Source organism: Brevundimonas sp. Bb-A (genome assembly GCF_009394735.1).
In the GTDB taxonomy this organism is placed as follows: Bacteria; Pseudomonadota; Alphaproteobacteria; order Caulobacterales; family Caulobacteraceae; genus Brevundimonas; species Brevundimonas aurantiaca.
Genome location: NZ_CP045456.1, coordinates 3,199,422 through 3,256,136, shown reverse-complemented (window position 1 = coordinate 3,256,136; position 56,715 = coordinate 3,199,422). Strand labels below are relative to the sequence as shown.

Sequence of the window (56,715 nt, the reverse complement as noted above, 5' to 3'; positions counted from 1 at the left end):
AGTTTCTCGTTCGACCGAAGTGATCTCGTATGTCGGCAGCCGGTCCTTGGCTTGCCCCGCCCGCGCCAATTCAACCTTCGCAGCTTCGATCGCTGCGACGACGCGATCGAGTTGTTCTTGCGGGCGCTTGAACCAATCTCCGCTCCAAATCCGATGCACGATCCAGCCTTGGCCTTCGAGGACGCTACGGCGAAGACGATCGCGGTCCCGCGCTGATCGGGAGTTCTTGTAGGACGGCCCGTCACATTCGATCGCGAGTAGATATCGATCAGGTTGGTCGGGATCGGCGACTGCGATGTCGATGAACAATCCTGAAACGCCAACGTCACGGTGAACTTGGTATCCGCGTTTGTGCAGGGCGGTCGCTATCTGCTCTTCGAACACGCCTTCGGTGTCGCGTCCGACAGATTCTGCCAGAGACATCCGCCCTGTCCGTGCGAAGTGCATGAACAGTTTGAGCGCAAAGACGCCCTTTCGCGACGAAGCGAAGTCTGGATCGATGTCTTCGTCCGTCATTGAACTAAAGACCTCGCATCGACGCTTCGCGCGACTGATCAGCACGTTCAGTCGTCGTTCGCCCCCTTCCTGTCCCACCGGGCCGAAACGCATGGGCGGTCTGCCACCTGGGGTCGTTGGACCGTAGCCGATCGAGATAAAGATTACGTCGCGCTCGTCGCCCTGCACATTCTCCAGATTTTTGACGAAGAATGGCTCAGACGGGTGCGCTTGGAAGAAGGCCTCATCTTCCTGCGTCAGTTGGCGACGGAGCACTTCCAACTGCTCCATGATCGCTTTCCGCTGAGCGGAGGAAAAGGCGACTACGCCGAGCGACTGATTGGGCGACGTTTTCGCATGATGGATAATGGCGGCTGCGACGACCTTGGCCTCCACCGGATTGGTCCGGGTCGTGCCGGTTTCAAAAACGCCATCCTTGATATGATGGAAGCGGAGCCCCAATCCCGATTGTGCGGTGTAAGGGCTGGGAATGATGACGAGCTTGTTCTCGTAGAACTGACGGTTGGAAACCGCGATCAAGGATTGATGTCGGCTGCGGTAATGCCAACGCAGCATCCTTGTCGGCAGCCCCCGCGCAGTGAACAGCCCCAAGATGCTCTCGATATCAGCCACAGGAGCTGATCCATCGTCGTCGTCCGCATCCGTCTGACCTGTCATCTTGGCGAAGAAGGCGGTCGGCGGCAGCTGTTGAGGGTCGCCCACCACGACGACCTGTTTGCATCTCGCAATCGCACCAAGCGCATCGACCGGCTGAATCTGGCTAGCCTCGTCCATGACCAACAGATCAAATGTCAGAGCGCCGGGCGGGAGGAACTGGGCTACCGAGAGGGGGCTCATCATGAAGACGGGCTTGAGCGCCTGGATTGGCTGTGCCGCCTTCTGCATCAGTTGACGGATAGGCATGTGGCCGCGTTTGCGTGCCATTTCACCTTTGAGGATTCCAAGCGGTCCCACTGCACCGCCAGTCTTGGGAGGAACGCGACGATGGTGATCGAGCGCAACCTGCATTGCGGCGGCTCGGATCCTTTGGTGATCCAAGTCGATGAATTCTCGGACCTTACGTCCGTGAAGTTCGCCATCAAACGTCGCTAGTGCCGGCTCAGCCGCCACCTGTCCTTCGAATACAGATTCGAAAAAGGCCTGTTCGAAGTCGGGCAGGGCGCAAACGGGCGCAAGTTCCCCTGTGTGAAGCCGATCGACAAGGTCGCCCAGACCGAGCGCCCGCCCCTCATGTGCGCGAGCTCGATACGCCACCCAAGAGGTCAGCGCCTCGCCGCCATCTCGCCACGCCGCAAGGCGGTCGGAGACATCAGATGTCGGCAGTGTAAGGACGTTTTCTGCGGTCAGAGCAGCTCCCGAATCCGCTTCAAGGTCCGAGAGTAGATTGCCGAAGGCATTGGACCACGTTGCCCGTAGGCTGATCAGATCATCACACCGACCGGGGAGCGTTGGTCGATCCGATATGCCTGCTGCCAGAATACGGATATCCCCGTTGCCCTCGATCCAGGTGGAGATGTCAGACAGCGCGCCCCAGTCTGAGACCTCGCCATTCCAGCGTCCACCAAACGCCTCACGCCCTAAAAGCTCTTGAGCCTTAAGCTCTGCCCTTGAGGCCTGCCCTCGCACGAGCGCGGACAGGTCGTCTCGACGTTCGACTATCGACCTGTCACCGTTGATCGAGAGATCGCGGTATTCTGTGTCGGCCTTCGCCAATCGCGCAGATGCTTCTGACACCGCTGACAGCGCGGCGTCATCTGCATGCGACGCGTCACCAAACATGACCGTGCGCCGATCTCCTAGATCATCCCACAGATCCGCGACCTCACTTCGTGTGGCCTGAAGCAAGGAAGAAAGGTTAGCTGCAAGGTCTCCCACCCGTAGTCGGTCTGGCCGACGACCAATCGCGATGCGGGGTTCAGCGCCCAATCCTTTGAGGCTGCGCATCCATTCGACCATCGCCGTCAGAGGCGCTGAGGACGATCGTTCACCGCGCCAGTCGCTTCCAAACGCGGAGCGCCCGAAAGCATCTTCCGATTGGATTAGCTTCTGAGCAGCCTGCCCGCGAGCAAGTGCATCCAACCAGTTCAAGCGCCGCTGGAGAGGGGCCTTCGGGTCCGAGAGATAGGACCGGACCAACTGGTTCGCAGAGCGCCAATCGCCGTTAAAGATTCTGAAAACCGAGCTGCCATGTGCTGCGAGGTTGCGACGTGCATCGGAGAGGTCAGTGTTCCATGCAGAATCACTTAGCGCGTTTCCAATCTCACTGCGCGCGTCTTCGAGTGACTTCACTGCGTTCGCCAAGTCGGCGGCACGCTCTACTCCATTGTCCCAGAGGTCCTGTGCGAAGGCAGCCGGATCGGCTTCGGGAGCATGGGAAACTCTCTCGCCTATCCGAGCCAGCTTCTCGAGTTCGGCGAGCGTATTCGGCGTCTCCTGTCGGCCGATCGCCTTGGCTAGACGCGCCGCGACCTCGGCGATCTCCGGAGTCCGTTCGGCGACCGAGCGCGCGAGAACAAAGGAGGTGATAGGCGTGCTATCGGCGAGCGCGGCAAGGGTGTCCAGGATTGACGTGACATCGGCGTCCCAAGCCGACTGGTTGAACTTCAAGTCCAACAAGGCTCGCAGCGAATCTAGTTCAGCACCCGCGCTTACTAGAGCCCGCACATTCGCGGGCTGCTCCCAGACGGTTGCGCTGAACGGCAGGGGGTCAAGCTCCGGAGCTGAAGCGACGCGAATCCCGAGGTCACGCACTGCCTCCAAATCTGCCAAGGCCATAGCTTCATTTCGATCGAGAAGCTTTAGCAACTCACCCTGACTAGCGCGCATGTCGCCCAGCTGCAGAAACAGCTCCGCCAGCCTTGCCTCAATCCTTGCGATTTCCGGTGGAAGCGCACGATCACGCTCAATTCCGCGCCAGAGATGTTGGCCGGGAACTCCCAGCTCGAGCACTCTTTCGGCGAGTTCGGTTACGAGGCGAGAGCGCTTTTCAAAGTCCTCCCGTGACCAGTCCTCCGGTGTGTTGAGCTTCAAATAGGCTGGTTTGACGCCTTCCTGACGAAGCCGCACCAGATGGCCTACGACCTCATAGGGTGTGTACTCAGCCGCTCCAGCGGGGCGATGGAGACGATCCGCGTGAGCATTCAGTTCGTCGCGGGCGTCGGTCAAACGAGCGTTCAGAACCGCGAGGTTGTCCGTCCGAGGCGCGCCAAGCTCCCAAGTTCGGCGAAGCTCTTCGAGAACGGCTCGCTTGTTCGCTTTGTTGCTGTGGAGTTCGAGACAGGCGTCGCCTACGCCTGTCGTGTCGAGCCGACGCTTAACTACCTCCAACGCAGCCATCTTTTCGGCCACGAAGAGCACCGTCTTGCCGTCTGCGACGGCTGCGGCGATCACGTTGGCAATTGTTTGTGACTTGCCGGTTCCGGGTGGTCCCTGGATGACCAAGTCCCGCCCCCGGCGTACTTCCTCGATCGCCAGCGTTTGTGAGCTGTCACTGTCAACGATGTGCACCATCTGGGATGGGGCAATGTGCGCATCGACTGAAACATCTTCCGGAATCAGCGCTTCACCGGCGGGAAAGCCCTCCGTCATTAGCGGCTTTAACAGGTTGTGATCCGACAGTTTGCCGTTTGGCGGCCAAGTGTTCGGGTCCAGGTCGCGGTACATTAGGAACTTGGCGAACGAGAAGAAGCCGAGAACCAGATCGTCTAGGTCCACGGACCATCCAGGTTTTGCGGCGATGGCTTCCGAGACGGCTGCTGCGTAAGCGGACGGATCAAAGTCCTCTCCGGCTTCGAAAGTCGGAAGTTTCAGGCCGTGGACTCGATCGAGATATGCTTCGAGCGAAAGATTGGCTGCGACGTCTTCTTGGCGTGCTCGTAGCTTGAACTTCTCGGCTGCGTTGCCTCGTTCCAACTCGACGGGAACCAGAATGAGCGGCGCGAACCGGATCAGCGCCGCATCTTTCGGATCAACCCACTTGAGCGTGCCGACCGCGAGAAACAGGATGTTGACCCCCTGCTCCTCCTCGAGAGTCCGAGCATCGTAGTAGAGGTCGAGCAGTTTCTTTTGCAGGCCCGCAGCGGTTAGCCGCGTTTGGAGCTTAGTGTCCGCGTGACGATTTGCGACGCCCCGCGCGTCAATGCCGTCATCTTCGGGTTGAGCGAGTTCTGCGATCTCGTCTTCACCATCCTCCCCTTCCAGCACCTCGCCGCGACCTGCGAGGAAGGTGAATGCCTTGCCTTCCTTAACCAAAAGGCGAAACACCTCTTGGCCTCGCTCATCGGCGATCTCTAGGGTCTTGGCGCTCTTCGCCGACCTGGGAATGCTAAGCAGGCGGTTGCGGGCCGATAGGTCCAGCAGCTCAGTTCTCGCTCTTTCGAGCTTGGCCTCAATCGGCAGGTCGCTCTGGAATACCGACACCGGCTCAGCGGCCGGTGCGGCGACATCTTCATTGGACATTTCACGCCTCTCCCTGCGCAACCTTTGCACGAGGTATCGTCGTTTCGTCTAGAAAATTTCTACTTAAACAATCGGGCACTCGCTGCTGATCGCTAGTGATGACTGTTCGCGCTCAGCGTCTGGTTGATCCTCGTTTTGCTCTTTCAGGCAAACTTGAGCCGGTAGACATCACGCTGAGCGCAAGCGGCCCGAAGCCCTTCCCACCGCATACCCACGCAACTCCCAAGCGGAAGCGCCTTCCGGCTGATCCGGCCGGGCGTCAAAGCTAGTGGTGCTCTGGAAAGGTGGTGCCGCTTGCGTGACTCGAACACGCGACCCCCTCATTACGAATGAGGTGCTCTACCGGCTGAGCTAAAGCGGCCCGGTCGCGCGGGCGGAAACGGCCCGTGCGAGACGCGCTCTTTATACGGGCGCGTCGCGCTTGCCAAGCGCCGCTTTCAAGGTCTTCAACAATGTCGTTTCGTTCGGCTGTTCTGACACCGCCGGTGTCAAGCCGAGCGGGGTCAGGGGCGCGGCTGCGGCGGCGGAGATGCAGGCGCAGACCGCCTGGGCCAGGCGGGTCGGCGAGGCGGCCGCCCAGGACGCCAGGGCCTGCGCGGCGCGCGGGGAATGGATCAGGACCGCGTCGAAAGGGGGCGGATCGACCTGAACCACCCAGGCCGTTCGATAGACGGCCAGGGCCTGGACCGCCACGTCGCGGGCCTGTGCGGCGTGGAGCGCGGCGGCTAAATCCCCCGCCGGGGTTTCCGCCAGGGGCGCCAGCAGGACGGCCTGGCTTAATTCGGCGGCGATCAATCGGGCGAGATCGGTCAGGTCGCCGTCGGCGGAGCGCACGGCGACAAATCCGGCCTCGCGCGCAGCCCCGGCCGTGGCCTCGCCGACGGCGAAGACCGGTCGGTCGCGGCGCGGCGTCAGGGCGGCGAAGGCGGCGACCCCGTTGGCGCTGGTGAAGGCCAGGGCGGCGAAACGATCCAGATCGGGCAGGGGCGGGGCCAGGGGCTCCACCGCCAGCAGCGGCTGGATCAGGGGCTCGCATCCCATGTCGCGCAGGCGGGCGGCGGTGCGCGACGCCCCCGGCTCGGCCCGGGTGATCCAGACGCGAGGCTTGGCCGGGGCCGGGCTGGGGGAGACGGTCATCCGTCCAGGCTCGCGGGGTCGACCTCCTGGTCGCCGGCGAAGGCGTGGACCTCGGCCCCCAGCTTTTCGCCCAGGGCGCGGGCGTCGGCCTCGGTCGGCTTGAACAGTTCGCCGGCGCGGCGCCAGCGGGCCGAGCCGTCGGGGCTGAGCATTTCCGTGGTCAGCCGCAGGGTGTCGCCGTCGATCAGGGCGTAGGCGCCCACCGCCGTCCGGCAAGACCCTTCCAGCGCCGTCATGGCGCCCCGTTCGGCCGCAACAGCGACGGCGGTCGGGGCGTGGTTCAGGGCGGCGACCCAACGGGCGTTCATGGGGGCGTCGATATCCTTGGCGCGGGTCTGGATGGCCAGGGCGCCCTGGCCCGGCGCGGGCAGGAAGGCGTCCAGCGACAGCTTCTCGCGGATGTGTTCGGTCACCCCCAGCCGGGTCATGCCGGAAACCGCCAGCAGAATGGCGTCGAAATCCCCCTCGGCGGCGCGGCGCAGCCGGGTGTCGATATTGCCCCGCAGCATCTCGACCTTCAGGTCGGGGCGCAGGGCCAGGGCCTGCGCCTGACGGCGCAGGCTGGCGGTGCCCAGACGGGCGCCGAAGGGCAGGGCGTCGAAACTGTCGAAGTCGCGGCTGATGAAGGCGTCGCGCGCGTCCTCGCGTTCCGGGATGGCGGCGATGCACAGGCCCTCGGGCTGTTCGGCCGGGACGTCCTTCATCGAATGGATGGCGATGTCGATCCGGCCGTCCAGCAGGGCTTCCTCGATCTCCTTGGTGAACAGGGCCTTGCCGCCCAGCTCCATCAGGCGGCGGTCCTGGACGCGGTCGCCGGTGGTGACGATCTCGACCAGGGGCACGGCCGTTTCGATCTCGGCCTCGGCTATGCCCAGTGCCCGGCCGATGGCGCGCTGCATCATGCCCGACTGGGCCAGGGCCAGTTTGGAGCGCCGGGTGCCGATGCGGAGGGGAAGGGTCATGAGCGTTGCTTACCGGACGCCGGATCGCTACCTCGATCCGATGGAGAGTTCCGCCGACTATAGCAGCGGCGCCGCAGCGGCAACTGGACGGGATGTCCCCCCTCGTTCCGGTAAAGCCCTGACGGTGCTGGGTCTGGAGACCAGCTGCGACGAAACCGCCGCCTCGGTGGTGCGCCTGCACCCATCGGAGCAGGGCGGCCGGGCCGAGGTGCTGTCCTCGGTCGTTCACAGCCAGATCGACGATCACGCGGCCTATGGCGGCGTCGTCCCCGAAATCGCCGCGCGCAGCCATGTGGAGATGATCGCCGAGGTCACGCGCCGCGCCATGGCCGAGTCCGGCCTGGGCTATGACGGTCTGGACGGCATCGCCGCGACGGCCGGACCGGGTCTGGTCGGCGGCGTCATGGTGGGCCTCAGCTTCGGCAAGGCGGCGGCCCTGGCGCGCGGTCTGCCCCTGGTGGCGGTCAACCATCTCGAAGGCCACGCGGTCTCGGCCCGTCTGGGGCAGGAGGTCGCCTATCCCTTCCTGCTGCTATTGGTCTCAGGCGGTCATTGCCAAATTCTGGAGGTGCGGGGCGTCGGCGACATGAGCCGGATCGGCGCCACCATAGACGATGCGGCGGGCGAAGCCTTCGACAAGATCGCCAAGGCCCTGGGCCTGGGCTATCCGGGCGGGCCGGCGCTGGAACGGTTGGCGCAGCAGGGCGACGGATCGAAGATCGACCTGCCGCGCGCCCTCTTGGGACGCAAGGACTGCGACTTCTCCTTCTCGGGTCTGAAGACGGCCGCCTTCCGCATCGCCCAGACCTGCGAAACCGACCAGGACAAGGCCGATCTGGCCGACGCGGTCCAGACCGCCATCGCCCGGCAGCTGGCCGACCGGTCCGAGCGGGCCCTGGCCGCCTATGCCGAGACCCACGATCATCGCCTCTTTGTCGTCGCGGGCGGCGTGGCCGCCAACAAGACCATTCGTGCGACCTTGCAGGCGACGGCGGCGAAACGCGGTTTCGACTTCCTGGCGCCGCCGATGGCCTATTGCACCGACAATGCGGCCATGATCGCCCTGGCGGGGGCCGAACGGCTGGCGCTCGGGCTGACCAGCGACATAGACGTGGTCGCCCGACCGCGATGGCCGCTGGACGAAGCGCGCGCCCTGGCCGATCCTTCGCACAAGCCCGGCCGCAAGGGCGCAAAGGCATGACGAACGAGACCGCCTTGGGAGGGCGCATGGAATTCCGCACCGCAGGGGTCATCGGCGCCGGCGCCTGGGGCACGGCCCTGGCCCAGGTCTGCGTCCGCGCCGGACTGGAGACGACGCTTCAGGCGCGTGAGCCCCAGCTGGTCGAGACCTTGAGAACGACGCGCGCCAACGACCTGTATCTGCCGGGCGTGCCCTTGGCTGAGGGGCTCAAATTCACCGCTGATCTGGCTGACTTGGGCGATTGCGACCTGATCCTGGCCGTGCCGCCGGCCCAGCATATGCGCGCGACCCTGACCGCCTTTGCGCCCCATCACCGCGCCGGCGTGCCGGTGGTGCTCTGCTCCAAGGGGGTCGAGCGGGGCACGATGAAGCTGATGACCGAGGTTCTGGCCGAGACCCTGCCTGACGCCCCGGCCGCCGTCCTGTCCGGCCCCAGTTTCGCGGGAGAGGTGGCGCGCGGCCTGCCCACCGCCGTCACCCTGGCCTGCGCCGATCCCGTCCTGGGCCAAGCCCTGCTGAACACCCTGTCGGCGCCGGGCTTCAGGCCCTATCTGGCCACCGACCTGATCGGGGCCGAGGCGGGCGGGGCGCTGAAGAACGTCCTGGCCATCGCCTGCGGCGTCTCCGAGGGGCGTCAGCTGGGGCGCAGCGCCCACGCCGCCCTGATCACGCGCGGCTTTGCGGAAATGACCCGGCTCGCCGTCGCCATGGGCGGCCAGGCCGAGACGGTGGCGGGCCTGTGCGGCCTGGGCGATCTGGTCCTGACCTGCTCCAGCCCTCAGTCGCGCAACATGAGCCTGGGCCTGGCCCTGGGACAGGGCCAGACGGTGGAACAGGCCCTGGCGGGCAAGCGGTCGGTGGCGGAAGGCTATGAGAGCGCCCCGGCCGTGCGCGCCCTGGCCGCCCGCTTGGGGGTGGAGACGCCGATCGCCGAGGGCATCGCGGCCCTCTTGGCCGGCGAGATCACCGTGGACGGCCTGATCGACGGCCTGTTGGCGCGCCCGCTGAAGGCCGAGCGTGTCTGAAGGCGAGACCGAACGCAAACGGGTCTGGAAGACGCCGCCCGGCGTCGCCCTGTGCGCCGAGGGCGACATCGCCGATCCCGGGGCGCGCGGCTTCGTGCTTCAGATCGGCGAGGCCTTCTTCCACGGCTTCGTGGTGCGAAAGGACGGGGTCGTCGCAGGCTGGGTCGATCGCTGCCCCCACGCAGGCTTTCCCATCGCGGTCGAACTGGATCGCTATCTGACGCCCGACGGCGGCCTGATCCTGTGCGGCTGGCACGGGGCGGTGTTCGAGCCCCTGACCGGCGAATGCCGCGGCGGCCCCTGCGCCGGCGGGCGGCTGACGCCCTGGCCGGTGGCGGCGAGCGGCGGGATCATCCGCACGGCGTGAGCCGCCGTCGTCTCCTCCCCGCGAACTGGAGAGGAGACGAGATCGAAATCTCAGTCGAGCGGCTGGGGCCGGGTGACGATCGGGGCGTCGGGATCGGTCTGGGTGGGGCGCGCGGCGGTCGGGGGCGGCGTCTGCGGCACGATGACTACCGCCGGGGGTTGGACGGCCGGCGCCGTTTGGCTGTGCGCCGGAGTCGTCGCGGGCGTCTGGGTCTGGCTCTGGGTCGGGCGGGACGCGGTCGCGGCTGGAGGCGTCGTCGGGCGAGCGGCCGGCGCGGGGGGTGTCCGCGTGGTCTCGGCCGGCGCGGGCGCTGATGTGGAAGCGGGCTCAGGCGCCGGTTCGGCAGCGGGCGCTTCCGCCTCGACCACCGCCGCCGAGGGCGCCGGAGCGGTTTCAGCCTGGATGGGCGCTGCGGCGGCCGGGACTGTCGGCGGGGCGGCGGGAGCAGGGGCGGGGGCGGGACGCAGGGCGAACCACAGTCCGCCGCCCAGCAAGGCGGCGACGACCAGTCCAGCCCCGACATAGAGCGGCAGACGCGACGGCGCCTTCTCTGCTCGACGTGCAACGGGAGTGGTCGGCGTGATCTCGGGAATCTGGGCGGCGTCGACAGGAGCGTCGACAGGGGGGGCGGCGGCGTCCGTCTCGGGCCGCGTCGCCTGGGCAGGCGGCCTTTCCAGAGCGGACGGCGCAGGCTCCGGAAGAGGCGGGGGCGCGGCGGGCAGCGGGCGAAGCGTCGAATCCGCCGGGGCGGGCGTCGGGGCGGGCGTCGGGGGCGCAGCCGGGGCGGGACGGGCCTGAGGGATCAACGAACCGGCCAGAATGCTCGCGCCGGCTCTCGGACGCGGCGCGGGCGCGGGGCGCTGCGGCTGCAGGCCGCCCTGAAGCAGGCTGGACGCCTGACCTTGCCGACCTTGCGCCCGCCCCTGGGGCGCAGTGGTCAACGGCGTCTTCAGCGGCGGCCGATCCGGAATCCGGTCCAGCGGATTGGGCGCGACGGGCACCGGGCCGACGTGAAAGGTCGTCACAGGCATCCGACCCCAGGTGACCGCCTTGCGGACGAAGGGTTCGCCAGGGGACGGCTGGGGCGCTGGATCGGAAACGGTCTTCTTATCGTCGGACATGTTGCTCTAATCGCTGGCGATCTGGCCGGTTTCGTGACGCCTGGACTTGGAAGTCTAGGCCTTCAGCCGATAGCCGGTCTTGAACATCCACATGACCACCCCAAGGCACAGGGCGAAAAAGCCCAGGGTCGCGGCCACGCTGATCCCGATCGCCACGTCGCCCGCGCCGTAGAAGGTCCAGCGAAACCCTGAGATCAGATAGACCACCGGATTGAACAGGGCCACGGTCCGCCAGCCCTCGGGCAGCATGTCGATCGAATAGAAGGAGCCGCCCAGGAAGGTCAGGGGCGTGACGATCAGCATGGGGATGAAGTTCAGCTGTTCGAAACTACCGGCCCAGATGCCGATGATGAAGCCGAACAGGCTGAAGGTCACCGAAATCAGCACCAGCATGGCCAGCATCATCACCGGGTGCAGCACCTGAAGCGGCACGAAAAGGGCCGCCGTCGCCAGGATGATCAGCCCCAGCACCGCCGACTTGGTCGCCGCCGCCCCGACATAGGCGATCACCACCTCCAGCGACGACACCGGCGCGGACAGGATCTCATAGATGGTGCCGGTGAATTTCGGGAAGTAGATGCCGAAGGAGGCGTTGAAGATCGACTGGGTGAACAGGCTCAGCATGATCAGGCCCGGCACGATGAAGGCGCCGTAGGCCACCCCGTCCACCGCCTGCATCCGACCGCCGATGGCGCCGCCGAAGACGACGAAATAGAGGGCGGTGGTGATCACCGGGGTGACCACGCTCTGCCACAGGGTGCGAAGCGCCCGCGCCATTTCGAACCGATAGATGGCCCAGACGCCGTATCCGTTGAAAGACATCAGGCGGCCTCTCCGTCGCGGTGGACCAGGCTGACAAAGATGTCTTCCAGCGAGCTCTGGCGGGTGTTCAGGTCTTTGAAGCCGATCTCCAGCCGGTCCAGCCGGCGGATCAGGGCGGGCACGCCGGTGTCTTCGGCGTTGGCGTCGAAACTGTATTCCAGCTCGCCCCCGTCCGGGCTCAGCCTCAGGTCCCAGTCCGACAGGTCGGCGGGCAGGGCGGTCAGGGGCTCGACCAGGTTCAGGGTCAGGGTCTTCTTGCCCAGCTTCTTCATCAGGGCGGTCTTCTCCTCGACTAGGATCAGCTCGCCCTTCAGGATCACCCCCACCCGGTCGGCCATCTCCTCGGCCTCTTCGATATAGTGGGTGGTCAGGATGATGGTGACGCCGCGCTCGCGCAGCTTGCGGACCATGGCCCACATGTCGCGGCGCAGTTCGACGTCGACCCCGGCGGTCGGCTCGTCCAGGAACAGGATGTCCGGCTCGTGGCTCAGGGCCTTGGCGATCATCACCCGCCGCTTCATCCCGCCCGACAGGGTCATGATCTTGGCGTCGCGCTTGTCCCACAGCGACAGGTCCTTCAGAATCTGTTCGACCAGGGCGGGGTTCCCCGGCTTGCCGAACAGGCCCCGGCTGAAGGTGACGGTGGCCAGCACCGTCTCGAAGGCGTCGGTGGTCAGCTCCTGCGGCACCAGGCCGATCTTCATCCGAGCGGCGCGGAAATCCTTGCGGATGTCGTGGCCGTCGGCCACCACAGTCCCCGTGGTGGCGTTGACGATGCCGCAGATGATCGAGATCAGGGTGGTCTTGCCGGCCCCGTTCGGCCCCAACAGGGCGAAGATCTCGCCCCTGTCTATGGTCAGATCGACCCGCTTCAGGGCCTGAAGACCCGACGGATAGGTCTTGGTCAGACCTTGGATCTCGATAACCGGCATGGGCGCTCCCGTTCCTGCGGCGAATGGCGCCTGGCGTGGTGGTGGCGGGAATATGGCGCGCCGCGCGACCGGCTCAAGGGGCGCCAAGCCGTTGTTAATCACATTGGTGCAGGGTCGGGCCTCAAATCTTACCCAGGGAACCGTCTTGACTGCCCTGTCCGCCGCCCATCGCGCCGCCCTGGAGGCGGTCGTCCAGGCCTGCCCCGATGACGGTCTGGCGCAGCTGGAGGCGGCTGTCGGCGGACTGCCGGGCGACAAGGCGGGCGAACTGGCGATCCTGATTCAGGCGGAAATCCGCGATCGCGCCCGCCGGGATCAGGCGTTCGCGCCGCTGATCCCCCTGTTCCGGCCGCGCGCCGACCAAGTGGCGGCCCTGACCTTTCCCCGGCCGGTTCTGGCCCGTCTCTGGCGCGAGGCCAAGATCGGCGACGAGCCCTATCTCAGCCTGCTGGACGGGGCGGGTCCGTCGCACGGCGACTGGACCCTGGTCGCCGATCGTCTGTGCGCCCGGGCGGCGGCTGTGCTGCGGGATCGGCCCGGCGACGTCTGGGCCGATCCGTCTCCGCCGGCGCCGGTGTCGAACCTGTCGCTCGCCGCCGCCCCCGCTCCGACCCCGGCGGAGCTCGCCGGCTGTTTCGACCTGGCCCCTCTGGCGCGAACCGCTACGCCGCGTTTGCCTGCCTGGCTCGATCGTCCCGACGACGAACAGGCGGCGGGACTGCGTCTGTTGATCCAGGACTGTCTTGCCGTCTCGCCCGAAGGCGGGCGCCGGATGGTCGACATCCTCTTCGCCCATGTCGCCGACGCCGAACGGATGCTGCGTGTCGTGACCCGCACCAATCGCCTCGCCGATAAGGAGGCGATGCTGAGCCATTCCGACATGGGCGTCTTTGTCGAACGTCTGCTGGCCTCGGTCACAACGCGCGTCGCACGGATCGCCGCCGCCCGGCCCAGCCCGGATGAGGCCGCCATGGCCGAGGTGGTTCAGGAGGTCGCCTGGTGCGCCGGGGTGCTGGGCGAGATCGACCTGTGTCTGCAAATGCGGCCGGACTCGCCCTGGGGCCGGGCCGCCCGGATGGCGCGGATCCAGGTGGCGGGTCAGATGTCCGGCCTGATGAAGTCCGCCTCGGCCGCCGTCCATGCGGCCCTGCCGATGAAGCGGCAGAGGCTGAGCGGCCGGATGACGCGACTCTCGCCCTGGCTGGACGCGCCCGCGACGGGCGAGGCGGTCGAGGCGGCCGCCGGCCTGCTGAACGCCGTCGGGGGGCTGAGAGGCGCCGCCGTCGTCTTCGGCTGCGAGGCGGATCGGATGGCCTTGAAGACCGAGCTGACCGACTATCTGTCCATCTGGGCCAATGAGGCCCTGGATCATCTGGCGGACGGCCAGGTCGCCCAGCCGGAGGGACCCTTGCGTCTGGTCGGCGTCGCGGCGCGGTTCCTGACCTTGATCGACGCGCTGGAGGCCGCGCGGGCGGTGCGACGTCGCGCCGCCGCCGCCGAGGCGCTTCTGGCGACCCAAGGGGCCTCGCCCGCCGCCGCCTGATGCGATAGACGGCGGGGATGATCGCCTTCTGGATAATGACCGGTCTCGCGGCGGCCGGCGCCGCCCTTCTGGTGCTGACCGGCGCGCGTTCCGGCGCCGACCCGACTCCGGCGACGCAGGCCGAGATCGGGGCGCGCGAACTGGCCGAACTGGACCGTCTGAAGGCGCGGGGGCTGCTGGACGAGGCCGCCCATGCGGCGGCGCGCGCCGAAGCGGCCCGGCGTCTGCTGGCCGGGCAGTCAGGGACGACGCCGGCGCCCCAGACGGGCCGTCGCGACCGGCTGTGGGTTCTGAGCGGGATCGCCGCCGCGACGGCCGCCGCCCTGGGGCTTTACATCCTGACCGGATCGCCGGGCCTGCCGGACCAAGCCTATCAGCGGCGGGTGGATGACTGGTCCACCCGGCTGGAGACGCTGCAGCCGGCCCAACTGGCGGCTGTGGCGGCGCGCGCGGCCCAGGATCGACCGAACGACCCCCAGGCCCTGGCCATGCTGGGCGCGGCCCGTTTCGCCGCCGACGACCACTTGGGCGCCGCCTCGGCCTTTCGTCGGCTGATCGAGCGGGAGCCCGAGAACGCCCAGGCCTGGGCGCGGCTGGGCGAAAGCCTGGTGCGGGCCAATGACGACCAGATCGGCGCCGACGCCGAGGCCGCCTTCCGCCAGGCGGTGAAACACGATCCCGATCAGCTGGGCGCCCGCTTCTTCCTGGGCGAGGCGGCCCTGCGTCGTGGGGATGCGGCCACGACACGGGCCATGTGGACGCCGCTGATCGCCGCCCTCGATCCGGCCGATCCGCGTCGCAAGGATTTGGAACGCCGCCTGCCGAGGGCGGAATGAGCCGTTGGCGCGGGGCGCCGGCCTCTGTAGACGGAAAGAAAAATCCGTCGGGGAGCGGGTCCGCTAAGTCATGAGTTGGCTGCCGAAATCGCCGAAGGCGCGCCGTCGCCTGTGGATCGTCGCCGCCGTGGCGCCGATCCTAGCCCTGGCGGTCGGCCTGTCGCTGTGGGCCATGCAGGACAGCGTGACCTTCTTCTATTCCCCGTCCGAGGCTACCGTCGACAAGGCGCCGGAAGGCCGCAACATCCGGCTGGGCGGCCTGGTCGAGACGGGCAGCGTGCGGAAGTCTGGCGATGGCGTCGTCGTTTTCACCGTCACCGACAATATCGCCGCGACCCAGGTCCAGTATCACGGCGACCTGCCCGACCTGTTCCGCGAGGGGCAGGGGATCGTGGCGCAAGGGGCGTTCGGCGCCGACCGCGTCTTCCACGCCAGCCAAGTCCTGGCCAAGCACGACGAGAACTATATGCCGCGCGAGGTCGCCGACCGGATCAAGGCCAAGGGCGAGTGGCGGCCGGAAACCTCGACCGAGACCATGCGCTCAAATAGGCCGCAGGCTGAAAGCCTATGATCGTCGAGTTCGGGGCCTTCGCCCTTGCCCTGGCCCTGGCCCTGTCGGTGCTTCAGACCGTGCTGTCGGCGGCGGGGCGGGCCCGGCGCAGCCCCGTGCTGGCCGGGGCGGCTGAAGGGGCGGCGATCGGCGCCGCGGCGGCGACGGCCCTGGCCTTTGCGGCCCTGATCTACGCCTTCGTCATCTCGGACTTCTCGGTCTCCAACGTCGCGGCCAACAGCCACACCGACAAGCCGATGCTGTACAAGGTCGCCGGCGCCTGGGGCAGTCACGAGGGATCGCTCTTGCTGTGGTGCCTGGTCCTGACGGTCTTCGGCGCCGTCCTGGCCCGCGCGCGCGGCCTGCCGTTCGGGCTGAAGGCCTCGGCCGTGGCGACCCAAGGCGCTCTGGGCTCGCTGTTCCTGGCCTTCGCCGTCTTTACCTCCAGCCCCTTTGTCCGCCTGGACCCCGCCCCCTTCCAGGGCGCCTCGCTGAACCCCCTGCTTCAGGACCCGGCCCTGGCCGTCCATCCGCCGCTGCTCTATGCGGGCTATGTCGGGTTTTCGGTCTGTTTCTCCCTGGCGGTTGCGGCCCTGATCGAGGGCCGGGCTCAGACCGCCTTCTGGCCCGCCTGGGGCCGGTGGGTGCGCCCCTGGGCCCTGGCCAGTTGGGCCTTTCTGACCGTCGGCATCACCCTGGGCTCCTTCTGGGCCTATTATGAGCTGGGCTGGGGCGGCTGGTGGTTCTGGGACCCGGTCGAGAACGCCAGCTTCATGCCCTGGCTGGCGGGCGCGGCCCTATTGCACAGCGCGGTGGTCACCGAGCGGCGCGGGGCCCTGGCGGGATGGACCGTCTTTCTGGCGCTTCTGGCCTTCAGCTTCTCGATGCTGGGCGCCTTCCTGGTGCGATCGGGCGTCCTGACCAGCGTCCACGCCTTCGCCGTTGATCCCCAGCGCGGGATGATGCTGCTGGCCATCCTGGGCCTCACGGCCGGCGCCGCCTTCGCCCTGTTCGCCTGGCGCGCGCCCCAGCTGAAGGGCGGCGGAATGTTCGCACCCGTAAGCCGCGAGGGCGCCCTGGTGCTGAACAATCTGTTCCTGACGGCGGCGGCGGCGACCGTGCTTTTGGGCACCCTCTATCCCCTGATCCTGGAGGCGGCCTCCGGCGCGACCATCTCGGTCGGCCCGCCCTATTTCGCCGCCACCTTCGTTCCCCTGATGACGGTCGCCTTCATCATCCTGCCTGCGGGGCCTCTGCTGGCGTGGAAGCGGGGCGACCTGGCGGGGGCGACGCAGAGGCTGGCGGTCGCGGCGGGCCTGTCGCTGGTCTGCGCTCTTGCGGCCTACGCCCTGTGGTCGCCGAAGAAGGCGTTGGCCGCCGCCGGGATCGGCCTGGGCGCCTGGCTGATCCTGGGCACCCTGGCCGAGGTCGCCGAACGGGCGCGGCTGTTCCGCGCCTCGCCCGCCGAGACCCTGCGTCGCCTCAAGGGTCTGCCGCTCGGCGCCTGGGGCATGAGCCTGGCCCATCTGGGTCTGGGGGTCTTCATCCTGGGGGCGGTGGTCGAGACCGGCTTCAAGGCCGAGGCGGCCCGCGCCCTGACCTTGGGCCAAACCGTCTCCGCCGGGCCCTGGACCGTCACGCTGGATCAGGTCCGGGTGGTCGAAGGCCCCAACTATCTGGCCGAACAGGGGCGTCTGACCGTGCGACCGTCAAACGACCGGGGTCGGGCGAAGACCGTCACGGCCGAACGCCGCTTCTTTCCCGCGGGCGGCCAGACCACGACCGAGGTGGGGCTGGATTTCCGGGGTCTGGACGACGTCTATGTGGTGATGGGCGAGCGGGCGGGGTCGCCCGATCAACCCGCCTGGGTCGTGCGCCTGTACTGGAACCCTTGGGCGCGGCTGATCTTTCTGGGGCCGATGATCATGGCCTTGGGGGGGCTTTTGTCCCTGCTGGATCGCCGGCTGCGACTGGGCGTCGGCGCGCGGCGGAGGCCGGCGTGAGGCGGCTCAAGATCCTGCTGGCTGCGCCGGTCCTGGCGCTGATGCTGACGGCGGCCGAACCCGCCGCCGCTCCCGACCGTCCCTTGAGCGACCCGGCTCAGGAAGCCCGCGCCCAGGCCCTGTTCAAGGATGTCCGTTGCGTCGTCTGCCAGCACGAGGCCATCGCCGACAGCCCGGCGGGCGTCGCCGGCGACATGCGCCGCCTGATTCGCGAACAGATCGCCGCCGGCGCCACGGATCAGGCCGTGCGTCAGGACCTGGTGCGCCGGTTCGGCGACTATGTCCTGTTCACCCCGCCGGTGCGGGCCGGAACCTGGCTTTTGTGGTTCGGCCCCTTCGCCCTCATCCTGCTGGCCGGGGGCACGCTGATCCTGCGCGCGCGTCGCCGCCCGATGGAGGTCGCGCCCCTTTCGCCTGAGGAGGAACATCGACTGCAAGACATTCTCGCAAATGAGAAGCTTCGCCGCGATCCTGACGCAAGCTCGCCTCACGACGGGCGCTTGTCGGGATCAACCATCGAACGCTGAAATTGGCGTAATGCCCGTTCGGCCTATATCAAGAGCGAGACGGGGCGCGGCCCCGACAGAGGATCGCAAGAACAAGATGCTGAAGCGCAAAGAGTTCATTCTCGGGGCCTTGGCCGGCCTGACCCTGGCGGCGGGAGCGACGGCGGGCGGGATCGTCACCTGGCCCGGCGCCCACGCCGACCCCCAGGCCGTCAACCGGATCACCCCCGTCCCCGCCAACGGCGACCGCTTCTCGCCTCCGCCCGGCGCGCCCAACAGCTTTGCTGACATCTTCGACCAGGTCGCCCCGGCCGTCGTCCAGATCGACGTGACGGTCAAGGTGGATCAGCCCCAGGGCGGCGCCTTCCAAATCCCCGGCCTGCCGTTCCAGTTCGTCCCGCCCCAGGGCCGCAGCGATGGCGAAGACGCCGAACCCCGCACCACCCAGGGCGCCGGTTCGGGCTTCTTCATCTCGCAGGACGGTTTCATCGTCACCAACAACCACGTCGTCGCCGACGCCACCGAGATCAAGGTCAAGATGTCGGACGGCCGCGAACTGCCCGCGCGTCTGGTGGGGCGCGATGAGGCCACCGATCTGGCCGTGATCAAGGTCGATGGCGACAACTTCAAATACGTCAGCTTTGAAGAAACGGCCGAACCCCGCGTGGGCGACTGGGTGATCGCTGTGGGCAACCCCTTCGGGCTGGGCGGCACGGCGACGGCGGGGATTGTCTCTGCGAAAGCCCGCAGCTTGCCGGATGCCTCTTCAGCATACACCGATTTTCTGCAGATCGACGCCGCCATCAATCGCGGGAACTCGGGCGGGCCGACCTTTGATGTCTACGGTCGCGTTATTGGTGTCAACTCCGTCATTCTGTCTCCAACTGGCTCGTCAGTCGGCATAGGCTTCGCGATTCCGGCGGAAATCGCTAAGCAGATCACGTCGCGCTTGATGCGTGGGGAGGTGATTGAGAGAGGCTATCTCGGCGTGAAAATCAGTACGCCAACCACCGAGGAGTTGGGTGCTTTGGGGCTGAAAGCCGACCAGAAGGGCGCCCTCGTTGCTGAGGTCACCCCTGAAGGTCCGGCCGACAAGGCTGGCCTCAGGTTCAGCGATCTTGTCGTCTCGCTGAATGGCGAGGTGATTGATTCATCGACGAAGCTGACGCGCTTAGTTGGCGCGGCTAAGCCGGGAGACACGCTTCGGATGGAGGTGCTGCGTGACGGTCGCCGACAAACGATCACGGCACGATCCGGTACCCGCCCTTCTGAGACGGAACTGAACAGCGAAAACGGCCTCGGCCAAGGCGGAGCCGCTCCGAACGATCCTTCGGGAGCTTCGGCCACAGTCGAAGGTCTAAACTTGACTCCTCTCACTCCAGCCCTGCGCCAACGTCTGGGCGCGCCGGCCTCCGTCGAAGGTTTGGCGATTATGGGTGTTGAAACCGGTGTCGATGCCCGCCTTGGGCAAGGGGTCGTGATCCAGCAGGTTCAGAATACGCCCGTAAGAACCGTGGACGACTTCCGAGACGCCGTAGCTTCGGTGAAAGCGTCTGGCCGATCCGGAGCTTATCTCCTGATCTGGGTTCGGGGTCAGGGCAACGTACCCTATGTGCTGACTTTCAAAAAATAGAGCACGAAACAGCCCGCCATCATTTCTGATGGCGGGCTGTTCACTTTTAGAAATCACGCTTGAATGATCTCGTCGTCGTATAAATATACGATCTGGCAATCTAAAAACGGTGCCCCATCTGGGTAGTGATTGGTTATGCAGACCATAACCGTCCGCACGGAGGTGGGTTGGTGAGACGGAGCTGTCGGTGATGCGAGGGCGGACGAACCTATGGCTGACGACAACAAGCTTAGAGCAATCAGTGTTCTCTTCACGTTTGATCTCCCAGGTTGAATGCCAAGTGGCGCTCAGTTGGTTCGCGTTTTAGTCGTTCAGTCGTCAACTTGAAACTGTATTCCGCTTCGTCAATTTTTGTTGACCGAGGAGATGGCTGCGTCGAGCTTCCCGCCCGAAGATCGAACTGTCCAAGAACTGATCGGTAATCTGACCAAGCCGTAACTCACTGAATCGCCGCCGATGCGCTACCATCGGCGGCGATTTTGATTCCGGGAGGGGTTTCGATGCGGATTCTGGTGGTCGAGGACGACGCCGAGGCGGCGACGGCCATGGTGCGCGGCCTGACCGAGGCCGGCCATGAGGTGACCCATGCCGTGGACGGCGCCTTCGGCCTGCTGGAGTCGCAAAAGGGCGGCTATGACGTCTATGTGGTCGACCGGATGATGCCGCGTCTCGACGGCGTCGGCATGGTCGAGACGGTCAGGAAGGGCGGGGACCAGACTCCGGTCCTCTTCCTGTCGGCCCTGGGCGAAGTCGAGGACCGGGTCACCGGCCTGAAGGCCGGCGCCGACGACTATCTGGTCAAGCCCTACGCCTTCGCCGAGCTGATCGCGCGGGTCGAGGCCCTGGCGCGCCGGCGCGAGACCGGCGGGGTCCAGACCGTGCTGAAGGTCGGCGACCTGGAGATGAACCTGATCGCCCGCACGGTTCATCGCGGAACCACAGAGATCGACCTCCAACCGCGCGAATTCCAGCTGCTTGAGTTCCTGATGCGCCACGCCGGCCAGTCGGTGACCCGCACCATGCTGCTGGAGAAGGTGTGGGAATACCATTTTGACCCCCAGACCAACGTCATCGACGTCCACATCAGCCGCCTGCGCTCCAAGATCGACAAGGGTTTCGACAAGGCCATGCTTCAGACGGTTCGCGGCGCGGGGTATCGGTTGGAGGCGTGACGTTCGGAGTGGCGAGTGGTTAGTGGCGAGTGGCGAGAATGATTGAGGCTGGCGACCGAGCGGCGACTTATGGTCAGGCCCCGCGGAAGCCTCTGTCTGTCCCTGCGCTTGCTCGCCACTCGCCACGCGTCACTCGCCACTAACAAGCCCCATGCGCCTTCCCTCCCTCCTTCGCCGCACGCCCTTTCGGCTGACGCTGCTGTTCCTGGCCCTGTTCGTCGCGGCGGCGGGGGCGATCCTGGCCTATGTCTATTTCGCCTCGGCCTCGGAGGCCCAAGGTCGCGCCCAGGCGGAGGTGGAGGCCGAGCGGGCCGCTTTGACCGCCGTCTATCGCACCCGGGGCCTGGACGCCCTGAACCAGGCCCTGGTCGAGCGCGCCATCCGCGCCGGCCCCTATCTGTATGTGCTGAAGGGGGCGGACGGAAAGATCATCACCGCCAACATCTCCGACGTGCCCGAGGGGGTCGACACCGGCGACTGGGAGCCCTTCCGCCTGACCGACACCGACGCAGACGGCCGGGTGCGGCGGCGCCAGTCGATCGGCATCGACACCCGTTTGGCGGGCGGCGAACATCTGTTCGTCGGGGCGGACATCGGCGACGTCGAGGACTATCTGGCCCGCCTGACCCAGGCCCTGTGGGGCGCCATGGGCCTAGTCATCCTGCTGGGCCTGGCGGGCGGCCTCTACATCAGCCGCCGGGTCGAAAGCGCCATGGCCGGGCTGAACCGCGTCGTCTCAGCCGTGCAGGAGGGGGATCTGAAGGTCCGCGCCCCCATCCGCCATTCCGGCGACGAACTGGACGAACTCAGCCAGGGGCTGAACCTGATGCTGGATCGGCTGGAGGCGTCCATGGCCTCCATCCGCCATGCCGGCGACGCCATCGCCCACGACCTGCGCTCGCCCCTGACGCGGATGCGGGCCAAGCTGGAGGTGGCCTTGATCGACGCCGAGGCGGGCCGGATCGACGGGGTCGACGCCCTGGGCGTGGCCCTGGACGAGGCGGACCATCTGCTGAAGACCTTCAACACCGTGCTCGCCATCGCCCGGCTGCAATCGGGCGGGGCGCCGGACCCCCAGCGGATGGACGCGGCCGCCCTGGCCGCCGACATGGCCGAACTGTACGAACCGGCGGCCGAGGACAAGGACATCGACTTCTCGGCCGAGATCGAGACCGGCCTGATGATCGAGGGCAACCAGCCCTTCCTGGCCCAGGCCCTGGCCAATCTGATCGACAACGCCATCAAATACACGCCCTCCGGCGGGGCGGTGAAGCTGCGGGCGCGGCGGCGGTCGTCCGGCGAGATCGAATATTCGGTCACCGACACCGGCCCCGGCGTGCCGGAGGAGGACCGCGAACGGGTGGTCCAACGTTTCGTGCGGCTGGACAACAGCCGCACCGAGCCGGGCTCGGGTCTGGGCCTGTCTCTGGTCACGGCTGTGGCCGAGGCGCACGGCGGCCGGGTGGTGCTGGACGAAGGCCCCGGCGCCTATGAGGGTTACGGGCCGGGTCTTCGCGTGGCCCTGGTTCTGCCGCCGGCCTCGGCCTCGACCTGATCTCCCCTAATTTCCGCTCATCCCGGCGAAAGCCGGGACCCAGTTCTTTGGGCGTTCAGGCTTGTGAGCGTGTCTTGGATCGTGGTCCAACGCATTGCCGAGCGAAAGCACTGGGTCCCGGCTTTCGCCGGGATGAGCGGATGATTTGATGCCCGAAACCAAAACCTCAGTTCCGTTGGCGCATAGCCTCGTCCCCGCCGGTCCCGTCGCCGACCCCGCCGCCGCCGAACGCCTGCACGAAACCCTGTTCGAGGCCGCCGCATCCGAGGGCTGGGCCGACACTCTGGACGCGGCCTGGCCGGCCCTGGCGCCGGTGGCGGGGGCCTCGCCCTATCTCGCCGGCCTGATGCGGCGTCGCCCCGCCCATCTGCGCCGCCTGCTGGAGACCAATCCGACCTCGGGCCTGATCCGCATCCTCGCCGACACCGACGCCCTGAACGCCGAACCCGATGAGGTCCGCGCGCCTCTGCGGGTGCTGAAGGCCGATCTGCACCTGCTGACGGCCCTGGCTGACCTCGGCGGGGTCTGGGACCTGGATCAGGTGACCGGCGCCCTGTCCGGCTTCGCCGACGCCGTCTGCCGCGCCGCCCTGCGCGCCGTCGCCGCCGAGCAGCGGGCGAGGGGGCGGCTGGTCTCGCCGCCCGACGATCCGCGCGGGCCCATCCCCGGCCTGTTCGGCCTGGCCATGGGCAAGCACGGCGCGCACGAGCTGAACTATTCGTCCGACATCGACATCTCCCTCTTCTTCGAGCCGCGCCTGATGGGCCTGGCCCTGCGCGAGGGCGAGGAGATGCAGGACTTCGCCAATCGCGTCGGCAAGGGGATCGCCGGCCTGCTGAGCGAACGCACCGCCGACGGCTATGTCTTCCGCGTCGACCTGCGGCTGCGGCCCGATCCGTCCTCGACCCCGCCGGTCGTCGCCGCCCCCATGGCCCTGGCCTATTACGAGAGCGTCGGCCAGAACTGGGAACGGGCGGCCTTCATCAAGGCCCGGCCCGTGCTGGGCGACCCGCGCGCCGCCGCCCGTTTCGTCAAGGCCCTGCGGCCCTTCGTCTGGCGTCGCAGCCTGGACTACGCCGCCGTTCTGGACATCCAGTCGATCAAGAAGCAAATCCATGTCCACAAGACGGGCGAGGGGCTTCAGGCCGCCGGCGCCAATCTGAAGCTGGGCCGAGGCGGCATCCGCGAGATCGAATTCTACGCCCAGACCCAGCAGCTGATCCTGGCGGGACGCGACCCGGACCTGAGGGCGCCGCGCACCCTGGCCGCCCTGACCGCCTTGGCCGGCGCCGACCACATTCCAACCGCGGTCGCCGAGGAGATGTCGGCGGCCTATGTCGAACTGCGCGGGCTGGAACACCGGGTCCAGATGCTGGACGACGAACAGACCCACCGCCTGCCCGAGAGCCCCCAGGCGCGCGCCGCCGTCGCCGCCCTGGCCGGCTGGGCCGATCTGGCCGCCTTCGACGCCCATGTCGAAGCGCTGCTGGGGCGGGTCAACGCCCGCTACGGCGAGCTGTTCGAAGGCGGGGAAGACCTGGATTCCAGCTACGGCAGCCTGGTCTTCACCGGGGTGGAGAACGATCCAGAGACCCTTCTGACCCTGGGCCGCATGGGCTTTTCCGAGGCGGCCTCGGTCGCCGACACCATCCGCTCCTGGCACCACGGCCGCATCCCCGCGACCCGGACCGAGCGGGGCCGCGAACTGTTCACCCGCCTGGCGCCGCGCCTGCTGGAGGCCCTGGCGCGCACGGGCGCGCCGGACGAGGCCTTTCGCCGGTTCGCCGTCTTCTTCTCGGGCCTGGCCGCCGGGGTTCAGGTTCAGGCCCTGTTCCTGAACCAGCCCAAACTGTTCGAAATGGTCCTGGGCGTCATGGCCTTTGCGCCGCGCCTGGCCCGCACACTGGGCCGTCAGCCGGCGGCCCTGGACGGGATTCTGGACGCCCGCTTTCTGGCTGACCTGTCCGACGACACCGGCCTGAGCGAACAGATGGTGCGCGAGGCGGGCGAGGCGGAGGATTTCGAAGGGGCGATGAACGCCGTGCGGCGTCTGCACCGCGAACAGATGTTCCGCATCGGCCTGCACGCCATGACCGGCCGCGCGGGGCCCGAGGCCGCCGGCCGGGCCTATGCCGATCTGGCCGACGCCGCCATGCGTATCCTGGCCCCTGCCGCCCTGGTCGAGGCGGAACGGCTGGGCGGCGCCTTTCCCGGCGCGGTCGCCGTGGTGGCCCTGGGCAAGGCCGGGTCGCGCGAGATGACGGCCGGGTCGGACCTGGACCTGATGACCCTCTACGACGCCCCGCCCGAGGCCGTGTCCGAGGCCAAGGGCTGGACCGCCGACGTCTTCTACGCCCGCTTCACCCAGAGGCTGATCGCGGCCCTTTCGGCCCATACGGCCGAGGGCGGCCTGTATGAGGTGGACATGCGGTTGCGGCCCACCGGATCCAAGGGCCCGGTCTCGGTGCGGCTGTCCGCCTTCGACGACTATTACGCCGCCGAGGCCGAGACCTGGGAGTTCATGGTCCTGACCCGCGCGCGCGTGGTCTGGGCCAGCGACCCGGCCTTCGCCGAGCGGGTGTCGGCGGGGATCGAGGCGGCGCTGCGGCGGCCCCGGCCGGGCGTCAACGTGGCGGCGGATGTGCGCCGGATGCGCGCCCTGATGGATCGGGAACGCCGTCCGCACGGCTTCTGGGATCTGAAGCTCTCGCCGGGCGGCCAGGTGGACGCCGAGTTCGCCGCCCAGTACCGCCAGCTTCAGGCTGCGGCGGCGGGCGAGCCCTTGACCCTGTCGACGCTTCAGGCCCTCGGGCAAGACCCGATCCTGGCCGAGGCCTGGCGCATCCAGCAGCGACTGGCCCAGCTCCTGGCGGCCGCCTTCGAAGGCCGGGTCGATCCCGAGGCCGAGCCGGCGGTCTTTCAGCAGCGGCTGGCCGAGGCGGCGGGGGCGCCCGACTTCGAGAGCCTGAAGACCCGGCTGACGGACCTGCGCGCCCAAGCGCGTCGGGCCTTCGAGCAGGCGGTTCCGGCCGGTCGCGACGGAGAATCGCCGGACCCGCGTTCAACCTCCTGACGGGGCGACGAAAAGGCCGTGCTTGCCACGGCCCAGGAGAAGATCGAGATGAGAACAACCTTGCTGACCGGCCTCGGCGTCATCGCCTTGGCGGGCCTGGCCGGCGCCGCCACGGCCCAGACGCCGCCCCCAGGTCCTGCGCCGACGGCGGCGCATTCGGGACCCCAAGCCGACCGCCCCCATCATCGACGCGGTGAAGCCCGTCGCGCCGGTCCGGTGACGCGGGCCGAATTCGTGGATCAGCACATCGCGCGTCTGACCGCCTTGGACGCCGACCGTGACGGCGTGGTCAGCGTCGCCGAGCGCGAGGCCGCCGTTCAGGCCCGGCGCGCCCGGCACGCGGATTCGCGCTTCGCCAAGCTGGATGCGAACGGCGACGGCGCGGTCAGCCGCGCCGAGTTCGAGGCCGCCCGCGCGGCGCGCGGCGAGGCCGGCGGTCGTCGCGAACGGGCGGGTCGCGGCGACGGACCTCGTCGCGGCAAGGACGGCGCCCATCGCCAGGCCGGTCCGGTGACGATTTCGGACGTCGCCGCCAAACTGGGCGAACGGTTCGACACGATGGACGCCGATCACGACGGCGTTGTCACCCCCGAGGAACGCCGTGCGGCCGCCCAGGCCCACCGCGCCGAACGGCGTCAGGCCCGCTCCGCGCAACAACCGGCTTCCCCGCCGGCCGGTTCGGCGTAAGAACAGTGTCGGGGTCGGCCGTCGCGCGCGAATCGGTCCCTTTCGTCCGGATCGGAAGAGGCAGGCTTGGTCGCGATCATCGACCCCGACGAGGATCTGGTGCGCCGCGTGGGTCAGGGCGATCCGGCGGCGGCCCAGGCGCTCGTCGTGCGCAAACTGCCGCGCATCCTGGCCTTGGCGCAGCGGATGCTGGGCGATGCGGTCGAGGCCGAGGACGTGGCTCAGGAAACGATGTTTAAGGCGTGGAAACAGGCGCCCCGGTGGACGCCGGGCCAGGCGCGGTTCGACACCTGGCTGCACCGGGTGGCGCTGAACCTCTGTTACGATCGGCTGCGGCGTCGTCGCGAGATTCCGACGCAAACGCCCCCCGACCGTCCCGACGAGGGACCGGCCCCGGATCGGGGTCTGATGGCGGCCGAAACGGGCTTGCGGGTCGGACAGGCGTTGAGCCGCCTGCCGGATCGGCAGCGCGAGGCGGTGGTCCTGTGTCATTATCAGGAACTGTCCAATATCGAGGCGGCCGCCCTGATGGAGATCAGCGTCGAGGCGCTGGAAAGTCTGTTGTCGCGCGGTCGCCGCGCATTGCGTCAGTCCTTGTCGGACCTGGCGCCCCGCGCCCCGGCTGCGGCGCTGAGAGGAGAGGCGAGATGAAGGCGCAACGGTTGCACGCCCTGGCGGAGGCTTACGGCGCCGACCTGCGTCGATGGCCGGCGTCCGAACGCGCCTTCGCCGAAAGCCTGATCGCGGCTGATCCGTCGCTGAAGGCGGTGCTCGACGAGGCGGCGGCGCTGGACGCCCTGCTGGACGCCGCGCCGGCGCCGGCGCCCTCGGCCGTCCTGACCGCGCGGGTTCTCGCCGCCGCGCCCAAGGCCAGAAGCCGTCGTTTCCATCTGGACCGGCTCGCCTTCTATCTGGGCGCCGGCTGGGCGGCGGCGGCCTGCGCCGGGGTTGTGGCGGGGGTCGGCCTGACCAGCGAACTGACCGCCAACGAGCGGGCTGATGCGGTGCTTTATCAATCCAGCCTGACCGGGGTGGACGATACGGAGGTTCTTCGATGAGCGGACGCGGGCTGAAAATCGCCCTGGCGGTCTCTGTGGCCCTGAACCTGTTCGCCCTGGCCGGCGGGGTCGCCTTCGCCGTCAGCCGGGCCAAGGTGGATCAGCACGTCGCCGAACAGCGCCAGCCCGGTCGCGCCGGCGGCTTTCGCGCCCTGGTGGCGGAGCTGAGCCCCGAAACCCGGCGCGAGGTGCGCGCCCGCATGCGCGCCGTCGCCCTGTCGGCCCGTCCCGATTTCGAGGCCGCGCGCGAGGCCCGCCGTCAGGCGGTCGAGGCCGCGCGCCAACCGCAGATGAATCCCGAGCGGGTCCAGGCCCTGCTGAATGACTCCCGCGCCGCCGAAATGCGCGGCCGCGCCCGTCTGGAAGGCGGCGCCATCGCCATTCTGGGCGCCCTGGACGTCGAGGACCGCCGCATCATGGCCGACATATTGGCGCGCAAGGGACCAGGTGCCGGCCGGGCCGATCGCCCGGCCGGCGAGGGGCCGCCGCCGCCCGAAGCCGGCGACGTCCCTCGCTGACCTCAGGCCTTGGAGGCGCGGAAGGCGGCGACAGCCTGAACCGCCTCGCGCACCGAGCTCTCGATGGCGGCCCAGTCGCCGGCCTTCACCGCCGCGTCCGTCACCAGTTTGGATCCCATGCCCGCCGCCACGATTCCGGCGCCGAACCATTTGGCGATTGAGGCTTCGTCGGGATCGACCCCGCCGGTCGGCATGATCTTGACCCAGGGCATCGGCCCCTTGACCGCCTTGACGAAGTCCGGCCCGCCGACCGACGAACCAGGGAACAGTTTGACGATGTCGCAGCCCAGTTCATGCGCCTCGCCGATGTCGGTCACCGAGCCGCAGCCGGGGAAGTAGGCCACCATGCGCCGGTTGCAGACCTTGGCCACGTCGGGGACCAGGCAGGGGCTGACCACGAAACGCGCGCCCCGGTTCAGATAGAGGGCCGCCGTGCCGCTGTCGACGACCGAGCCGATGCCCAGAACCACCCAAGGATCGGTCTTGATCAGTTCGCGATTGATCTCGCCGAACAGGTCGCAGGCGAAGTCGCCGCGATTGGTGAACTCCACCACCGGCGCCCCGCCGCGCGCACAGGCGCGGATGACGTTCAGGCTGACCTCGGGATCGGGATGATAGAAGACCGGGCAGACGCCCTGGGTCTGAAGCGCCTTCAGCACGCTGACGCGATCATGGGCCATGTCTCAAATCTCCGCCTGTCCGACCCGCGCCGGAACGCCTGTGTTTCCTCGACCGGTCGCCCGGCCTTCGCGCCCTGCTTATCCCAGCCGCTGCAGAAAACGAAAGCCGCGCGGTCCGGTTCGGGGCGCTGTGGCGGAACATATTGTTTCACCGGCCGTCTTCGACGCCGCGTCCAAAACCGTTTAGGAGGCGGAACAGCAATAGGAGAGCCCCGCCATGATGACCGCCATCTTCGTCTTCATCAAAACCGAGCTGGGCTACGCCAATGAGGTGGCCGCCGACATCGTGGACCATGTGGAGAACGTGTCGGAGGTCTATTCGACCTCGGGCCAGCACGATCTGCTGGCCAAGTTCAACCTGCCGCGCGACGCCGACATCGGGACCTTCGTGACCAAACAGGTCCAGACCCGACCGCATGTCCGCGACACCTTCACCGTCATCACCTTCTCGCCCTTCCTGCCGAAGGGGGGCTAGGATTTTCCGGCGCCGGTCTTTCGCTTGACGGCGTCCCTGCGCTCCTCCGCCTCGTCGTCCTCGCCGACCTTTTCCTCGACCGAGGCCGAGAACCGCTGGAAGGCGCCCAGGCCCACCAGCACCAGGACGGCTGCGATCAGCAGGGCGGTCGGATAGATCAGCTGGCTGACGTCCTCGCGCGCGGTCTTGAACACCACCACCAGGGCCTCCAGGAACAGGGCGATGACGATGGTGGACAGGAATTTCGTCAGGCTGCGCCGGGCCTCGGCGGCGCTGCGCCGCTCATTGCCGCGCCGCACCTCGTCTTCGAAGATGTATTTGGCCACGTCGAAGACGGCGATGGCGACGATGACATAGCCCAGCACGTCCAGCACCGCCTCGGCCCCCGACTGGCCGGGCGCGCGAATGGTCTCCAGCGCGTCCTTGACGCCGAAGCCGATCAGGGCGGTGGCGGCCAAAAGCAGCAGCAGGCTGGCGCCGCCGAACACCGCGCGGGTCAGATAGGTCATGGTCGCCCCCTGGGCCGCCCCCTTAGTTTCAGGACCACCAACGCGCGGGCGGCCAAGCTGTTGCCTGGGCGCAAATGACCGTAGCCAATCGAAACCCATCTGCTAACCTCCCCTCCAAAGAGGAAACGCGGGGAACACGCGACATGACCGATCTGGACGCCTTCCGCACCGAAACGCGCGCCTGGCTGGAAGAGAATTGCCCGCCCGAGGTGCGCGGTCCCATGGCCTCCGAGGCGGATACGATCTGGGGCGGGCGCGACGCCGTCTTCGCCACGCCGGGGCACAGGCTCTGGCTGGAACGGATGGGCGCGCGCGGTTGGACGGCGCCGGAATGGCCCCGCGAGTACGGCGGCGGGGGCTTAAGCCGCGAAGAGGCCAAGGTGCTGGCGTCGGAGCTGCGGCGCATCAAGGCCCAGCCGGCCCTGGCCAGTTTCGGCGTCTGGATGCTGGGCCCGGCGCTTCTGGCCTTCGGGACCGAAGAACAGAAGAAGCGGTTCCTGCCCGAGATCGTGCGCGGCGAAATCCGCTGGTGCCAGGGCTATTCCGAGCCCGGCGCCGGCTCCGACCTGGCCTCGATCCAGACCAAGGCGGAGGATCGCGGCGACCACTGGATCGTCAACGGCCAGAAGATCTGGACCTCCTACGCCGACAAGGCCGACTGGATCTTCTGCCTGGTCCGCACCGATCCGGAGGCGCCCAAACATCTGGGCATCTCCTTCGTCCTGTTCGACATGAAGACGCCGGGCGTCACCACCCGGCCCATCACCCTGATCAGCGGCAAGTCCCCCTTCTGCGAAACCTTCTTCGACGATGTGCGGGTGGAGAAGGAAAACCTGGTCGGCACGCTGAACCGCGGCTGGGACGTGGCCAAATATCTTCTGGCCCATGAGCGGACCATGATCGGCGCCATGGGCGAGGTCGGCGCCGGCCGGCCCCTGGCCCAGACTGCTCTGGAGACGATCGGCGCCGACGCCGAAGGCCGGCTGGACGACCCCATGCTGCGCGCCCGGATCGCCGAGCTGGAGATCGACGCCGCCGCCTTCCGCCTGGCGATGGAGCGGGCCGGCGATCAGATGAAGGCCAAACAGGCCCATCCGGCCATCGCCTCCATGCTGAAATACTACGGCTCGGAACTGAACAAGCGCCGCCACGAACTGCGGATGGCGGCCGGCGGGATCGACGCCCTGGAATGGGAGGGCGAACGCTCGCACGGCGGCGCCGCCGCCCGCGACTGGCTGCGCACCAAGGCCAATTCCATCGAGGGCGGGACCAGCGAGATTCAGCTGAACATCATCGCCAAACACCTGCTGCAACTGCCGGGCGCCTGAGCCCCGCCGTCTCCTCCCCACGCAGTGGGGAGGGGGACCACGAAGTGGTGGAGAGGTTCTTCCGCCGCACAGCCCTGGGACCCCAATGCCCCTGATCCTGACCGAAGAACAGACGATGCTCCAGGACGCCGCCGACGGCTTCTTGGCCGAACACGCCCCGCTGGACCATCTGCGCAAACTGCGCGACGATCGCGATCCCGACGGCCTGTCGCGCGACCTGTGGCGCGGCTTCGGCGAGATGGGCTTCGCCGGCGTCCTGATCCCCGAGGCGCACGGCGGCCTCGGCCTGGGCGCCGTCGAGGCGGGGGTGATCGCTGAAAGCCTGGGGCGCGCCCTGACCCCGTCCCCCTTCATGGGCTCGGCCGTCCTGTCGGCCAAGGTGCTGAGCGACGGCGGCTCAGAGGCCCAGCAGGCCTGGCTGCCCCGTATCGCGGCCGGCGAGGCCGTCCTGTCCCTGGCGATCGACGAGGGGGCCAAACACGCGCCCAGCCGCATCGCCGCGCGCGCCGAACGGTCCGGCAACGGCTTTCGCCTGAACGGCGCCAAGGCCCTGGTGCTGGACGGCCATATCGCCGACGCCCTGATCGTGGCGGCGCGGGCGGAGGAGGGGATCACCCTCTTCCTGGTCGATCCCAAGGCGGACGGGGTCGCGGTCGAACGCACCGTCATGGTCGACGCCCACAACGCCGCCCGCGTGACGCTGAGCGACGTCGAAATCGACGCCGACGCCGTGATCGGCGCCGTCGGCGGGGGGGAGGTCCTGCTGAACCCCGCCCTGGCGCTGGGGCGCGCCTGCGCCGCCTCGACCCTGACCGGCGCCGGGGACCAGGCCTTCAAGATCACGCTTGAGTATCTGCGCACCCGCAAACAGTTCGGCCGCCTGATCGGCGAGTTCCAGGCCCTGCAACACCGCGCCGCCCATCTCTATACCGAACTGGCCTTGGCCCGCGCCGCGACCCTGGCCGCGCTCCAGGCCATCGACGCCGGCCGCGAAGACGCCGACCTTGCGGCCTCCATCGCCAAGGCCAAGGCCGGCCGCGCCGCCGAACTGGCGGTCCAGGAAGCGGTCCAGATGCACGGCGGCGTCGGCATGACCGACGCCTTCGACGTCGGCCTCTATATGAAGCGTGTCCGCGTCCTCAACGAACTCCTGGGCGACGCTCAGTTCCACACCGAACGGTTGGCGAGGAGCCAGGGGTTTTGAGGGGGGCGATCAATCCTCGTCCATCTTCAGGGCGGCGATGAAGGCTTCCTGGGGGATTTCGACCTTGCCGAACTGGCGCATGCGCTTCTTGCCGGCCTTCTGCTTCTCCAGCAGCTTCTTCTTGCGGGTGGCGTCGCCGCCGTAGCATTTGGAGGTCACGTCCTTGCGCAGGGCGCGGACGGTTTCGCGGGCGATGATCTTGCCGCCGATGGCTGCCTGGATCGGGATCTGGAACAGATGGGGCGGGATCAGCTCCTTCATCTTCTCGACCATGCCCCGGCCGCGCGTCTCGGCCCGCTGGCGGTGGACCAGCATGGACAGGGCGTCCACCGGCTCGGCGTTGACCAGGATGGACATCTTCACCAGGTCGCCGACCTTGTATTCGGTGATCTCATAGTCGAACGAGGCGTAGCCCTTGGAGATGGACTTCAGCCGGTCGTAGAAGTCGAACACCACCTCGTTCAGCGGCAGTTCGTAAACCACCATGGCGCGGCTGCCGACATAGGACAGCTCCACCTGCTGGCCGCGGCGGTCCTGGCACAGTTTGATGACGCCGCCCAGGTATTCGTCGGGGGTCAGGATGGTGGCCTTGATCCAGGGTTCGGCTATGGTGTCGATCTGCATCACGTCGGGCAGGTCGGCCGGATTGTGCAGGTCCATCTCGGAGCCGTCGCGCAGGCCGATCTTGTAGACGACCGACGGGGCGGTGGCGATCAGATCCAGGTTGAACTCGCGGCTCAGCCGCTCCTGGATGATCTCCAGGTGCAGCAGACCCAGGAAGCCGCAGCGGAAGCCGAAGCCCAGGGCGGCGCTGGATTCCATCTCATAGGTGAAGGAGGCGTCGTTCAGCCGCAGCTTGCCGATGGCGGCGCGCAGGTCCTCGAAGTCGGCGGCGTCCACGGGGAACAGGCCGCAGAAGACCACCGACTGGACCTCCTTGAACCCCTTCAGCGGTTCGGCCGTGGGGCGTTTCTCGTCGGTGATGGTGTCGCCGACGGCGGCGTGGGCCACTTCCTTGATCTGGGCGGTGATGAAGCCGACCTCGCCGGGGCCCAGCTGGTCCACCGGGGTGTTCTTGGGCAGGAAGACGCCGACCCGGTCGATCAGGTGGGTCGAGCCGTTGCGCATCATCTTGACCCGCATGCCGGTCTTCAAGACGCCGTCGAAGACGCGGACCAGGACGACGACGCCCAGATAGGGGTCGTACCAGGCGTCGACCAGCATGGCCTTCAGCGGGGCGTCGGGGTCGCCCTTGGGCGCCGGCAGGCGGGTGACGATGGCCTCCAGCACGTCCTCGATGCCCAGGCCCGACTTGGCCGAACATTCCACGGCGTCGGAGGCGTCCAGGCCGATGACGTCCTCGATCTGGGCCTTGACCCGCTCCGGCTCGGCGGCGGGCAGGTCGATCTTGTTCAGGACCGGGACGATCTCGTGATTGTTGTCGATGGCCTGATAGACGTTCGCCAGGGTCTGGGCCTCGACCCCCTGCGAGGCGTCCACCACCAGCAGCGAACCCTCGCACGCCGCCAGAGACCGGCTGACCTCATAGGCGAAGTCCACGTGGCCGGGCGTATCCATCAGGTTCAGCACATAGTCCTGGCCGTCGCGCGCCTTATAGGTCAGGCGCACCGTCTGGGCCTTGATGGTGATCCCCCGCTCCTTCTCAATTTCCATCGAGTCGAGCACCTGTTCAGACATCTCGCGCTGGGTCAGGCCGCCGGTGTGCTGGATCAGGCGGTCGGACAGGGTGGACTTGCCGTGGTCGATGTGCGCGACCACGCTGAAATTCCGGATGTTCGAGATCGGAGGAGTCGTCATCCGCGCGCCCCTAACATGCGTATTCCTTTTGGACCAGCCGCCCAGGTCCGGCGGGAACGCCCCGTCGTAGATTACACCTCTGCAATGTTGCTCGTCCGGGTTTGAGGCGGAGGCGCGGACGGGGTATTAGCCAAGTACCTTCCCGACCGGCGCGAGCCGGCGATCCGCTTCGCCTGAAACCGAGGAACTCCCCCGTGTCCATGACGACCCGAACCGCTGCCGCCCTCTGCGCCGTCGCCCTGTCGGCCCTCTTGGCGAGTTGCGGCGGGGGAGGCGAGGAGAAGAAGGCCGACACGACCGCCGGCGCGCGCCAGACCGTCACGGCCGCCACGGTGGCTTCGATCAACCTCAGCCGCACCGTCAGCGCCTCGGGCTCGGTTTCGGCCTGGGAGGAGGTGCCGGTGGCGGCCGAGACCGGCGGCCTGACGGCCGTCGCCGTCTATGTGGACGAAGGCTCCTACGTCCGTCAGGGCCAGCCCCTGGTGCAGATGAACGACGTCCTGCTGCGCGCCCAGCTGCGTCAGCAGCAGGCACAGGTGCAGCAGGCCGAGGCCAACGTCGCCCGCGACGATGCGGCCCTGACGCGCGCCCAGCAGCTGAAGGAGCGGGGCTTCCTCAGCCAGGCGTCCCTGGACACGGCCCTGGCCAATCAGCGCAGCTCCAACGCCAATCTGGCGGCCGCCCGCGCCGCCCTGTCGGAAACCCAGACCCGCCTCAGCCAGGCCACCATCCGCGCGCCCGTCGCCGGTCTGATCACCAGCCGCAGCGTGACCAAGGGCCAGATCATCGCCGCCGGGACCGAGCTGTTCCGCATGGTGCGCGACGGTCGGCTGGAGCTGGACGCCCAGGTGCCCGAGACCGAGCTGGCCCTGGTTCGCGCCGGTCAGTCGGCGACCGTGACCTCCAGCGAGGCGGCGCCCACGACCGGCACGGTGCGGATCGTCACGCCGCAAGTCGATCCCGCCACCCGCCTGGGTCTGGCCCGCATCTCTCTGGCCCCGGCGGCGCAACTGCGTCCGGGCATGTTCGCCCGCGCCGAGATCGCCGTCGGCGACCAGCCGGCCCTGGTCGTGCCAGGGGCGGCGATCGTCTATCGCGAAGGCAAGCCGGGCGTCTATGTGATCGGCCAGGGCGAGGCGGTTCGCTTCGCTCCCGTGACCACGGGCGCGCGCACAGGCGATCAGGTGGCCGTTCAGGGCCTTCAGGCCGGCCAGCGCGTGGTGGTTCAGGGCGCCGGCTTCCTGGGCGAGGGCGACCATGTGACGGTGGCTCCGGCGACTGCGGCTGCCGCCGCTCCGGCCCCCGCCGGTCAAGCCGCGCGCTAAGGAACCGGACCGATGGGTTTTCAGAACATCTCGTCCTGGTCGATCCGGAATCCCATTCCGATCGTCCTGTTGTTCGTCGTCCTGACGATCGCGGGGACGATGAGCTATTTCAAGCTCCGCACCAACAACTTCCCCGACGTCGACCTGCCGGTTGTGGCCGTCACCGTGATCCAGTCCGGCGCCGCGCCGACGGAGATGGAGACTCAGGTCACGCGTCTGGTCGAGGACGCCGTGGCGGGGCTGGGATCGGTCAAACACATCACCTCGGTGGTCAATGAGGGGGTGTCGACCACCTCGATCGAGTTCCAGCTGGGGGTGGACCTGGAGAAGGTGACCAATGACGTGCGCAACGCCGTCAGCGGCATCCGCCAGAACCTGCCGGCGGACGTTCAGGAGCCGATCGTCCAGCGGATCGAGTTCACCGCCATCCCCTTCGCCAACTTCGTCGTGCGGGCGCCGGGCATGAGCCCGGAGGAGCTGAGCTGGTTCGTCGACAATACGGTGGCCAAACGCCTGTTGTCGGTGCGCGGCGTCAGCCAGATCAGCCGCGACGGCGGCGTCAGCCGTGAAATCCGCATCAAGCTGGACCCCGCGCGCCTCGCCGCCTCGGGCGTGACGGCGGCCCAGGTGTCGAACCAGCTGCGCGCCTCCAACATCAACCTGCCCGGCGGTCGGGGCGAGATCGCCGGCGAGGAACAGGCCATCCGCACCGTCGGGTCGGCCCAATCGGTCGAACAGCTGCGCGAGACCCTGATCCCCATCGGCGAGCGCAGCGTGCGCTTGGGCGATCTGGGCGAAGTCGCCGACGAATGGTCCGAACCTCGCGGCCGCGCCCGGTTCAACGGCCAGGAGGTCGTCGGCTTCGGCGTCTCGCGCGCCATCGGATCGTCCGAGGTGGACGTCTATGACCGGGTCAAGGCCGAACTGGCCAAGCTGGACGCCGAACGTGCGGATGTGACCTTCGAAGAGGTCGCCAACACCACCGAAGACGTCGTCAACAACTTCCACGCCTCGGTCGAGACCCTGGTGCTGGGCGCGCTTCTGGCCATCGCCGTGGTCTTCATCTTCCTGCGGGACTGGCGGGCGACCCTGATTGCGGCGGTCGCCATGCCGCTGTCGCTGATCCCGACCTTCTGGGTCATGGATCTGACCAATCAGTCGCTGAACGTGGTGACCCTGCTGGCCCTGTCACTGACTATCGGCATCCTGGTGGATGACGCCATCGTGGAGATCGAAAACATCGTCCGACACATCCGCGACGGCAAGCCGCCCTATCCGGCGGCGATCGAGGCGGCGGACGAGATCGGCCTGGCGGTCATGGCGACGACGGCGACCCTGGTGGCGGTCTTCGCCCCGACCGGCTTCATGCCGGGCATCGTGGGTCAGTTCTTCAAGAGCTTCGCCATCGCCACCTGCGTCAGCGTGCTCTTCTCCCTGTTGGTGGCGCGAACCCTGACGCCCCTGATGGGCGCCTATCTGCTGAAGCGCGACCAGGGCAAGGAACACGGCGATCCCTTCTGGATGGGACCCTATCTGAAGGCCCTGAACTGGGCGCTCGGCGACGACTGGCGCAAACGCCGGGCCGAGCATCATTCGCAGGCCGGCTGGTTCCGCCGCAAGGTGGCGGACCGGGTGTTCGATCACCGCGTCTGGGTGCTGGGAATGGGCGTGCTGTTCTTCTTCCTGTCCATCTTCATGGCGACGCGCCTGCCGGGGGAATTCATTCCGGTCGAGGACATTTCCCGCTCCACCATCACCGTTCAGTTCCCGCCCGGCACGACCCTGTCCGAGACGGACGCGGCCGTGCAGCGGATCAATCGCGAACTGATGAAGCGGCCGGAGGTCAAGTCGGTCTATTCCTCCATCGGCTCGGCGACCACCAGCTTCGGGCCGGGCGGCGGCGGATCATCGGGCGAGGTGCGCAGCGCCAATCTGACCGTCAACCTGGTCGGACGCTGGGACCGCAAGCTGAGCCAGCAGGCGTTTGAGCGCGACATGGGGCCGACGCTGCGCCAGGTGCCGGGCGCCCGCGTCCAGTTCGGCGCCTCGGGCGGGGGCGGGGGCTCCAGCCTCCTGACCATCGCCCTGGTCGGCGACGATCCCGACGTCCTGGAGCCGGCGGCCGCCAAGGTGGAGCGGGAGATGCGCAACATCTCCGGCCTGTCGAACGTCGTCTCCTCCGCCTCGCTCGTGCGGCCCGAAATCCTGGTCACGCCGCGCGCGGACGTCGCCGCCCTGCAAGGGGTGTCCACCCAGGACATCAGCCAGGTCGCCCGCGTCGCGACCCTGGGCGACGCCGATCAGCTGCTGGCCAAGTTCAACCTGGGCGACCGTCAGGTGCCGATCCGCGTCATGCTGAAGGAGGACGCCCGCTCGGACCTGGGGGTGCTGGAGACTCTGCGCGTGCCGACGGCCTCGGGCGCCACCGTCCCCCTGTCGGCGGTGGCCGACATCACCTTCGGCGCCGGGCCGAACCAGATCAACCGGCTGGACCGATTGCGGGTGGCCAACATCACCGCCGAACTCACCGGCCTGACGCTCAGCCAGGCGACCGAGGCGGTGAACGCCCTGCCTTCGATCAAGACCCTGCCCCAGGGCGTCAGCCAACAGCCGTCCGGCGACGCGGAAAGCTTCCAGGAGCTGGGCACGGGCTTCGCCTTCGCCATCATCACCGGCATCCTGCTGATGTATGTCGTGCTGGTCCTGCTGTTCAAAAGCTTCTTCCACCCGATCACCATCCTGGCGGCGCTACCGGTGTCGTTCGGCGGCGCCTTCTTCCTGCTGCTGGTGACGGGCAAATCCCTGTCCATGCCGGCCCTGATCGGCATCATCATGCTGACCGGGATCGCGGCCAAGAACTCCATCCTGCTGGTCGACTACGCCATCATGGCGATGGAGAAGGGGATGAACCGCCACGACGCCCTGATGGACGCCGCCCACAAGCGGGCGCGGCCGATCATCATGACGACCATGGCCATGGGCCTGGGCATGCTGCCGATCGCCGCCGCGTTCGGGGAAGGCACCGCCTTCCGCTCGCCGATGGCCATCGCCGTGATCGGCGGGCTGATCACCTCCACCGCCCTGTCGCTGATGTTCGTGCCGGTGGTCTTCAGCCTGATCGACGGCCTGAAGCGCCGCATGGAAAGCCGGTTGAGCCGTCTGACCCACGGGCAGCACGGGCATGAGGAGCCGGCGGCGGAGGATCGGATCGGCTGATCCGCGTTGCGCGAGAGACTAGGCCATGGTCGCGCGGTTCTGGCGAGACCGGGGGATCCTGCTCCCATTCGAGTGTTCAACGCCGGAGCCGGAAGGAAGCCTAAAACCCGCCAAGTCCCCGCCGACGCCTTTGGTGACGTACAGCAAAAAGCCCGATCGCGAGATCGGGCTTCTGCGCTGGGATCAAATACCAACCTTGTTCTGGCGTGCAGCAGAGATCCGATGATGGGCTCAGTCAGGGATTTGGATCGCGGTCGTCATCACACGGTTCAGTCGTGGTGACCGCAAACTCGGTCTGGATGCCAGATCGGTAAACACGCTGGTCGCAGTGCCTAATTACGTATCCAACTTGGGAAGACAACGTAGCATCGCTATAATATATCGTTTCGGTAGTCCAAGTTTGAGCCATTGCAGGTCCGGATATTGTGGCGCTACAAATGGCGAAACCCAGAGTGGTGTAAACAAGCCGCTTCTTTAGGAATGAATACATTGTGGTATCCTATTCAAGCATTGAAAACAACCGAGGTTTGCATAATGTGCGGCTCAGGACAAGGAAAATCGAAGTTGGGTAGCCTCCGCATAGGGTGCCAGTCTCAAGCCCAAGGATGACGGATTGGGAGGGAGCGCCATTCGGTCCAAAGGCTAACAACACGAAGGGCTGTTCGGGGTGGAAAGCTGGTTCTGGCTCGCACAAACGCCAGCCGCCTCCGCCGCGATCCCCCTCGCAAAGAAAAAGGGCCGGCCGGTTTCCCGGTCGGCCCTTCGTCGTTCCGCCCTGTCAGCCCAGGGGCCGCGGCGGTTCAGACGATCAGTATTTGACCTTCAGCGTCACGCCCCAGGTGCGCGGGGCGCCCAGATAGGCGTTGTAGGTCGCGGTGTCGGTGGCGATGTTGTAGTAGGTGCCGTCCGCCTGGGGCGTGGTGGTGTTGGTGAAGGCCGTGCCCTGCAGCGGGGCGGCGAAGCCCACCTGGGTGTATTCTTCCTGCAGCAGGTTCTGAGCCCAGACATCCACGGTCCAGCGCTCGTCTTCCGAACCGATGGAGATGCGGCCGTTCACGACGGTGAAGGCCTCCTGGTTCTTGTACGGCAGCAGGTCCGAGCCGGTGTTGTACTCGGTCGAGTATTTGGCCGACAGGTTGAAGCCGCCGCGCAGGCCGCCGCCCAGCGAGCGGTCGAAGGCCAAGGCGCCGGTCAGCGACCATTCCGGGGCGAAGGAGGCGCGGGCGCCCGGCAGCAGCGACAGCTGCGGGAAGCGCGCCGGGTTCGACAGATCGGCGCCGGTGAAGTCGCCGTACTTGGCGTCGGTGTAGGTGACGCCGCCCTGGAAGGACAGGCCCTCGATCGGGGTGAACCAGACCATGTCGGCGTCGACGCCGCGAGAGGTCAGTTCCGGGATGGATTCCACCACGAAGGCGGTGCCCAGGAAGGTGTTCAACTGGAAGTTTTCGAACTTCTGGTCGAAGTAGGTGATGTTCAACAGCATGGTGCGGTTGAACAGGGTCGTCTTCAGACCGGCCTCATAGCTGTCGACCGTCTCGGCGTCGAAGAAGAGCGAGGCGTCGGGCGTCACCCCCGTCTGCACCCGGTCCATATTATAGCCGGCGCCCTTGTAGCCGCGGGCGTAGGAGACATAGCCCATGACCGAGGGGTTCAGGCGATAGGAGGCCTTCAGCGTGCCGCTCAGATCCGTGTCGCTGAACTTCTCCTGGATGCGGCGGTTGTCGTACTGCGGGTTGGACCAGGGCAGGCAGAGCAGGCCGAGGGCCGCCGCTGGGGTGGCGACATTGGCCGTGCCGGGGATGGGCGAGACCGCTCGATTGGCCGGGTTCTGGTTCGCCAGGGCGCCGCCGCAGGCCGCGCCGTTGGTCCCCAGATTGTCCTGCAGGCCCAGCAGGCGCTTGCTGTCATAGGTGTAGCGCAGACCCAGGTTGATCTCGAACGCCTCCGTCACCCGATAGGTGTTGTTGGTGAAGACGGCGACCGATTCGGACTTCTGCGAATAGTGGTCCTCATAGGCCTTGCCCGCGCTGAAGGTCGGGGCGGCGGCGCTGGGCGGCACGGCGCCGATCACGCAAAGCGGCTGTCCGGCGGCCGGACCGGCCGTGCCGACCAGGAAGCCCTGGGGATTGGTGAAACAGCCCAGGCGGCTGGCGCTGGGGCCGCCCACCGTCGCCGGCAGGGAGGCCGTCAGCAGCAGGGAGGCGAAGGCGTTGTAGTCCGCGCCGTAGACATAGCTGTCGTCGCGATAGACCTCCTCCTTGGTGGCGAACAGGCCGACCAGCCAGTCGAACTTGTCCGTCGTCCCGGCCAGGCGCAGTTCCTGGGTCAGGTTGCCGACCCCATAGCCGTTGGAGCCGTCATTGGCGCGGTACAGGATGTCGGCGCCGGTGTAGTCCAGGTCCATCCCCTGCTGGAACGACCAGTCGCGCCACGAGGTCTGGGACGTCAGGGTGGCGTTCAGGCTGGGCAGGTCGATGGTGGCCTCCGCCGACAGACCCATGTCTTCGATTTCCTGCGGGGTCTCGCGGTTCGAATAGGCGGTGCGGCTGAAGGGCACCGTGCCGTAGCCGGCGACCGGCGGACGCTGGCCGGGGCCGTTCGGCGCCGTCAGGGCGGCGATGAAGGCCTGGGTCGGGCCGACGCGGGTCTGGACGGCGGCGCAGCAGTATTCGTCGCGCTTGGTGTAGTCGGCGATCAGGCGGATCGACACCTCGTCGCTGGGCAGGATCAGCAGTTGGCCGCGGCCGGTCCAATAGTCCTGGGTGTTGTCTTCCGTCAGGGTGCGGGGGCCGTCGCCAAGATTGACGTCATAGAAGCCGTCGCGCTCGCGATGGGCGACGAACAGGCGGCCGGCGATCTGATCGGTCAGGCCGCCGGTCACCGAGACGGAGCCGCCGACGGCGCCGTAGTTGCCGGCGGTCAGTTCGGCCGAGATCGACGGGTCGAACGACGGGCGCTCGGTGATGATGTTGATGACGCCGGCCGAGGTGTTCTTGCCGAACAGGGTGCCTTGCGGGCCCTTCAGCACCTCGATGCGGCTCAGTTCGCCCAGGTCGCCGAAGCCGACCGAGTTGCGCGAACGATAGACGCCGTCGATGACCACGCCGACCGAGCTTTCCAGACCGGGGTTGTCGCCCACGGTGCCCGCGCCGCGGATACGGACGGTGGTGGAGGCTTCCGACTGGGTCGAGGTGACGGTCATGCCGGGGGTCAGGATCTGCAGATCCTTGATGTCCTGCACGCCCGCGCCGTCCAGCACCTCCTGGGACAGGGTGGTGACCACGATCGGCACGTCCTGCAGGCTCTGTTCGCGCTTCTGGGCGGTGACGATGATGTCGTCCACGGTCGCCGGCGCCTCTTGGGCGGCGGCCATCCCGGCGAAGCCGAAGGCGGCGGCGCCGACCACGGCGGCGGACACGGTGGTTCTGAGGTAGCGGTTAGTGTGGCGCAACGAAGCGTCCTCCCGGCTCTGAAGCTCGGTCGCGGGGCGACCGAAGCGTTTCCTATTTCCCAATCGACGCGCCTCTGCGTGGAGGCGCGTTCAGTAAGGTGAGGCTAAGCCTGCTTCCCGCCGAACGACAAGCGAGCGCTGATACCCGCGACCATTTTTCGCCCTAGTTCGGCCCTTCTGTGACACGGAAGAGACAGAAAATTTTGACGCTAGGTCAGTCTTCAGCCGATCAGCGACGAGTCCGCGCCTTGCGAAAGCGTCCAGGCGGGCGCAACTGACCGCCATGCCCGTCCACGCCGACTACCGCCCCGCTCCTGTCTTTTTCGATCTGGGGCCGGACTTCGCCGACGCTGTGGAGGCCGCGCGCTTCCCCAAGGCCGATTTGCGTTTCCGCAATCAGCGCGCCGCCGCCGAGGTGGGGCTGGACAGCCTGAGCGAGGCCGAATGGATCGCCGCCTTCGGCCGGTTCGAACCCCTGCCGGGCCAGCCGGGGCCGTTGGCGATGCGCTATCACGGCCATCAGTTCCGTCACTACAACCCCGACCTGGGCGACGGGCGCGGCTTTCTGGCGGCCCAGATGTGGGAGACGCCGCAGGCGACGGCTGCGCGGCGCGGCGAGCGGCCCCGTCTGCTGGATCTGGGAACCAAGGGATCGGGCCAGACCCCTTGGTCGCGCGGCGGCGACGGTCGGTTGACCTTGAAAGGCGGGGTGCGCGAGGTTCTGGCGGCCGCGATGCTGGAGGCCCTGGGGGTTCCGACCAGCCGCGCCTTCTCCTTGATCGAGACCGGCGAGGCGCTGGAGCGGGGCGACGAGCCGTCGCCGACCCGTTCGGCCGTCCTGGCGCGCCTGTCGCACAGCCATGTTCGGTTCGGAACCTTTCAGCGCGCCGCCTATCTGGGGCGGGTCGATCATATCGAAGCGCTGATCGCGCACGTCCGCGGCCTGTATCACCCACAGGTCGCGGCAGGGGACGCGCCCGGGCTGCTGCGCGCCGTCGTCGAGGCCTCGGCCAAACTGACCGCGCGCTGGATCGCGGCGGGTTTCGTCCACGGAGTGCTCAACACCGACAATCTGAACGTCACGGGCGAGAGTTTCGACTATGGCCCCTGGCGCTTCCTGCCGTCCTATCAGCCGGGCTTCACCGCCGCCTATTTCGACCAGACCGGCCTTTACGCCTTCGCCCGCCAGCCGGAGGCGGTGTTCTGGAACCTGACCCAGTTGGCCGGATGCCTGAAGCTGGTCGCCGAGGTCGAGCCCCTGACCGACGCCTTGAACGGCTTCGGCCCAGCCTATATCCGCGAACTGCGCGCGGCCTTCCTGATGCGGTTCGGCGTGCTGAGCCTGGGGGAGGCGGCGGACCAGAGGCTGGTCGATGCGGCCTTGGCTCTGCTGCGCGAAGGCGGGGAGGGGCTGCGCTGGGAGCCGCTGTTCTTCGACTGGTTCGGCGGCTTCGCCTCGGCGGCGCGCGCCCTGTCGGGACCTCGCGCCAAACTGTACCAGGGCGAGACCTTCGACGCCTTCCGTTTCGCCCTGATGGAGCACGAGCCCGACCGGATCGAACGGCTGGAGCATCCGATGTTCGCCGCCCGCGAGCCCGAGGAAATGCTGATCGAGGAGATCGAGGCGATCTGGGCCGCGATAGACGCTCAGGACGACTGGGCGCCGTTCCAGGCCAAGCTGGCCCGGCTGGAGGCCGCGCGGATAGCCTGGGCCTTTACTGCCTGATTCAGAACCTTACGAAAGCTTCATCTCGTTTATCGATAAAGATATTGCCTGCTTCTCGATAAATCCATATCGATAGTCACTAAGGCGATGCGGAGGGCGACGCCGAAGAAAGGGCTATTCGACATGAGACTGATCGGAAAATACTCTATCTCAAGCGCCCTGCGCTGGTGCCTGGGGTTCGCCAACGTCTTCGTCATGCTGGCCACCGGCATCATGGCGATCTGCTTGGCCGCCAGCATCATATCGCCCGACTTTGCGGCGGGGTTCGTCGACGGAATGAGGAACCTCGACAGCAGCGACGCGCGTGACCTGCACTGGCCGGAACGGTTGACCCTGCTCGGCGCCTTCCTGGCCTGCGGCTTCACTTGGTGGATCATCAACCGACTGCGCCGCATCCTGCTTTCGGTCAATCAGGGCGACGCCTTCGAGTTCGCCAACGTCAAGCGGCTGCAGGGCGTGGGGCTGGGCCTGATGGGTATCCAGCTCACCGCCTTGATGCTGGCTCTTGTGGCGCCGCACGTCCTGGGGGAGTCGGTTTCCGACTATGACTTCAGCCTAGGATCGTGGCTGGGCATTCTGGTCGTCTTCATCCTGGCCGAGGTGTTTCGCCAGGGCTCGGCCATGCGCGACGAACAGCTGGCGACGGTCTGAGGCGCGCCATGATCATGATCCAACTGGACCGGCTGCTGCTGGAGCGCCGCATGTCCTTGACCGAACTGTCCGACCGCGTCGGGGTGACGATGGCCAATCTGTCGATCCTGAAGACCGGCAAGGCCCGCGCCGTGCGCTTCTCCACCCTGGACGCCCTTTGTAGAGAGCTGGACTGCCAGCCGGGCGATCTGATCGTCCAGACACCGGGACCTCAGTCGGAAGAGGGGTGATCCTCAGGGAAGGGCGACGGGTCGCCTGTAGCGTGGATGTCACAGAAACAATAAGTCATCAGCCGATGTCATCAACTGATGTCATCCGGCGATGACAAAATGCATCGGCTGCGCTACATACCCCTTGCGAACGGAGTTGCTCGATCCGATCTCGCAACTGTTACCAATCAGGCGCTCCCCGATGACCTCCACCACTCTGCCCGTCGCCCAGTCGCGCACCCGCTCCGTCTACAAGAACGTAACACTGTGGACCTTCCAGGGCTGGATGGCGATGTTCTTCATCGCCGCCGGTTACGCCAAGCTGACCGAGCCGATGACCAATCTGATCGCCCTGATGGGCTGGCCTGCGGTCGCGCCGGAAAACATGGTGCGTGGACTGGGCTTGGTGGAGATGGCGCTGGGCCTGAGCGTTCTGGCGCCGCTGATCTCCTGGCGCGTGGGTCGCCCTCTGTTGCTGAGCGCCTCGGCCGGACTGATCGTGATGGAGGCGACCATGCTGATGGTCCACGCCCTGAGCCGCGACATCGGCCTGGCGGTGGTGAACCTCATTCTCCTGGCGCTCACCGTTCCCGTCCTCTTGGGACGGCGGCGCGCCTGAAACAGGATCGATCGCCGGGGCCTCTCCCCCTCCGCCCCGGTGTGTCGCGCCCGGAGCCTTCCCTAGGCTCCGGGCTTTTCTTTGCCTCGCGCGCCGCGATGGGGCAGGGGGCGACGAAAAGCTTACCCTTACGCGCACGTAAACTCTTTCCTTTACGCGCACGTCAAGTTATGGTGCCCCCATGGCCACCGCCGACGACCATCGCACCTATTCCATTCGCCAGCTGTGCCGCGAATTCGACGCCACGGCGCGGGCGCTGCGTTTCTATGAGGACAAGGGTCTGCTGACCCCTGCGCGCAAGGGTCAGACCCGCGTTTATGACGCCCGCGACCGCGCCCGGCTGAAGCTGATCCTGCGGGGGCGCCGCATCGGCTTTACCCTGCAGGAGATCCAGGAGATGCTGGATCTGTACGACCGCAAGGATCACAACGTCCATCAGATGGCCGTGGCCCTGCGGCGTCACCGCGCCCAGATCGCGGCCTTGAAACAGCAGTTGGAAGACATCGAAGGCGCCATCCAGACGGCGGAGGACGCCTGCGCCTGGATGGAATCCAAGCTGAGCGAGCACCGTCCCGACCTGCTGCCCGGCGCCGAAGATTACGAGAAGCTGCTGCGCGCGCGTCTCAACCAAGACCACCACCACCCCTTCAAAGCGAGAGCCTGATCCATGGCCTACAAGTCGCCCGTCCGCGATTTCACCTTCATCCTCAACGAGGTGCTGGAGATCGACCGGTACACGAACCAGCCTGGTTTCCAGGACGTGTCGTCGGACCTGGTCAACCAGATCCTGGAGGAAGGCGCCAAGTTCGCCGACGAGGTCATCGCCCCGATTAACAACCCCGGCGACAAGGAAGGCTGCCACTGGTCCGAAGGCGGCGTCGTGACCGGTCCCAAGGGCTGGAAGGAAGCCTACAAGGCCATGTCGGAAGCCGGCTGGATGGCCTTGGCCGCCGATCCGGCCTACGGCGGCCAGGGCATGCCCTCGATCGTCGCCTCGGCCTTCGGCCAGATGACCGCCGGCGCCTCGGCGGCCTTCTCCATGTATCCGGGCCTGACCGCCTCGGCCTATGCCGGCATCCACGCCAGCGCCTCGGACGAGATCAAGGCCAAATACCTGCCCAAGATGGTGTCGGGCGAATGGTCCGGCACGATGAACCTGACCGAGCCCCAGTGCGGCACGGACCTGGGCATGGTCCGCACCAAGGCCGTGCGCAACGACGACGGCAGCTTCTCCATCACCGGCCAGAAAATCTGGATCTCGGCGGGCGAGCACGACTTCTCCGACAACATCATCCACACCGTCCTGGCGCGGATCGAAGGCGCAGTTCCGGGCATCAAGGGCCTGTCGCTGTTCGTCGTGCCCAAATATCTGGTGAATGACGACGGTTCTCTGGGCGAGCGCAACACGCTGCAGTGCGTGGGCCTGGAAGAAAAGATGGGCATCCACGGCAACGCCACCTGCGTCATGCAATATGACGGCGCCAAGGGCTGGCTGCTGGGCGAGGAAGGGCGCGGCATGAACAATATGTTCGTGGTCATGAACGAGGCGCGCCTGGGCACCGGCCTGCAAGGCCTGGCCATCGGCACCGCCGCCTATCAGGCCGCCGTCGAGTTCGCCAAGGACCGCCTGCAGGGCCGCAGCCTGACCGGGCCGAAGAACCCCGAAGGCCCCGCCGACCCGATCATCGTCCATCCCGACGTGCGCCGCATGCTGCTGGAGGCCCGCGCCTTCGTCGAAGGCGGCCAGGCCTTCATCCTGTGGACCGCGCTTCACGCCGATCTGGAGAAGTCGGAAGACGAGGCCGTGGCGACCAAGGCCAAGGACTACATGGGCCTGCTGACGCCGGTGCTGAAGGCCTATCTGACCGACAAGGGCTTCCACGTCGCCTCCCTGGCCATGCAGGTCCACGGCGGTTCGGGCTACACCGAACACTTCCCGGCCTCGCAGTATCTGCGCGATGCGCGCATCACCATGATCTATGAGGGCGCCAACGGCATCCAGGCCCTGGATCTGGTCGGCCGCAAACTGCCCGCCAACGGCGGCCGCGCCATCATGACCTGGTTCGGCGAGATCGACGCCTTCGTGGCGGAGAACGGCGGCGACGAAACGCTGAAGCCCTTCATCGACGGCCTGGCCGACGCCAAGGCCAAGCTGCAGGAAGGCACCATGTGGTTGATGCAGAACGGCATGGCCAATCCGGACAACGCCGGCGCCGCCTCGACCGACTATCTGAACGTCTTCGGCCTGACGGCCCTGGCCTATATGTGGGCGCTGATGGCCAAGGTCGCCCAGGCCCAGATCGAGGCCGGTTCGACCGACCCCTATTACGCCGCCAAGCTTCAGACCGGCCGCTACTTCGTCGAGCGCATCCTGCCCGACGCCGAAGCCCATCTGAAGAAGATGAAGACCGGCGCGGACGTGCTGATGGCCATGCCGGTCGAGGCGTTCTGAGGACTGTGGCGGCCTGTCCTGTCTGCAAATGGGAGCTGGATTTCGAACCGACACAGTCGTTCGAAATCTGCCCCTGCTGCGGGACACACTTTGGTTACGATGACGCCAAGGCGACACACGCCGAGCTTCGTCAGAAATGGATTGCGGCTGGCCTTCAGTGGTGGTCGCAATCCACACCAAGACCTGACGGTTGGGACGCAGAAGCCCAACTGCAATCATAGAGACAAGGGACAAAACCGATGAACGTGCTGGGCAGCCCTGATCCCGATTTCATGCAGGAAGAGGAGATCACCCTCTTCTCCGACAGCGTCGGCAAATGGATCGACGAGCACGCGCCGTTGGACAAGGTGCAGCAGTGGATCGCCGACTCCTCGGTGCCGCGCCAGCTATGGAACGACGCGGGCGAGGCGGGTCTGCTCGGCCTGTCGCTGCCCGAAGAGGACGGCGGTTTTGGCGGCGACTATCGGCACGAGGTCGTCTTGATGCGCCAGCTGGGCTGGAAGGGCGCGGACCATTTCGGCATCAGCCTGCACAATGCGATCGTCATGCCCTACATCTGGCATTACGGCACCGAGGAGCAGAAGAAGCGCTGGCTGCCGCGTCTGGCCTCCGGCGAACTGGTCGGCGCCATCGCCATGACCGAACCGGGCGCGGGCTCGGACCTGCAAGGGGTCAAGACCACGGCGATCAAGAGCGGCAACGGCTATGTCGTCAACGGCTCCAAGACCTTCATCACCAACGGCCAGCTGGCCAACTTCATCATCGTGGTGGCCAAGACCGACCCGGCCGAGGGCGCCAAGGGCACTTCCCTGATCGTGGTTGAGACGGACGGCGCCGAAGGCTTCGAACGCGGCCGGAACCTGCACAAGATCGGCATGGAGGGGAACGACACCTCAGAACTGTTCTTCAACGACGTGAAGGTCCCCGGCGACAACGTCATCGGCGGGGTCGAGGGCCAGGGCTTCGTCCAGCTGATGCAGCAACTGCCCCAGGAACGGCTGAACATCGCCGTCCAGGGCGTCGCCGCCGCCGAGCGCGGGCTGGAGGCCACCCTGGCCTACGTCAAGGAGCGCAAGGCCTTCGGCAAACGCGTCATCGACTTCCAGAACACGCAGTTCAAACTGGCCGAGGTCAAGACCAAGCTGACCGTCGCCAAGGTCTTCGTCGACCACTGCATCGGCCTGCACTTGCAGGGCAAGCTCGACGCCGCCACCGCCTCCATGGCCAAATACTGGGTCACCGACATCCAGGGCGAGACCATCGACGAGATGCTGCAGCTGCACGGCGGCTACGGCTATATGAACGAATATCCGATCGCCCAGCTGTACAAGGACGCCCGGGTCCAGCGGATCTACGGCGGGACCAACGAGATCATGAAGCTCTTGATCGCGCGGACGCTCTGACCACGTAAAAGGCTAGCGATAATGTACGTAAATATGTACATTATCGCTATGAAGGCCATGTCCGTCACCGAACTTCGCAAGAACCTCGCGTCGGCCATCGACCGGGTGACGGCGGACCATGACTACACCATCATCACGCGCGACGGCGGCAAGCCTGCGGCGGTGCTGATGTCGCTGGAGGACTTCGCCTCCTGGCAGGAGACGGACTATCTGCTGCGCAGCCCGGCGAACGCCGAACGCCTGCGCAAGGCCGTCGCCGAGCTGGACGCCGGCGGCGGTCAGCCGCGCGACCTGATTGAATGAGGCTGACGTTTCAGGAGGCGGCCTGGGAGGATTATCTCTATTGGCAATCCACCGACACGAAGCAGCTGAAAAAGATCAACGGCCTGATCCGCGAATGCCTGCGCACGCCGTTTTCGGGAACCGGCAAGCCTGAACCGCTGAAGGGCGAGTTGTCCGGCTGGTGGTCGCGGCGCATCGATCAGGAGCATCGACTGGTTTATCGCCCAACGGAAGACGCCCTTCTGATCGCGCAATGCCGGTACCATTACGCCAAATGAAAGAGAGGCGGTCGACGGGCGGATGACGGCCGCCGTTGAACCTTCTAAACCTCCCGCCAAGGGAGACATGCACATGACGACGCGATCCAACGCGCCCGCCTATCTGACCGGCTTCGGCAATCATTTCGCGACCGAGGCCGCGCCCGGCGCCCTGCCGCAGGGCCAGAATTCGCCGCAGAAGACGCCGATGGGCCTCTATGCCGAACAGCTGTCCGGCACGGCCTTCACCGCACCGCGCGCGGAGAACCGGCGCAGCTGGCTGTACCGCCTTCGTCCCTCGGCCCAGCACGGCCCCTATGTGGCCTTCGACCAGGGGCGCGTCCGCTCCGGCCCGTTCGACGAGACCCCGCCCAACCCCAACCGCATGCGCTGGGACCCGCTGCCGATCCCCGAGACCGCGACCGACTGGGTCGAAGGCCTGGTCACCTACGGCGGCGCGGGCGATCCCGACGCCGGGGCCGGGGCGGGCGTCCACCTCTATGTCGCCAACCGGTCGATGACCGACCGCGTCTTCTACGACGCCGACGGCGAACTGCTGATCGTGCCCCAGCAGGGCTCGCATCGGTTCGTCACCGAGATGGGGGTTATCGAGGCCGAACCCGGCCACGTGGTCCTGATCCCGCGCGGCGTCCGCTTCCGCGTCGAGATCGAAGGTCCCGTTCGGGGCTATGTCTGCGAAAACTACGGCAGTCCCTTCCGTCTGCCGGACCTGGGGCCGATCGGCGCAAACGGCCTGGCCAATCCGCGCGACTTCGAAACCCCGGTCGCGGCCTATGAGGACGTGGATCGCCCGACCCAGTGCGTCCAGAAATACGGTGGTCGCCTGTGGGCCACCACCTTCGACCACAGCCCGCTGGACGTCGCAGCCTGGCACGGCAATCTGGCGCCCTGCCGCTATGACACGGCGCGGTTCAACACGATCAATACGGTCAGCTACGATCACCCCGATCCGTCGATCTTCACCGTCCTGACCAGTCCGTCGGAGACGCCGGGTACGGCCAATATCGACTTCGTCATCTTCCCGCCGCGCTGGATGGTGGCCGAACACACCTTCCGCCCGCCCTGGTTCCACAGAAACGTCATGAGCGAATTCATGGGCCTGGTGACCGGCGCCTATGACGCCAAGGCCGGCGGTTTCGCCCCCGGCGGCGCCAGCCTGCACAACCGGATGAGCGGCCACGGCCCGGACCAGGCCAGCTACGAGGGCGCGATCAATGCGGAACTGAAGCCGCACAAGATCACTGACACCCTGGCCTTCATGTTCGAGACTCGGGCGCCGATCCGGATCACGAAATGGGCGTCGGAATCGCCGCAGATGCAGCTCGACTACGACGACGTCTGGTCGGGCTTCGCCAAAGGACAGGTCGAATGATCCGTATCCCTCTTCTCGCCGCCGCCGCCCTTCTGGCGGCCGCCTGCACCCCGCAGACCACGGCGGGCTCGGACGCCCCGATGCAGAGCGCCGACGCCTCGGCCTGCGCCGCGCGCGGCGGGACGATGAAACAGGTCGGCCGGCTGCAATCCTGGCAGTGCGTGATCAACTACGCCGACGCCGGCAAGCGTTGCACCGACGGCGACCAGTGCCAGGGCGACTGCCGGATCGAGGGCAACAGCGGGATTGCGCCCGGAACCGCCGCGACCGGCGTCTGTCAGGCGACCAGCGACCGCTTCGGCTGCAATACGCCGGTGGAGGACGGCAAGGCGGGCGCGACCCTCTGCATCGACTGAGGGAGCAGGGGCTGCGCCCCGCTCTCAATCCCCGTGCTTGCCGTTGCTGGAGAATTCCGGCGGGGCGGCCTTGTGCACATACTGTTCCGCCACCAGCCAGGCCTTGAACGGCCGCAGACAGCCCAGGCAAAGCGCGATCAGGATCGGCAGGGTGACGACGGCGTGGACCCAGATGGGCGGCTTCATCGTGAAGTCGATGACCATCAACAGGATCATGCCGACCAGGCCGACCGCCGACATGACGAAGAAGGCCGGGCCGTCCGCAGGGTCCGCAAAGCCGTAGCTGAGCCCACAGTTCGGACAGGCTTCGCGCAGGGTCAGATACCCTTTGAACAGGGGACCCTGGCCGCAGCGCGGGCATTTGCAGCCCAGGCCGGTCTTCAGGGTGCTGAGGCGGGGATAATCGGTCATGGCCCCATGATGCGCCAGATCGCCCGGCCTGTCGCGTGGGCGAACCGTCCCATTCGTGGAATCGCGGGTGAACGTCGGTTAACCGCGATTAAAGAGCTTTTGCGGCATGGCTGGGCCGATATGTCCGGGACCCCGCACAGCAAGCGCCTGCTGAAGACGACCGTGGCCGCCGCCGCGGCCGGGGCGGTCGCCTTTGCGCCGCTTGCGCCCCTGGCCCAGGAGGCCGGCCGCTCCAGCGATCCCCTGTCGATCAGCATCGGCCAATCCAGCGAGTTCACCCGCGTCGAATTCGCCGGCGTCATCGGCGTGCGCAGCCAGGTGCGGCGTGAGGCCGACAAGGTCATCGTCCGCCTGGGCGTCTCGGCCGCCCCTGACATTTCGCGTCTGCGCGTCGATCCGCCGCAGGGGGTCAAGGCGGTCGAGACCCGAATGGCGCGCGGCGGGGCGACCGACCTGGTCATCACCCTGGCCGAGGGCGCCGACGCCCGTTCCGGCGTGGCCGACGGCGCCGTGTGGCTGAACCTCTATGCGCCGGGCAAGGCGCCGGAGACGCCGGCGGAAGAGACGGGGGCCAGGATCAATGCCGTCGTGCCGGTCCGCGCCGTCTCCAGCGACGAGAAGACGGTTCTGACCTTCCAGTGGGGCGCCCCGGTCGGCGCCGCCGTCTTCCGGCGGGGTGAGGCGGTCTGGATCGTCTTCGACGCCGCCGCCAAGATGGATCTGGCCGGCGCCAAGGCGCTGGGGCCCGCCAAGGACGCGCGCTGGGCCGCCGGCGGCGACTACACCGCCGTCCGCATCGCAGCGCCGGAGGGGCTGGCGGTCGCGGCGGACGGGCAGGGCGGGACCTGGACCGTGACCATCGGCGGGCCGCCGACCGGCGCCTCGGGCGTGGAGGTGGACCGCGCAGACGACGGCTCCGACGCCCTGGTGGCCCGGATGGCGGGAGCCACCAAGACGGTCTGGCTGACCGATCCCCTCGTCGGCGACCGGTTCGCCGCCGTCACCGCCCTTGCGCCCGGCAAGGGCTTCTCGGGCTCGCGCAGCACGATCGACCTCAGCCTGATCCCCACGGCTCAAGGCCTGGCGGTGGAGACGCCGACCGACGATCTGAAGATCGAGGCTGCTGGCGATCTGGTCACCCTTAGCCGCCCGAACGGCCTGACCCTTTCGCCGCCGTCGGCGACCCTGGAGGCGGACGAGCGTGAGGCCGACGCGCCGAAACGGGCGCCCCATCCCAGCCTGATCCTTGAGGAATGGGCGGCGACCGAGGGCTTTTCCGAACGCTATCGCCGACTTCAGGACGCCGCGGCCCAGGAGAGTCTGGCCGCGACGGACAATCCCCGCGCCCCGATCGGCGCTCGCCTGGCCCTGTCGCGGTTTCTGGTCGGTTCGGGCCTGAACTATGAGGCGATCGGCGTGCTGAACGCCCTGATCGCCCAGGCCCCCAATATGCAGGGCGAGCCGGAGGTGCGGGGCCTGCGCGGCGCGGCCCGCGTCGGCGTCGGCCGGTTGGAGGAGGCCCAGGTCGACTTCGCCGGCGCCGCCCTGTCCAACGACCCGTCCGCCAAGGTGTGGCAGGGCTATATCGCCGCCGAACAGGGCGACTGGGAGGGGGCGCGCCGCGCCTTCGCCGCCGGGGCCTCGGTCATCGACGACTTCCCCAAGGAATGGCGCGCCCGCTTCGGCGCCGCCCACGCGCTGGCGGCGATCGAAACGGGCGATCTGCCCGCCGCGCGCCAGCTGCTGGACTATGTGTTCAGCCAGAACGCCTCGGCGGCCGACCAGCTGGCGGCGCGGGTCGTTCAAGCGCGTCTGTTTGATCTGACGGGCGACAAGGCGCGGGCGCTGGCGGTCTACAAGGCGGTGGCGCGCGCCCCGCTGGACGGCATCGCCACCCCCGCCAAACTGGGCGCCATCAGCCTGGAACTGGACAAGGGCGCCCTGACGCCCGACCAGGCGGCCCAGCAGCTGGAGCTGCTGAAGTGGCGCTGGCGCGGCGATGCGACCGAACTGGCGGTGATCCGCAAACTGGCGGACCTCTATCTGCAGCAGGGCCGCTATCGTGAGGCGCTGGACGCCCTGCGCAGCGCCGGCAAGCGGATGGCGAACGTGCCGGGCGCCGCCGAGATCCAGGCGGACCAGTCCAAGGCTTTCCGCGCCCTGTTCCTGGAAGGCGCCGCCGACGGCCTGCAACCCGTTCAGGCCCTGGCCCTATTTTATGACTTCCGCGAACTGACGCCGATCGGCGCCGACGGCGATGAAATGGTGCGCCGCCTGTCGCGCCGCCTGATCGACGTCGATCTGCTGGACCAGGCCGCCGAACTGCTGAAACACCAGGTGGACGAGCGGCTGGAAGGGGTGGCCAAGGCGCAGGTCGCCACCGATCTGGCCACCGTCTATCTGATGGACCGTCAGCCGGAGAAGGCGCTTCAGGCGATCTGGGGGTCGCGCACCACCCTCTTGCCGACCGCCGTCAACAGCCAACGCCGCGCCCTGGAAGCGCGGGCCCTGATGGACCTGGGGCGTTACGACCACGCGCTTGAGGTTCTGGATCGGGATCAGTCGGCGCCCGCGCGCGAAGTGCGCGGCGACGTCTTCTGGAAACAGCAGAAGTGGGCGGACGCCGCCCCCCTGTATGAGGCGCGTCTGGGCGATCGCCACAAACAGACCGACTTGCCCCTGACGCCCGCCGAGGAGAGCTGGCTGGTTCGGGCCGGGGTCGGCTATTCGCTGAGTGGAAACCGCGCGGCCCTGGATCGTCTGCGGGGTCAGTATTCGCCCTTCATCGCCCGGGCGCGTTCGGCCAATGCGATTCGCGTGGCCTTGGACGACGACCTGTCGGGGGTGGCGGGCGCGGCCGATTTCGCCGGCCTGTCGGCCAACGCCGACACCTTCGTCGGCTGGGTCAATGCGGCCAAACAGGACTTCAGAAAAGAAGCGGGCGGGGGCCGCCCAGCGACCCCCGCCCGTTAATCCGCAGATCAAATCCGCAGTCTGGACCCGAAGGTCTTAGCCGTTGACGGCGTCCTTCAGCGGCTTGGAGACGCGGAAGCGCACGGCCTTGGAGGCGGCGATCTTGATGGTCGCGCCCGTGGCCGGGTTGCGGCCTTCACGCTCGGCGCGGTCGGCGGTGTCGAAGACGCCCAGGTTCGAGATGCGCACGTCGCCGCCGGCCTTCAGGCTGGCGTGGATGTTTTCGACGATGGCGGTCAGCACCTTGCCGGCGTCGGCCTGCGAGACACCGGCGTCCTTGGCGACGGCGGCGATCAGTTCGGCTTGAGTGGTCATAAGAGACATTTCCAGTGTTAGTCGCCCGATTCAGGGCGAGGACCGGGGGATCAACACGGATTTCGCTTGGCTTTGCAAGCGGGGAAACGGCGCAAAGCCTTATGGGGCGGGGATTATCCGGTTCCGGACGCCCGCTGGAAGCTCTCCACCAGGCTCCCGGCGACCAGTCTCCAGCCGTCCACCAGGACGAAGAAGATCAGTTTGAAAGGTAAGGAAACCACCACCGGCGGAAGCATCATCATACCCATGGACATCAGTACGCTGGCCACCACCAGGTCGATGACAAGGAACGGAACGAAAAGAAGAAATCCGATTTCGAAGGCCTTCTTCAGCTCACTGATCATGAAGGCCGGGGTGACGACCCGAAGGGGCAGTTCCTGGAGGTTGGTCGGGGGCTCGACGCGGCTCAGTCGGGTGAAGAGCGCCAGGTCCGAACGGTCCACCTGGGCCAGCATGAAAGTTTTCACAGGTTCGGACGCCGCGTCGAAGGCCTGGGGCAGTTCCACCTGCTGATCCAGCAGCGGGCGGATGCCCGAATCATAGGCGTCCTGCCAGGTCGGGGCCATGACGATGGCGCTCAAGAACAGGGCCAGGGACACCAGAACGGCGTTCGGCGGCGACTGCTGCATCCCGAGGGCGGTGCGCAGCAGGGACAGGACCACGACGATCCGCACGAAGCTGGTGGTCATGATGACGATCGACGGCGCCAGGGACAGCACGGTCATCAGTCCGACCAGTTGGACCACCCGCTGAGTAAGGCCTGCCCCGGTGCCCAGGTCGATGTTGATGGCCGAGCCGGACTGAGCGGCTTCCTGGGCCAGGGCCGCGATCGGCCAGGCCAGGCAGACCAGGGTGGTGATCAGCGACAAGAGGGCCGCGCGCTTCAGTTCGGAGGCGGCGGGAACCGTGAAGACCTTCTCCCCGCTCCGGCGGGGGGAAAACGGTTTTGCGTCCTTCACTTGAAAATCCCCGGCTGGCGCGGCTCGATCAGTTCGCGGCCTTCGCCCAGCAGGATCAGCCGTTCCTCGTCGTCGATCCGAACCAGGACCAGACGGCGGGCGGGGTCCAGCACCAGGGTCTCGACCACCTGCATCCGCCGTTCGCCGCGTTCGGCGTTCAGCCGGGCCAGCAGCTGGGGGGCGTAGCGGCGCGCGGCGTAGGCCGCCAGGCCGATCAGGCCCAGGGTGAAGGCCAGGCCGAAGACGGCGCGGGCGAGATCGAGGAAGTTCATACGCTTTGGGCCCCGGCGCAGTCGGCGCTGTGACCCCAAGTCTTAATCAGCCTGGTTAACGAGCCGTTGAGATAACGCCCTATTAACCATGGAGGCGGCATTTTCTGCCCATCGCGCATTTTTGCGCCGCACGGGAGACCGCCATGGGCGTCGCCGACATTCCGCTGCTGGGACAGATCAAGGGCCGGCTGGGCTGGCTGGACGCCCGCCAGAAGGTCATCGCCGAAAACGTGGCCAACGCCGACACCCCCGGCTTCGTCGGCCGCGACCTGAAACAGCCCAGCGACTTCGCCGCGGCCCTGCGCTCCGGCGGCGGACTGCCGATGGTGCGGACCAACCGGGCCCATATGGCGCCCGCCGTGGCGCCGCCCCGCTTTGATTCGTCCAAGTCCCCGGACTCTGAGACGACCCTGGACGGCAATTCGGTGGTGGTCGAAGAGCAGATGCTGAAGATGGCCGAGAGCCGCATGGCCTATGACGCCGCCATCGGCTTCTACCAGAAGTCCATGTCGATGATCCGCATGGCCGCGCGCAAGCCCGGCGCGGCCTGAACCGGAGGCCTGACCCATGCCTGATCCCGTCCCCCCCTCGAACAGCGCCATGGCCGTGGCGGCCTCGGCTCTGAAGGCCCAGCAGTCGCGCATGCGCGTGATCGCCGAGAACATCGCCAACGCCCAGTCCACGGCCCGCACGCCGGGCGGCGAGCCCTATCGTCGGCAGATCCCCGTCTTTCAGGCACGAGAGGTGGACGGCGCG

The 56,715-nt window shown here is 67.3% G+C and carries 50 protein-coding genes and 1 tRNA gene (2 of these 51 running past the window's edge); 35 read left to right on the top strand and 16 right to left on the bottom strand.

Annotated elements, in window-relative coordinates:
• The 4 genes from BSP_RS16040 to hemC form a co-directional block, all read right to left on the bottom strand.
• On the bottom strand, positions 1 to 4,974 hold the 5' portion of the coding sequence (locus tag BSP_RS16040; protein WP_194166984.1) for a DUF3320 domain-containing protein. It extends 1,122 nt beyond the left edge of the window; 4,974 of the gene's 6,096 nt are visible here — the first part of the coding sequence; it begins with the start codon at positions 4,972 to 4,974; its stop codon lies beyond the left edge, outside the window.
• Positions 4,975 to 5,259: 285 nt separating this feature from the next.
• Positions 5,260 to 5,335, bottom strand: a tRNA-Thr gene (locus BSP_RS16035).
• Between the two features lie 41 nt (positions 5,336 to 5,376).
• On the bottom strand, positions 5,377 to 6,111 hold the full coding sequence (locus BSP_RS16030; protein ID WP_152950990.1) for a uroporphyrinogen-III synthase: 735 nt from the start codon (positions 6,109 to 6,111) through the stop codon (positions 5,377 to 5,379).
• Positions 6,108 to 7,073, bottom strand: coding sequence for a hydroxymethylbilane synthase (gene hemC / locus BSP_RS16025; RefSeq protein WP_152950989.1), 966 nt, complete (start codon positions 7,071 to 7,073; stop codon positions 6,108 to 6,110). Before hemC ends, BSP_RS16030 begins: the two co-directional genes overlap by 4 nt.
• Here hemC and tsaD point away from each other — a divergent pair.
• Genes tsaD through BSP_RS16010 form a run of 3 tightly spaced genes read left to right on the top strand, consistent with a single transcriptional unit; the run spans position 7,072 to position 9,666 of the window.
• Positions 7,072 to 8,274 carry a tRNA (adenosine(37)-N6)-threonylcarbamoyltransferase complex transferase subunit TsaD gene (tsaD, locus tag BSP_RS16020; RefSeq protein ID WP_227975993.1) on the top strand — a complete coding sequence of 401 codons (1,203 nt, stop codon included), beginning with the start codon at positions 7,072 to 7,074 and terminating at the stop codon, positions 8,272 to 8,274. The two genes, hemC and tsaD, sit on opposite strands and share 2 nt — an antisense overlap.
• 26 nt (positions 8,275 to 8,300) lie before the next feature.
• Positions 8,301 to 9,299 (top strand): NAD(P)H-dependent glycerol-3-phosphate dehydrogenase, encoded by a 999-nt coding sequence (locus BSP_RS16015; protein ID WP_152951184.1) that lies wholly within the window; start codon positions 8,301 to 8,303, stop codon positions 9,297 to 9,299.
• Positions 9,292 to 9,666: a Rieske 2Fe-2S domain-containing protein gene (locus BSP_RS16010; RefSeq protein WP_054766689.1), complete on the top strand. Its 375-nt coding sequence runs from the start codon at positions 9,292 to 9,294 to the stop codon at positions 9,664 to 9,666. Before BSP_RS16015 ends, BSP_RS16010 begins: the two co-directional genes overlap by 8 nt.
• A 50-nt stretch (positions 9,667 to 9,716) precedes the next feature.
• On the opposite strand, the gene BSP_RS16550 is transcribed toward BSP_RS16010, so the two are convergent.
• The 3 genes from BSP_RS16550 to BSP_RS15995 are packed head-to-tail and all read right to left on the bottom strand — an operon-like array spanning position 9,717 to position 12,541.
• Positions 9,717 to 10,787 carry a hypothetical protein gene (locus BSP_RS16550; protein ID WP_152950988.1) on the bottom strand — a complete coding sequence of 357 codons (1,071 nt, stop codon included), beginning with the start codon at positions 10,785 to 10,787 and terminating at the stop codon, positions 9,717 to 9,719.
• Positions 10,788 to 10,841: 54 nt separating this feature from the next.
• Positions 10,842 to 11,609: an ABC transporter permease gene (locus tag BSP_RS16000; RefSeq protein ID WP_054766687.1), complete on the bottom strand. Its 768-nt coding sequence runs from the start codon at positions 11,607 to 11,609 to the stop codon at positions 10,842 to 10,844.
• Entirely contained in the window at positions 11,609 to 12,541 is a 933-nt protein-coding gene (locus BSP_RS15995; RefSeq protein ID WP_054766686.1) for an ABC transporter ATP-binding protein, read from the bottom strand. Before BSP_RS15995 ends, BSP_RS16000 begins: the two co-directional genes overlap by 1 nt.
• Before the next feature lie 145 nt (positions 12,542 to 12,686).
• Between BSP_RS15995 and BSP_RS15990 the strand changes: the two genes are divergently transcribed.
• From BSP_RS15990 to BSP_RS15930, 13 genes are all read left to right on the top strand, one after another.
• Positions 12,687 to 14,084: a hypothetical protein gene (locus BSP_RS15990; RefSeq protein ID WP_054766685.1), complete on the top strand. Its 1,398-nt coding sequence runs from the start codon at positions 12,687 to 12,689 to the stop codon at positions 14,082 to 14,084.
• A gap of 35 nt (positions 14,085 to 14,119) precedes the next feature.
• Entirely contained in the window at positions 14,120 to 14,920 is an 801-nt protein-coding gene (gene ccmI, locus BSP_RS15985) for a c-type cytochrome biogenesis protein CcmI (RefSeq protein ID WP_255478921.1), read from the top strand.
• Between the two features lie 70 nt (positions 14,921 to 14,990).
• Complete coding sequence (ccmE, locus tag BSP_RS15980) at positions 14,991 to 15,491, top strand: cytochrome c maturation protein CcmE (protein ID WP_054766683.1); 501 nt, start codon at positions 14,991 to 14,993, stop codon at positions 15,489 to 15,491.
• The gene (locus BSP_RS15975; protein ID WP_152950986.1) at positions 15,488 to 17,473 is read left to right on the top strand and encodes a heme lyase CcmF/NrfE family subunit; all 1,986 of its coding nucleotides are present in this window, start codon (positions 15,488 to 15,490) and stop codon (positions 17,471 to 17,473) included. Before ccmE ends, BSP_RS15975 begins: the two co-directional genes overlap by 4 nt.
• Complete coding sequence (locus BSP_RS15970; RefSeq protein WP_152950985.1) at positions 17,470 to 18,000, top strand: cytochrome c-type biogenesis protein; 531 nt, start codon at positions 17,470 to 17,472, stop codon at positions 17,998 to 18,000. The genes BSP_RS15975 and BSP_RS15970 overlap by 4 nt, the downstream gene beginning before the upstream one ends.
• Positions 18,001 to 18,076: 76 nt before the next feature.
• Positions 18,077 to 19,612 carry a trypsin-like peptidase domain-containing protein gene (locus BSP_RS15965; protein WP_152950984.1) on the top strand — a complete coding sequence of 512 codons (1,536 nt, stop codon included), beginning with the start codon at positions 18,077 to 18,079 and terminating at the stop codon, positions 19,610 to 19,612.
• A gap of 500 nt (positions 19,613 to 20,112) precedes the next feature.
• Positions 20,113 to 20,784 carry a response regulator transcription factor gene (locus BSP_RS15960; RefSeq protein ID WP_054766679.1) on the top strand — a complete coding sequence of 224 codons (672 nt, stop codon included), beginning with the start codon at positions 20,113 to 20,115 and terminating at the stop codon, positions 20,782 to 20,784.
• A gap of 151 nt (positions 20,785 to 20,935) precedes the next feature.
• Positions 20,936 to 22,339, top strand: a complete 1,404-nt coding sequence (locus BSP_RS15955; protein ID WP_152950983.1) for an ATP-binding protein — start codon at positions 20,936 to 20,938, stop codon at positions 22,337 to 22,339.
• A 148-nt stretch (positions 22,340 to 22,487) separates the two neighbouring features.
• Positions 22,488 to 25,412, top strand: a complete 2,925-nt coding sequence (locus BSP_RS15950) for a bifunctional [glutamine synthetase] adenylyltransferase/[glutamine synthetase]-adenylyl-L-tyrosine phosphorylase (protein ID WP_152950982.1) — start codon at positions 22,488 to 22,490, stop codon at positions 25,410 to 25,412.
• 48 nt (positions 25,413 to 25,460) lie between these two features.
• Complete coding sequence (locus BSP_RS15945) at positions 25,461 to 26,099, top strand: EF-hand domain-containing protein (RefSeq protein WP_152950981.1); 639 nt, start codon at positions 25,461 to 25,463, stop codon at positions 26,097 to 26,099.
• A gap of 66 nt (positions 26,100 to 26,165) precedes the next feature.
• On the top strand, positions 26,166 to 26,750 hold the full coding sequence (locus tag BSP_RS15940) for an RNA polymerase sigma factor (RefSeq protein WP_152950980.1): 585 nt from the start codon (positions 26,166 to 26,168) through the stop codon (positions 26,748 to 26,750).
• A complete protein-coding gene (locus tag BSP_RS15935; protein ID WP_054766675.1) occupies positions 26,747 to 27,157 on the top strand; it encodes a hypothetical protein in 411 nt (136 codons plus the stop codon). The genes BSP_RS15940 and BSP_RS15935 overlap by 4 nt, the downstream gene beginning before the upstream one ends.
• Positions 27,154 to 27,675, top strand: coding sequence for a periplasmic heavy metal sensor (locus BSP_RS15930; RefSeq protein WP_152950979.1), 522 nt, complete (start codon positions 27,154 to 27,156; stop codon positions 27,673 to 27,675). The genes BSP_RS15935 and BSP_RS15930 overlap by 4 nt, the downstream gene beginning before the upstream one ends.
• Before the next feature lie 2 nt (positions 27,676 to 27,677).
• Here BSP_RS15930 and BSP_RS15925 read toward each other — a convergent pair whose 3' ends face one another.
• Complete coding sequence (locus BSP_RS15925) at positions 27,678 to 28,355, bottom strand: bifunctional 4-hydroxy-2-oxoglutarate aldolase/2-dehydro-3-deoxy-phosphogluconate aldolase (protein ID WP_054766673.1); 678 nt, start codon at positions 28,353 to 28,355, stop codon at positions 27,678 to 27,680.
• 217 nt (positions 28,356 to 28,572) lie between these two features.
• Here BSP_RS15925 and BSP_RS15920 point away from each other — a divergent pair, with 217 nt between their 5' ends.
• Complete coding sequence (locus BSP_RS15920; protein WP_152950978.1) at positions 28,573 to 28,830, top strand: Lrp/AsnC ligand binding domain-containing protein; 258 nt, start codon at positions 28,573 to 28,575, stop codon at positions 28,828 to 28,830.
• Here BSP_RS15920 and BSP_RS15915 read toward each other — a convergent pair.
• On the bottom strand, positions 28,827 to 29,339 hold the full coding sequence (locus BSP_RS15915) for a GNAT family acetyltransferase (protein WP_152950977.1): 513 nt from the start codon (positions 29,337 to 29,339) through the stop codon (positions 28,827 to 28,829). The two genes, BSP_RS15920 and BSP_RS15915, sit on opposite strands and share 4 nt — an antisense overlap.
• A 143-nt stretch (positions 29,340 to 29,482) precedes the next feature.
• Here BSP_RS15915 and BSP_RS15910 point away from each other — a divergent pair, with 143 nt between their 5' ends.
• Positions 29,483 to 30,667: an acyl-CoA dehydrogenase family protein gene (locus BSP_RS15910; protein WP_152950976.1), complete on the top strand. Its 1,185-nt coding sequence runs from the start codon at positions 29,483 to 29,485 to the stop codon at positions 30,665 to 30,667.
• 85 nt (positions 30,668 to 30,752) lie between these two features.
• The gene (locus BSP_RS15905) at positions 30,753 to 31,871 is read left to right on the top strand and encodes an acyl-CoA dehydrogenase family protein (protein ID WP_054766669.1); all 1,119 of its coding nucleotides are present in this window, start codon (positions 30,753 to 30,755) and stop codon (positions 31,869 to 31,871) included.
• Positions 31,872 to 31,880: 9 nt separating this feature from the next.
• Here BSP_RS15905 and lepA read toward each other — a convergent pair whose 3' ends face one another.
• Positions 31,881 to 33,689, bottom strand: coding sequence for a translation elongation factor 4 (gene lepA, locus BSP_RS15900; protein WP_054766668.1), 1,809 nt, complete (start codon positions 33,687 to 33,689; stop codon positions 31,881 to 31,883).
• A 200-nt stretch (positions 33,690 to 33,889) separates the two neighbouring features.
• Between lepA and BSP_RS15895 the strand changes: the two genes are divergently transcribed.
• Together BSP_RS15895 and BSP_RS15890 are read left to right on the top strand one after the other, a co-directional pair.
• The gene (locus BSP_RS15895; RefSeq protein ID WP_152950975.1) at positions 33,890 to 35,014 is read left to right on the top strand and encodes an efflux RND transporter periplasmic adaptor subunit; all 1,125 of its coding nucleotides are present in this window, start codon (positions 33,890 to 33,892) and stop codon (positions 35,012 to 35,014) included.
• A 12-nt stretch (positions 35,015 to 35,026) separates the two neighbouring features.
• Positions 35,027 to 38,230, top strand: coding sequence for an efflux RND transporter permease subunit (locus tag BSP_RS15890; protein ID WP_152950974.1), 3,204 nt, complete (start codon positions 35,027 to 35,029; stop codon positions 38,228 to 38,230).
• A gap of 235 nt (positions 38,231 to 38,465) precedes the next feature.
• On the opposite strand, the gene BSP_RS16685 is transcribed toward BSP_RS15890, so the two are convergent.
• On the bottom strand, positions 38,466 to 38,639 hold the full coding sequence (locus tag BSP_RS16685) for a DUF6289 family protein (RefSeq protein WP_227976119.1): 174 nt from the start codon (positions 38,637 to 38,639) through the stop codon (positions 38,466 to 38,468).
• Positions 38,640 to 39,038: 399 nt separating this feature from the next.
• The gene (locus BSP_RS15885; RefSeq protein ID WP_227975992.1) at positions 39,039 to 41,681 is read right to left on the bottom strand and encodes a TonB-dependent receptor; all 2,643 of its coding nucleotides are present in this window, start codon (positions 41,679 to 41,681) and stop codon (positions 39,039 to 39,041) included.
• Between the two features lie 283 nt (positions 41,682 to 41,964).
• Here BSP_RS15885 and BSP_RS15880 point away from each other — a divergent pair, with 283 nt between their 5' ends.
• From BSP_RS15880 to BSP_RS15830, 11 genes are all read left to right on the top strand, one after another.
• A complete protein-coding gene (locus BSP_RS15880; protein WP_152950973.1) occupies positions 41,965 to 43,407 on the top strand; it encodes a protein adenylyltransferase SelO family protein in 1,443 nt (480 codons plus the stop codon).
• Between the two features lie 123 nt (positions 43,408 to 43,530).
• A complete protein-coding gene (locus BSP_RS15875; RefSeq protein ID WP_054766663.1) occupies positions 43,531 to 44,058 on the top strand; it encodes a DUF2975 domain-containing protein in 528 nt (175 codons plus the stop codon).
• 8 nt (positions 44,059 to 44,066) lie between these two features.
• Positions 44,067 to 44,288: a helix-turn-helix transcriptional regulator gene (locus BSP_RS15870; RefSeq protein ID WP_152950972.1), complete on the top strand. Its 222-nt coding sequence runs from the start codon at positions 44,067 to 44,069 to the stop codon at positions 44,286 to 44,288.
• A gap of 181 nt (positions 44,289 to 44,469) precedes the next feature.
• Positions 44,470 to 44,886 carry a DoxX family protein gene (locus BSP_RS15865; protein ID WP_152950971.1) on the top strand — a complete coding sequence of 139 codons (417 nt, stop codon included), beginning with the start codon at positions 44,470 to 44,472 and terminating at the stop codon, positions 44,884 to 44,886.
• Positions 44,887 to 45,067: 181 nt separating this feature from the next.
• A complete protein-coding gene (locus tag BSP_RS15860) occupies positions 45,068 to 45,550 on the top strand; it encodes a MerR family DNA-binding transcriptional regulator (RefSeq protein ID WP_054766660.1) in 483 nt (160 codons plus the stop codon).
• 3 nt (positions 45,551 to 45,553) lie between these two features.
• The gene (locus BSP_RS15855; RefSeq protein ID WP_152950970.1) at positions 45,554 to 47,338 is read left to right on the top strand and encodes an acyl-CoA dehydrogenase C-terminal domain-containing protein; all 1,785 of its coding nucleotides are present in this window, start codon (positions 45,554 to 45,556) and stop codon (positions 47,336 to 47,338) included.
• A gap of 239 nt (positions 47,339 to 47,577) precedes the next feature.
• Positions 47,578 to 48,741, top strand: a complete 1,164-nt coding sequence (locus BSP_RS15850) for an acyl-CoA dehydrogenase family protein (RefSeq protein WP_152950969.1) — start codon at positions 47,578 to 47,580, stop codon at positions 48,739 to 48,741.
• Positions 48,742 to 48,774: 33 nt separating this feature from the next.
• Entirely contained in the window at positions 48,775 to 49,044 is a 270-nt protein-coding gene (locus tag BSP_RS15845) for a type II toxin-antitoxin system Phd/YefM family antitoxin (RefSeq protein ID WP_224761054.1), read from the top strand.
• Positions 49,041 to 49,301 (top strand): Txe/YoeB family addiction module toxin, encoded by a 261-nt coding sequence (locus tag BSP_RS15840; RefSeq protein WP_152950968.1) that lies wholly within the window; start codon positions 49,041 to 49,043, stop codon positions 49,299 to 49,301. Before BSP_RS15845 ends, BSP_RS15840 begins: the two co-directional genes overlap by 4 nt.
• A 73-nt stretch (positions 49,302 to 49,374) precedes the next feature.
• Positions 49,375 to 50,673 carry a homogentisate 1,2-dioxygenase gene (hmgA, locus tag BSP_RS15835; RefSeq protein WP_194166983.1) on the top strand — a complete coding sequence of 433 codons (1,299 nt, stop codon included), beginning with the start codon at positions 49,375 to 49,377 and terminating at the stop codon, positions 50,671 to 50,673.
• Positions 50,670 to 51,029: a hypothetical protein gene (locus tag BSP_RS15830; protein ID WP_152950967.1), complete on the top strand. Its 360-nt coding sequence runs from the start codon at positions 50,670 to 50,672 to the stop codon at positions 51,027 to 51,029. Before hmgA ends, BSP_RS15830 begins: the two co-directional genes overlap by 4 nt.
• A gap of 24 nt (positions 51,030 to 51,053) precedes the next feature.
• Here the strand turns inward: BSP_RS15830 and BSP_RS15825 are convergent, their stop codons facing one another.
• Positions 51,054 to 51,440 (bottom strand): DUF983 domain-containing protein, encoded by a 387-nt coding sequence (locus BSP_RS15825; RefSeq protein ID WP_054766656.1) that lies wholly within the window; start codon positions 51,438 to 51,440, stop codon positions 51,054 to 51,056.
• Positions 51,441 to 51,560: 120 nt separating this feature from the next.
• Here BSP_RS15825 and BSP_RS15820 point away from each other — a divergent pair, with 120 nt between their 5' ends.
• A complete protein-coding gene (locus BSP_RS15820) occupies positions 51,561 to 54,413 on the top strand; it encodes a hypothetical protein (RefSeq protein ID WP_194166982.1) in 2,853 nt (950 codons plus the stop codon).
• 36 nt (positions 54,414 to 54,449) lie between these two features.
• Here BSP_RS15820 and BSP_RS15815 read toward each other — a convergent pair whose 3' ends face one another.
• From BSP_RS15815 to BSP_RS15805, 3 genes are all read right to left on the bottom strand, one after another.
• Positions 54,450 to 54,728 carry an HU family DNA-binding protein gene (locus BSP_RS15815; protein ID WP_054766654.1) on the bottom strand — a complete coding sequence of 93 codons (279 nt, stop codon included), beginning with the start codon at positions 54,726 to 54,728 and terminating at the stop codon, positions 54,450 to 54,452.
• Between the two features lie 113 nt (positions 54,729 to 54,841).
• Positions 54,842 to 55,615, bottom strand: a complete 774-nt coding sequence (gene fliP, locus BSP_RS15810) for a flagellar type III secretion system pore protein FliP (RefSeq protein WP_152951179.1) — start codon at positions 55,613 to 55,615, stop codon at positions 54,842 to 54,844.
• Between the two features lie 68 nt (positions 55,616 to 55,683).
• On the bottom strand, positions 55,684 to 55,959 hold the full coding sequence (locus tag BSP_RS15805) for a flagellar biosynthetic protein FliO (protein ID WP_152950966.1): 276 nt from the start codon (positions 55,957 to 55,959) through the stop codon (positions 55,684 to 55,686).
• Between the two features lie 143 nt (positions 55,960 to 56,102).
• Here BSP_RS15805 and flgB point away from each other — a divergent pair, with 143 nt between their 5' ends.
• Positions 56,103 to 56,510 carry a flagellar basal body rod protein FlgB gene (gene flgB, locus BSP_RS15800; protein ID WP_054766652.1) on the top strand — a complete coding sequence of 136 codons (408 nt, stop codon included), beginning with the start codon at positions 56,103 to 56,105 and terminating at the stop codon, positions 56,508 to 56,510.
• Between the two features lie 49 nt (positions 56,511 to 56,559).
• Positions 56,560 to 56,715: the start of a flagellar basal body rod protein FlgC gene (gene flgC, locus BSP_RS15795; RefSeq protein ID WP_054766651.1), read on the top strand. It continues 231 nt past the right edge of the window; the window shows 156 of its 387 coding nt (coding positions 1-156); its start codon is at positions 56,560 to 56,562; its stop codon lies off the right edge, out of view.

Coding starts and splice junctions, on each gene's coding strand:
- lepA (WP_054766668.1), bottom strand. CDS start 33,689: ATGACGACTCCTCCGATCTCGAACATCCGGAATTTCAGCGTGGTCGCG.
- BSP_RS15860 (WP_054766660.1), top strand. CDS start 45,068: ATGGCCACCGCCGACGACCATCGCACCTATTCCATTCGCCAGCTGTGC.
- BSP_RS15920 (WP_152950978.1), top strand. CDS start 28,573: ATGATGACCGCCATCTTCGTCTTCATCAAAACCGAGCTGGGCTACGCC.
- BSP_RS15910 (WP_152950976.1), top strand. CDS start 29,483: ATGACCGATCTGGACGCCTTCCGCACCGAAACGCGCGCCTGGCTGGAA.
- ccmE (WP_054766683.1), top strand. CDS start 14,991: ATGAGTTGGCTGCCGAAATCGCCGAAGGCGCGCCGTCGCCTGTGGATC.
- BSP_RS15945 (WP_152950981.1), top strand. CDS start 25,461: ATGAGAACAACCTTGCTGACCGGCCTCGGCGTCATCGCCTTGGCGGGC.
- BSP_RS15905 (WP_054766669.1), top strand. CDS start 30,753: ATGCCCCTGATCCTGACCGAAGAACAGACGATGCTCCAGGACGCCGCC.
- BSP_RS15935 (WP_054766675.1), top strand. CDS start 26,747: ATGAAGGCGCAACGGTTGCACGCCCTGGCGGAGGCTTACGGCGCCGAC.
- BSP_RS15955 (WP_152950983.1), top strand. CDS start 20,936: ATGCGCCTTCCCTCCCTCCTTCGCCGCACGCCCTTTCGGCTGACGCTG.
- BSP_RS15960 (WP_054766679.1), top strand. CDS start 20,113: ATGCGGATTCTGGTGGTCGAGGACGACGCCGAGGCGGCGACGGCCATG.
- BSP_RS15975 (WP_152950986.1), top strand. CDS start 15,488: ATGATCGTCGAGTTCGGGGCCTTCGCCCTTGCCCTGGCCCTGGCCCTG.
- BSP_RS15915 (WP_152950977.1), bottom strand. CDS start 29,339: ATGACCTATCTGACCCGCGCGGTGTTCGGCGGCGCCAGCCTGCTGCTG.
- BSP_RS16015 (WP_152951184.1), top strand. CDS start 8,301: ATGGAATTCCGCACCGCAGGGGTCATCGGCGCCGGCGCCTGGGGCACG.
- BSP_RS15825 (WP_054766656.1), bottom strand. CDS start 51,440: ATGACCGATTATCCCCGCCTCAGCACCCTGAAGACCGGCCTGGGCTGC.
- BSP_RS15880 (WP_152950973.1), top strand. CDS start 41,965: ATGCCCGTCCACGCCGACTACCGCCCCGCTCCTGTCTTTTTCGATCTG.
- BSP_RS15950 (WP_152950982.1), top strand. CDS start 22,488: ATGCCCGAAACCAAAACCTCAGTTCCGTTGGCGCATAGCCTCGTCCCC.
- BSP_RS15830 (WP_152950967.1), top strand. CDS start 50,670: ATGATCCGTATCCCTCTTCTCGCCGCCGCCGCCCTTCTGGCGGCCGCC.
- BSP_RS15840 (WP_152950968.1), top strand. CDS start 49,041: ATGAGGCTGACGTTTCAGGAGGCGGCCTGGGAGGATTATCTCTATTGG.
- flgB (WP_054766652.1), top strand. CDS start 56,103: ATGGGCGTCGCCGACATTCCGCTGCTGGGACAGATCAAGGGCCGGCTG.
- BSP_RS15870 (WP_152950972.1), top strand. CDS start 44,067: ATGATCATGATCCAACTGGACCGGCTGCTGCTGGAGCGCCGCATGTCC.
- hemC (WP_152950989.1), bottom strand. CDS start 7,073: ATGACCCTTCCCCTCCGCATCGGCACCCGGCGCTCCAAACTGGCCCTG.
- BSP_RS15805 (WP_152950966.1), bottom strand. CDS start 55,959: ATGAACTTCCTCGATCTCGCCCGCGCCGTCTTCGGCCTGGCCTTCACC.
- BSP_RS15890 (WP_152950974.1), top strand. CDS start 35,027: ATGGGTTTTCAGAACATCTCGTCCTGGTCGATCCGGAATCCCATTCCG.
- BSP_RS15965 (WP_152950984.1), top strand. CDS start 18,077: ATGCTGAAGCGCAAAGAGTTCATTCTCGGGGCCTTGGCCGGCCTGACC.
- BSP_RS15995 (WP_054766686.1), bottom strand. CDS start 12,541: ATGCCGGTTATCGAGATCCAAGGTCTGACCAAGACCTATCCGTCGGGT.
- BSP_RS16000 (WP_054766687.1), bottom strand. CDS start 11,609: ATGTCTTTCAACGGATACGGCGTCTGGGCCATCTATCGGTTCGAAATG.
- BSP_RS15895 (WP_152950975.1), top strand. CDS start 33,890: ATGACGACCCGAACCGCTGCCGCCCTCTGCGCCGTCGCCCTGTCGGCC.
- BSP_RS15930 (WP_152950979.1), top strand. CDS start 27,154: ATGAGCGGACGCGGGCTGAAAATCGCCCTGGCGGTCTCTGTGGCCCTG.
- ccmI (WP_255478921.1), top strand. CDS start 14,120: ATGACCGGTCTCGCGGCGGCCGGCGCCGCCCTTCTGGTGCTGACCGGC.
- hmgA (WP_194166983.1), top strand. CDS start 49,375: ATGACGACGCGATCCAACGCGCCCGCCTATCTGACCGGCTTCGGCAAT.
- BSP_RS15845 (WP_224761054.1), top strand. CDS start 48,775: ATGTACATTATCGCTATGAAGGCCATGTCCGTCACCGAACTTCGCAAG.
- BSP_RS16030 (WP_152950990.1), bottom strand. CDS start 6,111: ATGACCGTCTCCCCCAGCCCGGCCCCGGCCAAGCCTCGCGTCTGGATC.
- BSP_RS15875 (WP_054766663.1), top strand. CDS start 43,531: ATGAGACTGATCGGAAAATACTCTATCTCAAGCGCCCTGCGCTGGTGC.
- tsaD (WP_227975993.1), top strand. CDS start 7,072: ATGAGCGTTGCTTACCGGACGCCGGATCGCTACCTCGATCCGATGGAG.
- BSP_RS15925 (WP_054766673.1), bottom strand. CDS start 28,355: ATGGCCCATGATCGCGTCAGCGTGCTGAAGGCGCTTCAGACCCAGGGC.
- BSP_RS16550 (WP_152950988.1), bottom strand. CDS start 10,787: ATGTCCGACGATAAGAAGACCGTTTCCGATCCAGCGCCCCAGCCGTCC.
- BSP_RS15820 (WP_194166982.1), top strand. CDS start 51,561: ATGTCCGGGACCCCGCACAGCAAGCGCCTGCTGAAGACGACCGTGGCC.
- BSP_RS15865 (WP_152950971.1), top strand. CDS start 44,470: ATGACCTCCACCACTCTGCCCGTCGCCCAGTCGCGCACCCGCTCCGTC.
- BSP_RS15850 (WP_152950969.1), top strand. CDS start 47,578: ATGAACGTGCTGGGCAGCCCTGATCCCGATTTCATGCAGGAAGAGGAG.
- BSP_RS15815 (WP_054766654.1), bottom strand. CDS start 54,728: ATGACCACTCAAGCCGAACTGATCGCCGCCGTCGCCAAGGACGCCGGT.
- BSP_RS16685 (WP_227976119.1), bottom strand. CDS start 38,639: ATGGCTCAAACTTGGACTACCGAAACGATATATTATAGCGATGCTACG.
- BSP_RS15855 (WP_152950970.1), top strand. CDS start 45,554: ATGGCCTACAAGTCGCCCGTCCGCGATTTCACCTTCATCCTCAACGAG.